This is a genomic window from Vibrio sp. sp1 (assembly GCF_016920955.1).
Lineage (GTDB): Bacteria > Pseudomonadota > Gammaproteobacteria > Enterobacterales > Vibrionaceae > Vibrio > Vibrio alginolyticus.
Genome location: NZ_CP060590.1, coordinates 1,439,866 through 1,497,536, shown reverse-complemented (window position 1 = coordinate 1,497,536; position 57,671 = coordinate 1,439,866). Strand labels below are relative to the sequence as shown.

Sequence of the window (57,671 nt, the reverse complement as noted above, 5' to 3'; positions counted from 1 at the left end):
GGTATTTACTTAACCACACGCGCTTTGGTCGCTATGTTTACGCACTAGGCGGCAACGAGTCTGCGACTCGCCTATCAGGTATCAATGTAGACCGAGTGAAGATTGGTGTCTACGCCATCTGCGGTATGCTAGCAGCGCTTGCAGGTATTATCGTAACGTCTCGTCTTTCTTCGGCGCAGCCAACAGCGGGTATGGGCTACGAGCTAGACGCTATCGCAGCGGTTGTTCTTGGCGGTACCAGCTTGATGGGCGGTAAAGGTCGTATCATGGGTACCTTGATTGGTGCGCTGATCATCGGTTTCTTGAACAATGCACTTAACCTACTTGATGTTTCTTCCTACTACCAAATGATTGCAAAAGCAGTGGTTATCTTGCTGGCGGTATTGGTAGACAACAAAAACAAGTAATTCATAACAATCTGTATATATAAAACAGTGAATACAAACCGAGTCAGGGGACGTGTACTGGCTCACCCTACACAAAGGACTAGAACGATGAAAAAACTTGCAACTCTTATCTCTGCTGCACTTCTTTCTTCAACCGTATCGGTAGCGGCGCAAGCTCAAGATACCATGGCGATTGTGGTTTCGACGCTAAACAACCCGTTCTTCGTAACGATGAAAGACGGTGCGGAAGCAAAAGCGAAAGAATTGGGGTACGACTTAATTGTACTGGACTCGCAAAATGACCCGAGTAAAGAACTGTCGAACATCGAGGATTTAAGTATTCGCGGCGTAAAAGCAATTCTTATCAACCCAACGGATTCTGATGCAGTGTCTAATGCAATTCGTATGGCGAACCGTTCTAAGATCCCTGTGTTGACATTAGACCGTGGTGCAAGCCGTGGTGAAGTCGTGAGTCACATCGCGTCGGACAACGTAATTGGTGGTGAAATGGCAGGCCACTACATCATGGAAAAAGTCGGCGAAAAAGCAAAAGTCATTCAACTTGAAGGTATTGCGGGCACATCGGCAGCGCGTGAGCGCGGTGAAGGCTTTATGAATGCCGTGAAGGGCAGCGATATGGATCTTCTTGCTAGCCAACCGGCTGACTTTGACCGCACGAAAGGTCTAAACGTAATGGAAAATCTGCTAGCGGCTAACCCGGATGTACAAGCGGTATTTGCACAGAATGATGAAATGGCGCTAGGTGCACTTCGCGCAGTTCAAGCTTCTGGCAAAGATGTCGTTATCGTTGGTTTTGATGGTACGGAAGACGGCATTGCAGCAGTTAACCGTGGCAAACTAGCGGCAACTATTGCTCAGCAACCAGACCTTATCGGTGCTTTAGGTGTTGAAACGGCTGACAAAGTTTTGAAAGGTGAAGAAGTAGAAGAGTACATCCCAGTACCACTAAAAGTAGTCACTAAGTAAGTTTTAAGTTCAATAAATCATCCTAATTTTTGCTCTCTCCTCCGTTTATATCTGTCGTTTAGGAGGTGAGGGCAAACTTACCCAAAATACTGCAAAGTGTGGGGTATAGATGCCTTTGGCTTTTTATCGAGACTCCTTCATCAGGAAGAGAAGTTAAAGTCATCTAATGTATTTTCCTAAACAGTTTTTAAAAAGGGTTCATTCAGAACCGAGGATAACCGTATGAATAAGTTAGTGGTGTTAGGTAGTGTAAACGCTGACCATGTTCTTCAAGTGCCTTCTTTCCCTCGCCCAGGCGAGACGCTGCATGGTCGCAACTATCAAGTTATCCCAGGTGGCAAAGGTGCCAACCAAGCCGTCGCGGCGGCGCGATTAAATGCAGACATAGGTTTTATCGCTTGTGTGGGCGACGACTCATTCGGCATTAACATTCGCGAAAACTTCAAAATGGACGGCATCGATATCACTGGTGTGAAGATGCAGCCAAATTGCCCGACAGGTATCGCGATGATTCAAGTGTCGGACAGTGGTGAGAACAGCATTTGCATTTCAGCTGAAGCAAACGCCAAACTGACAGCAGAAGCGATTGAGCCAGATTTAGAGCGTATTCGCCAAGCAGATTACTTGTTAATGCAATTGGAAACGCCGATGTGCGGCATTGAGAAAGCTGCGCGTGTAGCGAAAGATGCCAAAACCAATGTCATTCTGAACCCAGCGCCAGCTCGCGAACTGTCAGATGAATTACTGTCTTGCATTGACGTGATTACACCAAATGAAACGGAAGCTGAAGTTCTGACAGGTATTACTGTAACAGACAACGAAAGCGCGCAAGAAGCGGCGAATGAGCTACATGGTAAAGGTATAGAAATTGTCATGATCACACTCGGTGCAAAAGGCGTTTGGCTAAGCCAAAACGGTCGAGGCGAAATCATCTCGGGTTTCCGCGTTGAAGCGACGGATACTACCGCAGCGGGCGATACATTTAATGGGGCATTCGTCACTGGTCTCCTAGAAGATTTACCTTTAGAATCAGCGATTAAGTTTGCACATGCGGCGGCTGCAATTTCTGTGACCCGCTTTGGCGCGCAAACGTCGATTCCAACCCGCGAAGAGGTGGACGCGTTTCTCGCTGAACAATAAGGCGCACAATGCCTCATTAAAATAGGAGTAGTAACATGGCGACGATGAAAGACATCGCAAAACTGGCAGGGGTTTCCACTTCAACAGTGAGCCATGTTATTAACAAGACGCGTTTTGTGAGCGAAGAGATCTCTGAACGCGTTAACAATGCCGCAAAAGAGCTTAACTACTACGCGCCCTCTGCGTTGGCGCGTAGCCTCAAAGTTAATCGTACCAAAACCATTGGTATGCTCGTGACAACCTCAACCAACCCATTCTTTGGCGAAGTCGTAAAAGGCGTCGAACGCAGCTGCTACCAAAAAGGCTACAGCCTCATTTTATGTAACACCGAGGGTGATAACGAACGTATGCGTCAATCCATTAATACGCTATTGCAAAAGCGTGTCGATGGTTTGATTTTGATGTGTTCGTCGCTAGAAGGAGAGCGTATCGATGTATTTGAGCGTTACCCAGATATCCCAGTAGTGGTAATGGACTGGGGGCCGATGCTATTTACAAGTGATAAAATCCAAGACAACTCACTTCGTGGCGGTTACTTAGCGGCGAAATACTTAATTGATTGCGGCCATACCGAAATTGGGTGCATCACTGGCCCTTTGATTAAACACCAAGCGCAAATGCGATACGAAGGTTATAAGCGAGCAATGAACGAAGCGGGCTTGGAATTTAATGCCAATTGGATCATTGAATCGGACTTCGAATGTGAGGGTGGGTATCAAGCGTTCAAAAAAATGGCTCAGCGTGGCGCATTACCCAGCTCGATTTTCGTCTCTAACGATATGATGGCGATGGGTGTGATTAACGCCGCAAATGAGCTCGGTATTAAAGTGCCGGACGACCTGTCCATTATTGGTTACGATGACATCCATATCGCGAAATTTATGTCGCCATCGCTAACTACCATTCATCAGCCTAAGTACCGTTTGGGGCAGGCTGCCGTTGAGACTCTTGTCCGAGGACTGGACGACAAATCTAACGACGCTCAAGTCGTTCAACTGGAACCAACATTGGTTGTACGCAACAGTGTGACGAATTTCTCTTAATTAAAAACAAACGCATGGTTAACAAATTTAGTGCATATAATTTATAAAAAAATGGGCTAAAAAATAAATAAGCATGCAAAACAGATGTTCGAATTTATTAACTCAACATTTGAAAAGTGTGATTTTTTGCGAGTAACTCGAAAGATTTCGTGTCGATAGTGCTTAAAAAGCTTATTATTAATAAAGCCTATAATTAGATTTATAAATTATTGAGATGAATGGAAAATCTTTATGTTAGTTAAGAGATATGCACAGTATTCAGTAAAGAGGCCGTGGTTTCACCGTTTCAATATTTCACTAGTATTAACGGTGTTTGTCGTGAGTGTTTATGAACTACTTGCGAATGAAGAGTATGTATACTTGGCTGGCGTGGTGTTTACATTTGCTTCGACTTTACTGTTCGCGTCAGCATCGACGTTCAAAAAGCGCTACCTAGGACACGAGTCCTAGTTCATTTGGAATGAATAATTGAGATAAATAGGTACTTTCAAGTAAGTAATGAATCTGATTTATGATCGAGTGCATCAAGAGGAGGACAAATGTCCTCCTTTTTGTTGGGGATCACGCTCTAATATAAGCGTATTCCAAACAAAATAATAAAGGACATGTTATGGACCTCTTTGCCTTACTCGATATTAATAATACTCTCGTTAACATTCCGATCGGCGACGGCTACGCAATGAGTTGGATCGAAGCTTTCGGTACAGTTTTTGGACTGCTTTGCATTTGGTTGGCCAGCCAAGAAAAAACCATCAACTACTTATTCGGTTTGCTGAATGTCACGCTTTTTGCCGTTATCTTTTTTCAAATTCAGTTATACGGATTATTGCTTCTTCAATTGTTTTTCTTCTGTGCGAACATTTACGGCTGGTATGCGTGGACCCGTCCAAACGCACAAGGTGAAACGCTGGAAGTTCGCTGGTTAAATAAACAGAAACTTATTACTACTGCCTCTATTAGCGTTGCATGTATCGCATTATTAACGATCTATATCGACCCATTTTTCTTTGCGCTAGCAAACATTGCTGTTGATAGCTTGAATCTCTTTGGTGCTGGCTTGGCTGAACCGGTGCTTGAGCCTGACGCGTTCCCGTTCTGGGATGCAACCATGACAGTGCTTTCTGTGGTTGCACAAATTCTGATGACACGTAAATACGTCGAAAACTGGATTCTATGGGTCGTGATTAACATTATCAGTGTGGGTATCTACGCGACGCAAGGTGTTTACGCAATGTCTGTTCAGTACGCGATTCTTATGTTCATCGCTGCCAATGGCACGCGTGAGTGGGCTCGTAGCGCTAAGCGCAATGGCGATAAAACCTTAGCGCACGCTGCTGCGTAAGGAACGAAAAATGGCCAAACAACCTCATATCGGAGTGGATGAAACACAAATCGCTCCCCTCGTTATTGTATGCGGCGAGCCAGATCGAGCGAATCGTATCGCGGCATTATTTGATGATGCAGAAATGGTGTCGGAAAACCGCGAGTACCGTGTGTTTACCGGCAACTACAAAGGCAAACCTGTTTCAGTATGTAGTACAGGTATAGGTGCGCCATCGATGATCATCGCAGTGGAAGAGCTAAAACAGTGCGGTGTGACTCATGTGGTACGCGTTGGATCGGCGGGGGCAATGCAATCAGGCATTCATCTTGGCGAGTTGATCATTGCCGAAGGCGCGGTAAGAGATGAGGGCGGCTCTAAAGCGTATGTCGATTCGTCTTATCCAGCCTACGCAAGCTTTTCACTGTTAAAGGAAGTTGAGCGTTACTTGTCGATGCAAAAAGTACATTATCATTTTGGTGTGGTGCGTTCTCACGACAGTTTCTATACCGATGACGAAGATGCAATATGCCAACATTGGAACAAGAAAGGCATCTTAGGTGCCGATATGGAAACCTCTGCGCTGTTTACGGTCGGTCGACTACGAGGCCTTCATGTGGCTTCGATATTAAACAACGTGGTGCTGTATCAACAAGATGTGAAAGAAGGTGTTGGTCAGTACGTTGATGAAGCCAAAGTAATGATGCAAGGTGAGAAGAGTGCCGCGATTACGGCATTAGAAGCCTTGGTTGCTCAGCGTTAGCCAGTCTCTATCTCAGTAAGTCACATAAACAGAATAGATGTAAAGCGACAGGTCACTGTCGCTTTTTTATTTGGAGTTACGGGGTACAATCCACCTTAAATAGTTGTCCGTAACTTTTTCTGAGAGAGCAGAAAATGAAAATCAGCCCTTATCCGACTGGTCGCTTCAAAACATACCTTGAAGAAAAGAGTGCCACCTTTCGCGATTTGATTTATCAATGCCATATAAATTCGCGTTACTTTGATGCTGGGGAAGCAATTCTCCGCCAAGGTGAGCAACTTCAGTACTTGTATGTTGTGCCAGTAGGTCGAGTCTCGATGAACATATTGGCCGCAAATGGACGACGTTTTCAATTAGGGGAAGCTAACTGCGACTATCATATTTATGGTGAAATGGAGTTCTTCACTCAGACTCCTTGTCAATGGAATGTGATAGCAGATGAACATATGCAGGTTGATGTTATCTGTATCCAAAAACTAACCGAAGCACTGCAAAATCATCCCCAAATGATGGTGTTCTTCGCTTCAGCATTGGCTGAGGATTATCAAGACTCCATGGATATCTACACTAATCGTTTGTTGCATCCCATTACTTACAACATTGCCTATGATCTTCTCGTCCGTAATCAGACGGATAAGTTGCTTGGTGGTTTTGATAAAGTGAACCAAGAGGCTGAGCGGTTTGGTACCTCAGGCCGAGTCTATCGACGTGCAGTTAAGGACTTGATTGAAAAGGGATTGATTACAAAAACGGACAACGGTTTGGAGATTATTGATGAGCTGGCACTCAAAGCGTTTATTGAAGCGCATGAATGATACGCCCAGGTATTGGAACTGATGGGTTTTATAAGTCTTTGATATATCTAAGTCTTGAGTAAACGTAACTAATGTAAAGTACCTTAAATTTTGTTGAATGCATTAAAGAGTAGCGTTATATTGCGAACGCGTATGATAATAGATCTCATTAAGGCTTAACAAAATGAAAAAATTCGTCGGTGCGGCTATGCTGTCGTTATTTACTGTTTCTCCTTCTTTCGCTGCTAAAGTTGTGATTGACCACTACATGGGTCAAACAGAGCTAGAACAATCCCCAGAGCGTGTGGTTGTGATTGGCTTTGGCCCGCTAGATGCGCTGGACAACTTTGGTATCGATCCTGTTGCAGTATCTAACTCTTCTAATCTTCCTAGTTACCTTTCAAAATACAGCAAAGATAACTACACCTCTGCGGGTAGTTTGTTTGAACCTGATTTTGAAACCATCTACATGCAAAAACCGGATTTGATTTTGGTTGGTCCGCGAGCGTCTGCGAAATATGAAGAGCTGAGTGAAATTGCCCCTACAGTTGTTTTTGCGGCGAAAGAGAACCAAGGCTATTGGGAAGGCACGCAAGCGCAATGGCGCAATATTGGTAAGATCTTCAATATCGAAGAAAAAGTAGAGCAGAAAATTGAAGCGCTAGATGCTCAATTCAAAGCAATCCGTGACTACAACCAATCGAACAAAAATGATGCATTAACGATTTTGAGCATGGGTGACAACATCAGCGCGTTTGGTGCCCAGTCGCGATTTGGCGTCATTTATAACGACTTTGGCTTCTTGGAAACGGTTGAGCACGTGAAAACGGGCACTCACGGAGATGTCATTTCTTATGAGTTTATTCGTGAAGCTAACCCGAAAAATATTCTCGTGGTTGACCGAAATTCTCTGACAGGTACGCCGGATAACGATATTCGTAAATCCATGGATAACGACTTAGTCAAAGCTACTGCGGCATATAAAAATCATAAAATCACTTATTTAGATGTGGACGCGTGGTACTTGTCGATGTCTGGTGTGACAGCAACAGAAAAAATGGTCAGTGAGATAAAGCAAACCGTTGAACTGTAATCCAAGATAGCAGAGGTTAACTTTGAAGAAGTTATTGCTAACCCTTGTGGTTTTAAGCACGGTTTCGTTATTTGTTGGGGTGGCAAACATGACGCCCCAACAACTCTTTTCAGGTGATGAGAAAGCATTAGAGCTTTTCTTTACCAGCCGTATACCACGTTTATTTGCCATACTGCTTGCTGGTGCTGGCTTGAGTATTGCGGGACTTGTCATGCAGCAAATCAGCCAGAACCGATTTGCTGCACCTTCTACAACCGGTACGATCGAATGTGCCATGTTGGGCTACGTACTGAGCGTGGTTTTCTTTGGTAATGATAATCACCTTTGGCTCGTGTTCGGCATCTCGGTATTTGGGACGCTGGCGTTTGTTTTCTTTATTCAGCGCATTCAATTTAAGAGCGTGGTTTTTGTGCCACTTGTCGGGATTATTTTCGGCAATGTCATCCAATCCATGACTACGTTTATCGCTTACAAATATGATGCACTTCAAAGTCTGAATGCTTGGACAGTCGCAAACTTCGCCAACATCTTGCGTGGTGATTTTGAACTGCTGTACATCGCGGTACCAATGGTTATCCTCAGCTATCTTTTTGCCGCAAGGATCTCTGCCGTAGGTATCGGAAAAGATTTCGCGATTAACTTGGGTTTGAATTATCAGCAGGTTGTGACGATTGGCGTGCTATTGGTGTCCATCATGTCAGCAAGTGTCGTGATGATTGTTGGCCAGTTGCCATTCTTAGGGCTGATTGTACCGAATCTCGTGAGTCACTTTTATGGCGATAACCTCAAAAAGAACATTCCGCTTACGGCCATGTATGGGGCCATTTTAGTGTTGTGTTGCGATTTGGTGAGTCGTTTAATTATTTTCCCTCATGAAATGCCAATCTCTATCGTGATTAGCATATTGGGTGGCGTGGTATTCATCGCAATGTTGTTGCGAGGTAAGCAACATGCGTGATTCAACGAAAATCCTGCTGCTAGGTGGCATTGCGATTCTTTTCGCGTGTCTGTTTATTGGTATTGGGCTAACGGCTGACAACTACCAATATTTTTTGTCTCGTAGAGTTCCTAAAGTATTGGCGATAGTGCTAGCGGGTGTGGCCATTGCTCAGTCTTCACTTGTATTTCAAACCATTACGCACAACCGAATTTTAACGCCAAGTATCATGGGTTTTGATGCGCTGTATGTGTTAACCCAAATTTTGATCGTGTTGATTTTTGGTGGGTTGAGTACCTTAGTTCTTAACTTGTACGTCAATTTCGCGATTGCAGTAATTGTAATGGTGTCGTTTTCGCTACTGCTGTTTGGGTTTTACTTTTCAAAAGGAAGCAAGAACTTGATTACGTTGCTATTGGTCGGCTTGATCTTTGGTCAGCTATTTTCCAATGCGGCGTCATTCTTTTCTTTGCTGATGGACCCAAACACATATGCAATTGTTCAGTCGAAACTGTACGCCAGTTTCAATAATGTCAAAGTGAACTTGGTTTACTTTAGTGCTCCGGCTTTGATGTTTGCATGTTGGTTGTTGTTTAGGATGCATCGCACTTTAGATGTGTTTTGGCTCGACCAAGACAATGCGAAAAGCTTGGGTGTTGATGTACCTAAAGTGACGAGAAATGTGTTTATTATCTCGGCGGTTTTGATTGCTATTTCTACGGCTTTGGTAGGGCCAATCATGTTCTTTGGTTTACTAGTGACCAACTTAAGCCGAGAAATGTTCCGAAGTTACCAACATAAAACGCTATTGGTCGGATGTTCGTTTCTATCCATCAGTTCATTACTTGCTGGGCAATGGATAATCGAAAACGTGTTCAGTTTTGAGACGACGTTGAGTGTCGTAATTAACTTTATCGGCGGTGCGTATTTCTTATACCTGCTGCTGAAAAACAAAGTTGTATAAATATGATAGTAATAGACAAATTAACGAAGGCTTTCGGTTCAAACAAAGTCGTAGACGAGGCCAATACTCAGTTTGAAAAGGGCAAGGTAACATCGATTATCGGTCCAAATGGCGCGGGAAAGAGCACGCTGTTATCTATGGCCTCGCGCTTAACGGAGCGAGATGGCGGTAGTGTTATCATTGATTGCAAGGAAATCGCGGAATGGGACACAAAAGAGCTAGCGAAAAAACTGGCAGTACTTCGCCAAGCTAACTCGATTACAATGCGGTTTACCGTAAAAGAGTTAGTCTCTTTTGGTCGTTTCCCATACTCTAAAGGAAATCTGACTAAAGAAGATCATGAGGTCATAGAACAAGCGATCGACTACTTAGATTTGCAAGATATTCAAGACAAATACTTGGATGAATTAAGTGGTGGTCAGCGACAGCTTGCATTTATTGCTATGGTGATTGCACAAGATACAGATTATGTCTTTCTTGATGAACCTCTTAATAACTTAGATATCAAACACTCTCTTCAGATCATGAAAGTTGTGCAGCAGTTAGCCCATGACATGAATAAAGCCATGGTGGTCGTGATTCATGATATTAATTTCGCGGCGTGTTACTCAGATGTCATATTGGCGCTTAAGAAAGGTAAAGTTGTGGCGAGTGGTGCGGTTGAAGATGTTATTCAAGCGTCTACGCTAGAGGACATCTATGAAACGCCATTTAACATCATAGAGTTAAACGGTAAGCGCATGTGTACTTATCATTAAGCGAGCTAGTTCGTTTTTAACGAGATCAATAGATAGGCGGGCTTACTTGGTGAGCTCGTCTATGATTGGGCATCGGCTCTCTGCATCTCCAGGACAAGAAGAAACCCAACCTTCAAGTTGCGTTTTGATCTCCATGAGGTGTGCAATTTTTTCTTCAACCTCTCTCAGTTTGTCCATGGTTCTTGCTTTTACTTCGCTACTTTTGCGGTTAGGGTTATGAGCAAGTTGTACGAACTCTTTGCATTCTTGCAACGAAAAGCCTGCGCTTTTTGCGCGTGATACCAAGTTAAGCTCTTGAATATGATTATCTGAATATTCGCGATAGCCAGAGTCGCTGCGCGCTGGTGGAGATATGATCCCTTTGTCTTCATATAATCGAATCGACTTAGATGAAAGCCCTGTGAGCTTCGCGACAGCACCAATATTCATGTTTAACCTCCAAAACGTTTAAGGCGAGTATATACCGATGTTGTGGATAAGACACTCCTAAATAACAGTCAGTTACCTAGAGTCCCCATACTCTTTAATCACTTCATGTGGTGGCACACCAAATGCCTTTTTGAAGGCATAAGTGAAGTTAGAAGGGTGGTGGTATCCGGCTTCATAGGCGGCTTCTGTTATCGTCACTAGGCCACGTTCCAAATGTTGCCTAGCAATCTCAAGACGTCGAAAACGAATGTAGCCGTTTATGGTCATATTAAGTGATTGTTTAAATCGGCGCTGCAGGTTTGAAACACTCATTGAGAATTGGCTCGCCAACTTTTCCAAGCGTAGTTCTTGATCAAGGTGAGTTTCAATATAGCTGACAATATCCTCAATCCGACCATCAATGTGTCGTTTAATACTGCTGTTTTTAGCACTGAAATTCTTAGGAATTTGCTTGGTGGCTTGATGTAATATTTGATAGATCAAGCTTTCGACCTCTAGCTTCTCTTGGAACTCTTGCGGTGTTTCTCTATTTGTTAACGTTTCAGCCAGCTCGCATAGCGTCTGGTTAAGCTCCAACTGTTGAAACGCCTGATGAGAGTTAAAAAAGGCTCGATGACTACAATTTTGCTCAAGGCGGGCCTCTAGCCATTGGGGCTTAACCAATATGTTGATCTTATTAATGAGGTTATCTTTGAGCAGTGAACGACGAAAATTTGCAGGTTTGAGTAAGTTCACCACTACACCCTTAGGGCCGTCGCTCGCGTCTAAATCAAATTGCAAATCGTCGTAGCCAAACGAGAGTCTACCTTCTAAAAGAATAGTGACCAGCAGTGAGGCGTGTGCAGTAGAAACAATATTCGAATCAATAAGTTCTAGACAACGCCCGCCATGAACAAAAATTTGATCATTGTACTGATATGATAGGAACTTACCTTCGGCCAGTTGAGTTTGACAAGGTTGGCCTTGCGTGACAATCCATTGTTTCTCTGTCGCCTCTAGTCTTTGGGTTAAAGCTATCTTGGCAATTTTAGTTCGTTTTGTTGTGACTTCCTGCATTTGACACTTCCTCATAACACTTGTGCGATTTCGCATAACCAAATCGCCTTTGTATTTATAAAACTCATGTTTATTATACCTGAGAATTATTATCATTAATATTTAGGAATGAAGTTATGGAAAGCCCTGCTTGTTCACCTATCAAGCTTTCAAGCCTTTGCCTTGCAGTGGGAATGGCGCTATCAACCCCTGTTTTAGCTCAAGATACTGAGTCACATTTTGAAGAGGTCGTTGTATGGGGAACGAAAGTTTCCAGCAACACTGAGTCGATGTTTGCGGACGACATGTCACTGAAGCAAGCCGATCATATGTCTGATTTACTGCGCGATATTCCCGGTGTGGATGTTGGTGGCACACACTCTGTGAATCAACGTATTACGATTCGTGGTTTGAGCGAAACCGATTTGGACATTCGTCTTGACGGTGCTTCTCAGCATGCGAGCATGTTCCATCATATTGGTAACTTGACGTTGAACCCTGACATTCTCAAATCTGCGGACATTCAGGTAGGTAATAACTCTGTGACTCAAAACGGGTTAGGCGGTTCGGTCTACTTTGAAACGAAAGACGCTCGTGACTTACTTCGTTACGATGAAAAGTTTGGTGCGCGTGTTTATGGCGGCTATGCATCCAACGACAACCAACAAGGTTCGTTGACACTGTACGGACTTTTGTCCGAAAACATTGATGCGATGGTCTATGGCCATTACGTTACGCGTGATGATTTTGAAGATGGTGATGGCAATAAAACCTACGGTGCTGCAGGTGATGTTTACAACATTCTGGCTAAGCTGGGGTATGAACTAAATGACATCCATCGTTTTGAGCTCTCTTATGACATGTACCGAGACAGTGGAGATTACAGTCCGCGTCCTGATATGTCGGGTAGTGCAAATAATAGCCTGTCGAGCAAGTTACTTATCCCTACGGATTATGACCGCGATACCATTACCTTGAGTTACGAGTTGCGAGGCGAACAACACCAAGGAAACGTCACTCTTTATAATACCGAGACAGAAATTAAACGTGACGAAACGGTGATGGCCCCTCGTTGGCCCTCGAACCGTTTATCAAAGAACACCGCCAAAAACCAAAACTTTGGTTTGAATGGCAAATTCCAGTCAGATGTTATGTTGGGTGAGTTTGATAATCGAGTCACTTATGGCTTCGACTACATGGATAAAACGTCTTCGAGTTACTACGGTAGTCGTAAGTTTATGGACGAATCGGCGATTTCAACCGCACTGTTTGTAGAAGATCAGTTCTTCTTCTCTGATGCCTTCTTTATTACTGCAGGTATGCGCTTTGATGATTACAAACGCAAAGCTGAGACAGGAACCAGTAATTATGATGATGTGACTTGGGCTCTAGCAGCAGAATGGGCGGTGACGCAAGATTGGACGTTGTTTGCGAGTGCACGCTCTCTATTTAAAGGTCCAGAGCTAATGGAAACCTTTATTGCTTACCAAGACGTTGCATTTTTAGAGGATGGGCTAAAGCCAGAAACGGGATTGAACTCGCAGGGTGGTGTTCGTTTTGATAAAACCTTTGATAAGCATTTCTTTGGGGCGAATATTACGGTATTCCAAACGGAAATTGATGATTACATTGCAGATCAGTACCAAAACGCGACTCAAACTTACCTGATTTACAACTTAGGTGATGTTGAGATTAAAGGCTTTGAAGCAAGTGCTTCTTATGGTTACGACAAGTTTAACAGCAAACTTTCTTACTCTAAGTCGGACACCAAAAACAAGAATACTGGTGGTCCTGTTGCTGGGGGCAATGGGCGTAGCATTGATATGGGTGATAGCATTGCTCTAACTTTGGATTACCAGTCAGACGCTTTAGAAACGATCTTCGGGTGGAACTCAATGTTTGTTCTAGAGGAAGACAACGTCTTTGATGGTCAGCCAAAGAAAGCAAGTTATGATGTGCATAATCTATACGCTCAATGGGTGCCGTCTGATATTGATGGGCTGTCGGTGACCTTTGGTATTGATAATGTATTTGACGAGTTGTACAGCTCTCATGCGTCTCGTTCGGGGACTGCACGTGGCTTCACGCTTGATGACTACGAGCCGGGTCGCAACTTCAAGCTCTCTGCAGCTTATCAATTCTAACAAGGTTCTTCATAGGACGTTTCAAAGTAACGAGTAAGTTCATGATTAAAGAAAGCACCCGAATAGATAGCGAACACGCTGACAAATACTTAGTGACGCTTTGTCGGCATTTTGGACGAAAAGTTCCTGCTACTTGGAATGAAAATAGCGGTTTGGTGACATTTCCGACGGGAAAAGCTGAGTTTAACCTTTGTGCATCTAGCTTAACTATAACCTGTGAGGCGGATTCAGAAGAGAAACTGAATACGGTGAAGGCGATCATTTCATCGCATGTGGACATGTTTTCTCGTCGAGAAACACTAGCACTTAGCTGGGTTCGTTAGCGCTCGTTTAAGGATGCTGTGATAGAAAGGGAATGTTAAAAGCAAAAGCCCGCAATCTTATGATTTGCGGGCTTTTATTGTTTGAATGCTATTGCGCTTTCTCAGGCTCTAGGCTTTTTTTTTCCTGCTGCATTTTTGCTAGGAAGTAGATGTTAACGCAAGCAATAAAACCGTTAGTTAGTACTACAGGCCAAGAATCAATCATTAGTCCGTAAGCAGTAAATAGCGCACAACCAATAAAGTTAAGGATACGAAGCTTAACAATATCTTTCATAGTTAGCGAAATAGCGACCATGATTGAAGCTGCATAACCTAAAATCTCAACCATATTCATGTCCATTTTTTGACCCTCTTAAAATCTGCCGAATTTTGTCGGTACCAATTCTTCTCATCTTGAGATTAATGAGGAAGCTCCATGCCTCGAATGGTCTTTTTTTGTTGTATGGACGCACTATATCAATGGAAAAACCGTGATAAAAGCCTCAAATCAAGGTTAAGAGAAGGTTAGCGATTACGCAAACGTTTAGGACTGGAATTACTGATAATTTTACTTATTGTGTTGATTGATAATAACGATGACATTAATAGCTCAAACACCATTGAAAGTAAGGGAATATTTACATATGATTGAAAATGATAATTATTTTCAAGTGCTGTGTTTATGTATTTTATTATTAGCTTGCTCGTGTTTTTTTTGCTGTATATCAGAACAAAACCGAACTCGTGGTGTGCGGGGATTCATATCGTAAGCCACTTTTTTATCGTTGCATTTTGTCCTGCAATTTATGTTGTTCAATATTTAATCGTTACGTTTTTTTCGTCACCGATATTGATTAAGATGTCATCACGCTCCGGTGTATACAACATTCTCATTGCTTTTCTTCCATTATTGATCGCAACCGGCAGTCTGGCGTTTAGCTGAATGATTTCATCTCTCTTCTTTTCTTAAAACAACTACACTTAATCAGAATAAGGTATCAATTTCATATAATTATTCGATATCTACGCGTCAGCACATGTGTCACATTTCTGTGACTACGAGTAAGTTTTACTTATGTTGCTTGGTAGTAGGGTATTTATCGATTGTTTAATGATTCAATACTTAGTTTAATCGTATAAAGGTGTGCAGTATGCCGCACTAAATTAATAAGAAATTATCTAAAAAGGTTAATGGGAAACGTAAGCCATTAGCGGAGGTCAGATGAGTACGCACACGGTACCGCAGAGCGCGATTGTAAATGCTGTCAAAGGTGAAGTTTTGGTTTTGGGCCTGGATGGAAACGTTAAGGTCATAAAAGCGGGGGATGAGTTAAGACCTGGCGAGATTATTATCACAGAAAATAATGCTTCTCTCGACGTACAGATAAATAATGAGCTTTATCTGGTCGATGCAAATTGTGTTGCTTGTCTTCCTGTGCCTTCTTCTGAACCGTTAGAACCAGTATTGGTACAATCTCCAGTTAATGGCTTGGTGACTTTTGACCCAACGGCTATTGGAAGTGCTGACTTCGACGCAAACGATATTGCCGCTATCCAGCAAGCTATTTTAGACGGAGCTGACCCTACCGCTATCTTAGAAGCAACAGCTGCTGGCGCAGGTGCTGAAGGCTCGGCTAATGCTGGCTACGTGACGGTTGAATATAATAACCCGGAAGTACTCGCGTCTACTTTTTTTGAAACGTCTGCGACTCGCAGCGGAGAAGATGATCGCGACGAAGATGACGGTTTGAATGTCACGATCTTTGCTGATGGTGGGCAGTCACTGCAATCTAACGTAACAGAAGGCTCAATTTCTCTATCTAGCTACCCGCAAACCATTTCTTCTAGTGTGCTGGTTGAAGCAGGGGATCTCGCACTTGATACTGCTTCATTTGTACCTGAAACGTCCTCATTAGAGTCTTTGTTAACCGAGTTAAATAGTGACATTACCTCTGGTGGTCAGCCAGTGGCGTTCGTTTACGACGAAGCGCAAAATGCCATTATCGGCACTCAAGGTGGTAACGAAGTGCTTCGTATCGAGATCGAAGCGACATCTTTAGGCCGTGATTTAGAGTTAGAGGTCGTTACCACGATTAGCCAGGGTATTGACCATGTGGCGTCCATCGCTGATGGCCAAGTATCTATCGTCGGTGATCAAGTCAATATCGCTTTTGACATTACAGGCGCAGATATTGGTGGTAATAGCATTCAAGCGCCTATCGATTTTACGACAACCGTTATTGATGGCGATGATCCTGCGCCGCAAAACGTTACTTTTGAAAACGTTGAATCTTCTTCTACACCAATCACTGGCACCTTTGTTGATATTGGTAGTGATCAATTGGCAACAGTCACGTTTAATCAAGAAGGACTTAGTCAATTCGATGGCCTATTGAGTGATAATCAGGCGACAGAAGCGGTACTCTCTGAAGACGGCAGTACTATCACCTTGTCCATTGCTGGCTCGAATGAAACCGTCTTAACCATCAGTCTGAACACCGATGGTACCTACCAATTTGAGCAATTTAAGCCGTTAGAACAAGCAAACGGTGAAGATACGATTGAGCTCTCTTTACCAACCACAATCGTTGACTTTGACCAAGATACGGCAAGCAACACCTTTACGATGACCATCCTTGATGGCGATAATCCAGTGATTGAAAACGCGACGGGATTGTCTTTAGACGAGGCGGGGGTTGACCAAGGTTCACAGGAAGGCGCGGCAGTAACAAGTGGTACCGGGTCGATCACGACAGCGGTCGGAAGTGACATCATTGATCACTATGAGTTGGAACCTACAGAGTTTAATGTTGGTGGAGAACTCCAATCTCAAGGGCAGGTTGTTCAATTGGAACTGGCGTCCGAGAGTAACGGTGTGCGTACTTACGAAGGCTTCATCGAGCTGGATGGCGTGCGTATTACCGTATTTGATGTGGCGATTGATGCTCCTGCATTGGGCGAATACCAATTCAACTTGTATGAACAACTTGACCATACGGGTGCTAACGATGACTCGCTTACTTTCTCACTGCCAGTTTACGCGGTAGATGCGGATGGTGACCGTTCCTCGATTACTGAAGGTTCGAACACACCAGAAGCAGCGCAAATTGTCATTCAAGTTCAAGATGACGTTCCTTCGATTGATGGCGTTGATGCGCTAGCCGTCGATGAAGACGATTTATCAAGCATTGGCTCCGATCAAAGCGACTCTGTGTTCGCGCAAGGTAGTTTCACGACGACTCAGGGCTCAGACCGTGTTGTAAGTTATCAATTAGAAAGCGGCACTGATCCACTCAATGGGTTGGAATCACAGGGTCGATCTATCTCTCTGACGGAAACTGTCAATTCAGATGGCAGCTTTACCTATTCTGCAACGGCAGAAGGGGACGCTATCTTCACCTTACAAGTGAACCCTGACGGTTCTTATTCATTTACCCTTGAAGGTCCAATCGATCATGCTGTTGGTAGCGATAGCTTAACTCTAGACTTTACTATTGTCGCAACGGACTTTGACGGTGACACCAGTTCACTTGTTCTACCGGTTACCATTACTGATGATGTGCCAACCATTAACAACGTTGTTGCTCTTACCGTCGATGAGGATGACTTAAGTTCGGTAGGCTCTGACCAATCACAGCCAACGCTGGTTGAAGGTCAGTTCACGACGACTCAGGGTTCTGATGGCGTCGTACAGTATCAGTTGGATGTAAACGCTGATCCTTTAAATGGCCTGCAATCTCAAGGTCAAACCGTCTCCATCGCCGAAACGCAAAATGCAGACGGCAGCTATACCTACAGCGCAACGGCAAATGGCAGCGCAGTCTTCACATTGATTTTGAATACCGACGGCTCGTACAGTTTTGAGCTGCAAGGTCCAATCGACCATGCGGCAAATACCGACAGCTTAACCCTCGATTTTAGCGTTATTGCTACCGATTTCGATGGTGACACAAGCCAAATCGTACTGCCTGTTACCATCGTGGATGATAAGCCGACCATTACCGATGTCGATGCAATTACCGTTGATGAAGATGACTTAGGTACGATTGGCTCAGATCAGACTGGCCCGATTTCAATCGATGGCAACTTCACCACCACACAAGGCTCGGACCGAGTAGTAAGCTATCAGCTCGATGCTTCTGCAACACCAGTGGCTGGACTCACATCACAAGGCGTGGCAGTCACGCTAACTGAAACCGCAAACGGCGATGGCAGCTTTACCTATCAAGCAACAGCAGGCACCGAGTCGGTCTTTACACTGACAGTGAACACTGATGGCTCTTATAACTTCACGCTTGAAGGGCCAATCGATCATGCTGTTGATAGCGACGAGCTGACACTGAACTTCCCAATCATCGCAACAGACTTTGATGGCGATACCACAAACGCCACGATCCCTGTGACGATCGTGGACGATAAGCCAGTTATTACTGACGTGGATGCCATTACGGTTGATGAAGATGATCTAGCGTCAATCGGTTCAGACCAAAGCAATCCAATTTCTATTGATGGTAACTTCACCACCACACAAGGTTCAGACCGAGTGGTGAGCTACCAACTCGATGGCACATCAACACCAGTTGACGGTTTAACATCGCAAGGTGTAGCGGTAACGCTGACTGAAACGGCAAACGGTGACGGCAGTTTCACTTATGAAGCGACTGCGGGTGGCAACCCTGTATTTACTTTGACTGTGAATACTGATGGCTCTTACAACTTCACACTAGAGGGGCCAATTGATCACGCGGTTGATAGTGATGAGCTGATACTGAACTTCCCAATTATCGCAACCGACTTTGATGGCGATACCGTCACAGAAACCATTCCAGTCACAATTGTTGATGATGTACCGACCATCACAGCGGTGGATGCGTTGAGCGTCGATGAAGATGACCTTGGCGGTGTGGGTTCAGACCCAGGCGGCGATCTGTTCGTTGAAGGCGCGTTTACGACCACTCAAGGCTCTGACCGAGTGGTGAGCTATCAACTGGATTCAACGGCTGATCCTGTTGCGGGGCTGACCTCTCAAGGTGAGGCGATTATCTTGGTGGAAACCGCCAACGGTGATGGCAGCTTTACTTATGTGGCGACCGCAGACGGCAATCCGGTATTCACGTTAAACGTAGCAACAGATGGCACTTACGATTTTACGCTGCAAGGCCCGATTGACCATGTAGCTAACAGTGACAGCCTGACGATTGATTTCCAAATTATTGCCACCGATTTTGATGGTGATACGACTTCGGCAACCATTCCAGTCACGATTACGGATGATGCACCAATCATTGATAATGTCGTGCCTCTGGCTGTAGACGAAGATGATTTATCAGGCATTGGCTCAGACCAAACTGACGCTGTGTTTGTTGAAGGCGCGTTTACGACCACTCAAGGTTCAGACCGAGTGGTGAGCTACCAACTTGATTCAACTTCTGATCCTGTCGCAGGTTTAACTTCTCAAGGTGAGCCTGTTATTTTGGTAGAGACTGCGAATGCCGATGGCAGCTTCACTTACGTGGCAACTGCGGATGGCAATCCGGTCTTCACCATGAATGTGAATGCTGACGGTACATATGACTTCCGTCTGGAAGGGCCAATCGATCACGCGTTAAACAGCGATGAGCTAGTACTGAACTTCCCAATCATTGCAACAGACTTTGATGGCGATACGACGACCGCCACCATTCCAGTCACGATTACTGATGACGTTCCAACCATTAATAACGTTGTTCCACTCACGGTAGACGAAGATGATCTCGCTACAATTGGCTCAGACCAAAACGATGATGCGTTTATGTCGGGCTCTTTCAGCACAACTGAAGGCTCGGACCGCGTTGTTAAATACCAGCTTGATTCAACCGCAGATCCAGTATCTGGGTTGACCTCTCATGGTGAGCCTGTCGTGCTTGCTGAAACTGCTAACGGCGACGGTAGTTTTACTTACACAGCCACGGCAGATGGCAATGCCGTATTTGAATTGATTGTGAAGCCAGATGGCAGCTACAACTTTACACTGCAAGGTCCACTAGACCATGCGGTGAATAGCGACAGTCTGCAAATCGACTTCCCGATTATCGCAACAGACTTTGATGGCGACACCTCATCGGAGACGTTACCTGTCACTATCGTTGATGATAAACCAACCATCACTGACGTAGACGCAATCCGTGTGGATGAAGATGACCTAGCGACGATTGGCTCTGACGGCTCAGATCCAATTTCAATCGATGGCAACTTCACTACAACGCAAGGTTCTGATGGGGTAGTAAGCTACCAATTAGATACTGCTGCAACGCCAGTTGATGGCCTAACATCGCAAGGTGTGGCAGTGACGCTGACGGAAACTGCAAACGGCGACGGTAGCTACACTTATGAAGCGACAGCAGGAACTGAAGCCGTATTTACGCTGACCGTGAATACGGATGGTTCATACAACTTCACGCTTCAGGGGCCAATTGACCATGCGACAGACAGTGATGAGCTGACACTGAACTTCCCAATCATCGCGACGGATTTTGATGGTGATACCACCACAGAAACGATCCCAGTCACCATCGTGGATGATAAGCCGACCATTACCGATGTCGATGCGATTACCGTTGATGAAGATGATTTAGGCACGATTGGCTCAGATCAAACTGACCCGATTTCAATCGATGGCAACTTCACCACCACACAAGGCTCGGACCGAGTGGTGAGCTATCAGCTTGATGCTTCTGCAACACCAGTTGACGGCCTTACATCACAAGGCGTGGCCGTCACGCTGACTGAAACCGCAAACGGTGATGGCAGCTTTACTTACGAGGCGACAGCGGGTACTGAAGCGGTCTTTACGCTGACAGTGAACACTGATGGCTCTTATAACTTCACGCTTGAAGGTCCAATCGACCACGCAGTAGATAGTGATGAGTTGATACTGAACTTCCCAATCATCGCGACCGACTTTGATGGCGACACCACAAATGCCACTATCCCAGTGACGATCGTAGACGATAAGCCAGTTATTACTGACGTGGATTCCATTACGGTTGATGAAGATGATCTAGCGTCAATTGGCTCAGACCAAAGCAACCCGATTTCTATTGATGGTAACTTCACCACCACGCAAGGTTCAGACCGAGTGGTGAGCTACCAACTCGATGGCACATCAACACCAGTTGACGGTTTAACCTCGCAAGGTGTGGCTGTCACGCTAACAGAAACTGCAAATGGTGATGGCAGTTTTACCTACGAAGCAACAGCGGGCTCTGAAGCGGTCTTTACGCTGACAGTGAATACTGATGGCTCTTATAACTTCACGCTAGAAGGGCCAATTGATCACGCGGTTGATAGTGATGAGCTGACACTCAACTTCCCAATTATCGCAACCGACTTCGATGGCGACACCGTTACTGAAACCATTCCAGTCACGATTGTTGATGATGTACCGACCATCACAGCGGTGGATGCGTTGAGTGTCGATGAAGATGACCTTAGCGGCGTGGGCTCAGACCAAACTGACGCTGTGTTCGTTGAAGGCGCGTTTACGACCACACAAGGCTCTGACCGAGTGGTGAGCTATCAACTGGATTCAACCGCTGATCCTGTTGCGGGTCTGACATCTCAAGGTGAGGCGATTACCTTGGTGGAAACCGCGAATGGTGACGGCAGTTTTACCTATGTGGCCACCGCTGACGGCAATCCTGTCTTCACGTTGAATGTCGCAACAGATGGTACGTACGACTTTACGCTGCAAGGCCCGATTGACCATGCCGCTAACAGCGACAGCCTGACGATTGATTTCCCAATTATTGCCACCGATTTTGATGGTGATACGACCACGGCAACCATTCCAGTCACCATTACGGATGATGCGCCAATCATCGATAATGTTGTGCCTCTGGCTGTAGACGAAGATGATTTATCAGGTATTGGCTCAGACCAAAGTGACGCTGTGTTTGTTGAAGGCGCGTTCACCACTACCCAAGGTTCAGACCGTGTAGTGAGCTACCAACTTGATTCAACGGCTGATCCTGTCGCAGGTTTAACTTCTCACGGTGAGCCTGTTACTTTGGTAGAGAATGCGAATGCTGATGGCAGCTTCACTTACGTGGCTACCGCGGATGGCAATCCGGTCTTCACCATGAATGTTAATGCTGATGGCACATACAATTTCCGTCTGGAAGGGCCAATCGATCACGCGTTAAACAGCGATGAATTGGTTCTGAACTTCCCAATCATTGCAACAGACTTTGATGGCGATACGACAACCGCGACTATTCCAGTCACGATTACTGATGACGTTCCAACCATCGATAACGTTGTCCCACTAACAGTAGACGAAGATGACCTTGCCTCAATTGGCTCAGACCAAAACGATGATGCGTTTATGTCGGGCTCTTTCACCACAACTGAAGGCTCGGACAGTGTTGTTAAATACCAGCTTGATGCAACAGCAGATCCAGTAGCAGGGTTGACCTCTCATGGTGAGCCTGTCGTGCTTACTGAGACAACAAATGGTGATGGCAGCTTTACTTACACTGCCACAGCAGATGGCAATGCCGTATTTGAATTGGTTGTGAAGCCAGATGGCAGCTACACCTTTACTCTGCAAGGTCCACTAGACCATGCGGTGAATAGTGACAGTCTACAAATCGACTTCCCGATTATCGCAACAGATTTTGATGGCGACACGTCGACGGAAACACTACCTGTCACCATCGTTGATGATAAACCAACCATCACTGATGTAGACGCAATCCGTGTGGATGAAGATGACCTAGCGACGATTGGCTCTGATGGCTCAGATCCAATTTCAATCGATGGCAACTTCACTACAACGCAAGGCTCTGATGGGGTAGTGAGCTACCAATTAGATACTGCTGCAACACCAGTTGATGGTCTGACATCACAAGGTGTGGCCGTCACGCTGACGGAAACTGCAAACGGCGACGGTAGCTACACTTATGAAGCGACAGCAGGAACTGAAGCAGTATTTACGCTGACCGTTAATACGGATGGTTCATACAACTTCACGCTGCAAGGTCCAATCGACCATGCGACGGGTAGTGATGAGCTGACACTGAACTTCCCAATCATCGCGACGGACTTTGATGGTGATACCACCACAGAAACGATCCCAGTCACCATCGTGGATGATAAGCCAACCATTACCGATGTCGATGCAATTACCGTTGACGAAGATGACTTAGGCACGATTGGTTCGGATCAGACTGGCCCGATTTCAATCGATGGCAACTTCACCACCACACAAGGCTCGGACCGAGTAGTGAGCTATCAGCTTGATGCTTCAGCAACACCAGTGGCTGGACTCACATCACAAGGCGTGGCAGTCACATTGGCTGAAACCGCAAATGGCGACGGCAGCTTTACCTATCAAGCAACAGCAGGCACCGAGTCGGTCTTTACACTGACAGTGAACACTGATGGCTCTTATGACTTCACGCTTGAAGGCCCAATCGATCATGCTGTTGATAGTGATGAGTTAACGCTCAACTTCCCAATCATCGCAACAGACTTTGATGGCGATACCTCTGCTGAGACAATTCCTGTCAAGATCGTTGATGACAAACCGACACTTGGTGGCATCGAAGCAACAAGTGTGCAAACGGTTGATGAGGACGATATCCCAACAATCGGATCTGATGGTACACAGTCGAACAGCATTGCCGGTAACTTCATCGCGACTGATGGTTCTGATGGCATTGTCGAGTACAGCGTTTCTGACCTAACGACGCCAGTACAAGGCCTGACCTCTGGTGGTCAATCTCTGGTTATGGTTGAAGTATCAAACGCAGGTGGCGTTTCAGTTTACGAAGCTCGTATTGATGGCACGACGACACCAGTATTCCGTGTGACTCTCGATGCTTCTGATGATAGCTACACTTTCGATTTGCTTGCTCCTCTCGATCATCCAAATGCTGATGGCCAAAATGAACTGGTCATCAATTTACCGATAAACGCGACTGACTTTGATGGAGACGTGTCGAACAACATCACCTTACCAATTACGGTTGTGGATGATGTTCCGACCATTGACGGTTTACTAGCAGGCAGCGAACAAACCGTTGATGAAGATGACCTACCAGCAGGTACGGATGCTGCAAGTGCAGAAGATACTGTTATTTCAGGTACTTTTGATATCACCGAAGGTGCTGACCAAGTTGCTTCTATTCAGCTGAGTGACCTGACCACGCCTGTTGCGTCACTGACTTCAGATGGTGAAGCTATCACCTTAGTTCTGTCTTCTAGCGCAAACGGCGTGAACGTATACCAAGGTGTCGCAGGCAATCCTGCTGAAGTGGTGTTCGAACTGACGTTGGATGCAACGAACAACACCTACGAGTTCGATTTACAGAAGCCGCTTGATCATCCCGATGGTAATCAGCAAAACGAGATTGTTATTAACCTCCCTGTGACGGCGACAGATAATGATGGTGATACTTCACCAGCCTTCACATTGCCAATTACCGTTGTGGACGATGTTCCAGTTGTTACCAATATTGAAAGTCTACGTGTCGACGAAGATGACTTACCTCTTGGTTCTGATGGAACGAAAGAGCCATTAACGGTATCAGGTGAGTTCGAAGTCACTAGCGCAGATGGTATTGATGCTTTCGAATTGGATCTAAGCTCAAATCCTATCCCGAATCTGAAATCGGGTGGAGAAGAGGTAACACTTTCTCAAGACGTTGGCGCTTCAACTGCTGACGCGCTTGTTTACGTGGGACAAACACCGGGTGGAGTGACGGTCTTCACGTTGACACTTCATCAAGATGGTAAATACGACTTTGAGTTATCTGGTCAGTTAGATCACGCGGTTAACTCTGATGAGATTTTGTTGAATCTACCTGTGAAGATCACGGATGGCGACAACGATACCATCACTGCGACCTTGCCAGTGACGATCGTAGATGACAAACCAACCATTGATGCTATTAGCTCTGGTAGTACCTTGTCTGTGGATGAGGATGATATTCCAAGCCAAGGTTCGGACGACACGCCAGAATCCAATATCATTGGTGGCAACTTTGACGTTACTGATGGTGCCGACTCTATCGTTAGCTTCCAGTTGGATAGTTTAACATCGCCTGTTTCTGGCCTTACCTCAGGTGGTCAACCGCTTGAGTTGGTTGAGTTTTCAAATTCAAACGGTGTGATTGAGTACCGAGCTTATGTACAAGGTACGACGGACACCGTCTTTAAACTGACGCTAAATGGTTCAGCAGACAGTTATGAATTTGAACTGTTGGGTGCACTTGATCATCCTGCGGGTAACGATGAAAACTCGTTGGTCATTAACTTCCCAGTCAACGCGACTGATTTTGATGGCGATGTGTCCAATAACATCACCTTGCCGATCACCGTGGTGGACGATGTCCCAGCTATTGTGAAAGTGACAGACTCTAGCCAACAAACCGTTGATGAAGATGATCTTTCCGGTGGCTCTGACACGACAAGTAGTGATTCAACGGTATTGAACGGCGGATTTGAGGTCGTTGCTGGTGCAGACAAGATTGTCAGCTACCAAGTTTCAGACCTCGATGCAGTCGTGTCTGGTTTAACGTCGAACGGCAGCAGCATCGAGTTGAATCTAGTAAGCACGAATGGTGGAGTAACCAGTTACGAAGCGGTTATTACTGGCACATCAACTAAGATCTTCACGCTGTCTCTTGATGCGAATAATGACAGCTACCAATTTGAGCTGTTGGGACCAATCGACCATGACGCTGTTCAAGGTGAAAACAACCTTGTCATTGATATTCCAATTACAGTAACAGACTTTGATGGTGACACGTCATCATCACTGAATCTTCCAATTACCGTAGTTGATGACATTCCCGAAATTAAATCAGCAGATGCTTTGGCTGTTGATGAGGATGACCTTGCCAACGGCTCTCAGGCAACCAACAAAGACAGCCTAGAAGCAACGGGCAATTTCGATACGGTGGAAGGGGCAGATACCGTTGTCTCTTATCAGCTGGATCTTACTTCTAACCCGATACCAGGAGTAACTTCAGGTGGTTTTGCGGTGACGTTAGTTCAAACCGCGGTAAGCAACAACAACTTTACTTATCAAGGTCAAACACCTGATGGTAACTCAGTGTTCACACTAGTTTTGAACGCTGACGGCTCTTACAAGTTTACGCTTGAGGGTGCGCTAGATCACTCAACTCAAGGCGAAGATACACTCATACTTGATCTCCCAGTCTTTGCGACCGATGTCGATGGTGATACGGCAGGTATTAACTTACCAGTGACGATTACCGATGATGTTCCAACCTTGCACGATGCATCTATTTCGCGTGTTGAGGGGCAAGGCAGCCGCACGGTTCGTTTATTCCGAGACCCTGTAGAGGGGGATGATGACCTTGGTGCTGACGGCGCACAAGTGACTTCATTCTCGGCTGATGATTCAGGCATTTACTTTAAGCAAAATGGTGTTGATTCTGATTCTGTCGATTTGAACGGCAGCGACCAAGTCGTATTTGTTCACAAGGTTCTTGACGGAGTGGATACTGAAATCGGTCGTTTGGTTGTTCGAACCGATGGCAGTGTGTCATTCCGTCCGAATGACGACCTTGACCATACCGAAACCGACTCGATTGATTTCACCATCAACGTTGTTGCAACCGATGGTGATGGCGATATCGCAGATGCCGATGTGGATATCTCGATAAGAGACCGCAATGCGCAAATTGACACGTCTACCGTTACTGCGTTCGAAGACCAAGGGCGTGATGGTGTCGTTGTGGGCGTTGACTCTGCAAATACTCAGGACAACTTGTCGACGCTGGATGTTAGCCCTGCGAAAGTCGACTTGGTTATCAATTTACACGATATCGACCGTAACGAGAGCTTAGGTGACATCACTATTCGAGATGCTGATACTCACAACGGTACGTTCTACTACAGAGACGGCAGTGGCAACTACATTGAATTAACATCTGTGGGCAATACGGTTGTTCTCGACGCATCAAATGTTGAGCAGTCATTCAATGGTGAGCTTGTCTCGTTAGATAACTTGTACTTCGTACCAGATCGTCATACATCAACCGATGCTTCTGGTATCGATCCTCGTATCCGCGTGGAAATTCTTAACAATGGTACGCCAGATCATACGATTAATGGTCGTTTATACATTGAAGTTGCTGCCGTAGCAGATATTGCAACGTGGACGGCAAGCAGCGAATTTAACTACTCGGTTGATGAAGATGGAAACAATGTCGCACTTAACATCACGGCTGAAACCCAAGACACTAGTAACCCAGAAGGCATTGTGTACGAGCTTGTCTTTACACAAGGAGAAGGTAACGCAGAGTTAGTCTATTCAGATGGTAGTGCGATACCAAAATCCGGTGGTGTTTATCTGGTGGATGCAAGCCGAATTGATGAAGTTCAAGTTGATCCGATAGATAACTTCTCGGGCGAAATCAGAATTGATGTCACCGCTATTACGACGGAAAACAACAATCCACTGCTTGGGAAAGATACCGCTCGCCCAGAAACCGAAACCATCATTATTGATGTAAACCCAGTTGCGGATAAAGGTAGTTTTACTGTAAACCGAATTAATGTGTTTGAGGATAATGCTCGAACTCAAAATACGGTAGACCCTGTCACTGATCACGATCCACTCCAATTAAGTGAAGTGATCACCATGAAACCATCAGCGGACTTAGATGGTTCTGAAGCGTTATTTGTGCGCATTTCTAACTTCTCAATTGATGGGGTTACTTTGGTGTGGCTGGACTCAGCAAACCCAAGTCAGATAGTAGAAGTGACCGATTCAGGCGGCAATGTACTTTATTACGAAGTGCCAGAGTCTGAATTAGCGAACGTCGAAGTTCTTCCTCCGTTGCACAGCAATGATGACTTTACTTTCAATGTCGAAGGCATTGTGAAAGACACAGCATCATTGTCTACCGGTACGACAGAAGATGTGTTGTCACTGGGCAGTAAGACCGTCATCGTTGGTGTAAAAGGTGTTGCTGACATACCAGACACGGTATTAATTGACGCGGGGAACGTTTGGAACCGATTCGTAGACGGAGATGTGGCCGGAATAGAGACGACTATTGAAGAGAATGGTGTTGTAAACCTCAACTTCTCGGTTGTATCTGGTGAAGTTGCCGATAGACCACAGGATGATTCAGAAGCCATTACTGTTATCCTGTCCAACATCCCCGACGGTGTTCGTGTCGTAGATTCAGACGGTTCAAGCGTTGACCTCACCTTTGTTGGCTATGATGGTAACGGTCAACCGATTTACGAAGCAAACATCACTGGGCTGAATTTTAATTCCGGTATTCAAATTATTCCAGAAGCCTCTTCAACCGAAAACATTGCGATTACAGGGACGATCATTGTTACCGAGAATGATGGTCATAGTCGTGTGATTGAAAGAGAGGTAAGGATCAAGGTCGAACCCGTTATTGATGCTCAAGATAACTACGTTGTTCGATCGGAGGGAGATGAAGATACGCGCTTTGACATCGATTGGAAACCGACGCTCGTACAAAGCCCTGATACCGATGAATTCTTTAGTGATGTAACCATCTCTGGATTTCCTCCAGGCAGCACGGTCTATGTAGATGGTGTGGCACAAGCGCTTGTTTCTGGAACACTAACGCTTTCACCGCAAGCCGGTGAATCAGAGCAAGATTTTTCCGCTAAAATCTCTCAAAGTGGCTATGTTCAAGTCCAGTTGGAGCAGGATTCAAGTACTGACTTTGACTTGACCACGACCGTCACTGTGAAAGAGATTGACCATGAATATGTTGACGCTTCGAATCCCGGTGAAGGTATCGCTGAGAAAACCATCAATGGTACGGTGAATGTCCAAGTTAATCCAATCGTTGAGCCAGAGGATAATACGGGGGCAATAGATGACCAAACCCGTCTGCTTGTCACTGAAAGTGGTGGTGGTGCTACCGATATCGTGAAGTCAGATGATCAAGGTAACATTGACTTTACGATCAACACTTCTATGGGGGGCGAATCTGGCGCTCATATCATTAAATACCAAGAGTTTGATGCGTCTTCAGATGAAGTGGTGACTCAACTTGTTGTTCAATTTCACAATGTGGACCCTGAGATCCTCAACCAATTGGTTATCGTCGGTGCACTAAATGAAGGTGGAGGTCGTTGGACAGTAACTAATGAAGACAACTTCTCAATTAAAGCGCCGTCTGGACTTGATTTAACACCAAACGATGACAGTGACGATGGCGATAACGGTGGTCTCTCTCAAATTGGCTTAACCATTTACGCAGAAGTGAATGATTTGGGCGAAGATTTGGGCAACGAAAAAGATGCGACGGTCGTGCGTCAAACGGATGTGACACTAGAGTTTCCAACCGTCCTCACACCGAAAATGAGTGTAGCGGCAGAGATTCAGGTGGCTGATGATGTCCAAATTCAAGCGTTGGAAGACAATTCTATTAACCTTGGTGCTCAGTTGACGTCGAAAGTCGATGCGATTAATGCAGATGGTGTTGAAGATGTCTTAACTATTATCGTCGACCCGACAGCTCCTGGCATTCCTCCTGGTTTGGTGATCACGGGGACGGATGTTGATTTTGTCAATGGTAAATACGTGTTCCAAGCCCATATCGATGCGAGTGGAAATATTACTGGCCTTGATGGCTTGACGATGCACTTGGCAGAAGATTACGCAGGTGATTTCGAATTACCAATTCGGTTTGTCACTAAAGACACTGAGTCCGGTGATGAAAAAGAAAATAATGTCCAGTTTCCAGTTCAGGTTTTACCGGTTGCAGACGTTCCGAGTTCAGCCGGGGATCAGCCGTTGGATAGCGATGTCACACCGAATGTAAAAGTAGATATCGTTGGTACTTTCGGCTTGGATGCAAACAAACAACCTGTAACTGATCTAAATAACGACGTTCCCACGGCGGATGGTGTTGGTTACGAAGATGGCTTAATCCAACTTAACTTGAGTGTTGATTTTGCCGATCAATTTAACAACACTCAAGGTGGTCGAGAAACACTAACGAACATCAAGTTAGAGCTTGATGACACAACATTAGGTGAGTTTGTTGATGCCAATGGTAACAGCTTAGGAACCAGTATTGAGTTTAATGAAGCTGAGATTTTAGCTGGTGCGCTTGACAATGTTCTGTTTAAGCCAAAAGAAAATTACCCCGTAGGTGGTGGCCAAAATACCGTCAAGATTAATATCGAGGGAGAAATTACTGATGAAGCTGTGTTTGATCAGTCTATCTTGAATAACTCTGGCGATAATATAGATGTGAGAACCTTCACTGACGATGTCACATTTGAAGTTACGCCAGTCGTTGATGACATTACCATTACAGGTGCCGATCCGACGCAGCCAATCACGGTGATTGGTGACGAAGATACTTTAATTTCGCTGAATCAATCGGGCTCTGGTGTTTCGATCAGCCTGAACGATAATGACGGTTCTGAGAGTTTCGTTTCACTCAAGTTAACGGGGCTTCCTGATGACTTTATCGTTAAATCCAATTCCTCTGATTATGTTGTTAAGAACAACGGTGGGGGCGAATGGAGTATTCAACTAAAAGATCTCACTCAGACGTCCATTGACCTGAGTGACATCCAAATTAAACCGCCAAAACACTTTAGTGGCGAGGCTGAGATAGGTATTACGGTCTTCATTCAAGAGGAGTTGCTACAAGTTCCAACGGAACGAAACAACAACTTTACGCTTATTGTCAATCCTATTGGTGATGATGTTGATGTGAATCCCGATACTTCGGCTGCAGGTAATGAGGGCGAAGACATTGTTATTAATGTAAATGCGTTAGTGGTTGATAACAAAGAGTCCATCGGAGATGGTGCAAACTACCAGGAAAATGATCCAGAGACGCTGAGAGTTGAGGTCTCCAATGTCCCTGATGGGGCGAGTGTTTCATTACCTGATGGGACAGTGTTTACTGACCAAGGCGGCGGCATTTTTGTCTTAGAAATCAATGCTCAAGACTTGGATCAAGTGGTGTTTAATGCTGGGGATCGCAACGATAACTCATGGGATGGTTCGCTGCATTTCAAAGTGCAAGCCGTTGATACTGGGCTCGATGGCAGTCAAAGCTTGGGCTCCGCAGAGGAGTTTGATGTCACTGTTGATGTTGAAGCAGTGAACGATCGTCCAGAGTTCGTCAATACCGTGGATGTGGAAACACCAGAAGATACGCCAATGCTGCTTGATGGTTTCAGCATTACCGATATTGATGCCGTACTCGATGATCCGAATGCTGAATATGTACTCAATGTGAACGTCGACAGCGGTATCTTGGAGCTTAATCCAACGCTCATCGCTACTTACAACCTAACCGTGAGCGGTGATGGTACGGACTCCGTTGAACTGAAAGGTACAGTGGCCGATCTAAACAATGCCATTGCAGACGGTCTGATTGAGTTTAATCCAGACCTGAACTTCTTTGGTGACGTTCAGGTGGACGTGACAGTCGATGACCAAGGTAATGAAGGTATCGTAATTGGTGGGGTAGATGACACCCTAAATACCAACAGCAGCAGCTTCAATATTGAAGTGACAGCGGTGAATGATACCCCAGAAACTACGCCAGTGACGCTACCGGATATTGAAGAAGATAGTGGTGTGTTCTCCATCTCTGAAGCGGATCTTATTGCGAATGCGACAGACGTAGAGAACGATAACCTCACGGTCAGCAATGTTCAGTTAACGGATCCGAATTCGGGTAGCATTACTTTCAACAGTGGTACGGGAGAGTGGGAATTTACCCCAGCACCAGATTACAACGGTCCAGTTGAAATCACGTACACCATTACAGATGATGGCACGACAAGTGGTGCATCCGATCCTAAATCGGTTAACGGCAACGCATCGTTCAACGTAACGGAAGTCAATGATGCTCCAACGACGTCTGAAGTGGTACTTTCTGATATCGCAGAAGACAGTACGGCGGTTGAAATTACCCAAGCTGATTTGTTAGCGAATGCTTCTGACATTGAAAACGACACCTTGATGGTGAGTAATGTCCAGTTGGTTGACCCAAGCAGCGGCACATTGGATTTCGACAACGTAACAGGTACATGGTCATTTACTCCTGCGCCTGGCTACAACGGCAAGGTCGATCTGACCTACGACATTACCGACAACGGTACAACGAACGGTGTTTCTGATCCTCAAACGGTGTCAGGAACGGCGACCTTCGAAGTCACTGAGGTGAACGATGCACCGGTAACATCAGAGGTAACGTTGAGTAGTACCGAAGAAGATGGTGGTTCGGTAACTATTACGACTACTGAGTTGCTGAGCAACGCAAGTGATCCTGAGTCAGACAACTTGACCGTCGATAATGTTGCGTTAGTGGACCCAGCTTCCGGCACGCTGACTCAAGTGAGTGCGACAGAGTGGACGTTTGAACCCGCAGCAGATTTCTTTGGTGACGTTAATTTCACTTATGAAATCACAGATGACGGAACCACTAACGGCGCTCCAGACCCAATTACAATCGCGGGCACAGCAGTGTTGAATGTTGAAGCGACCAATGACGCACCTGAAATCACTGCAGCATCGGTAACGGATACGATCAACGAAGCCGATGGCCAGAAAATAACGGGTATTAGTGTAAGTGACATCGACTTCACTGGTGCGCAGGCGAATGAAATCATGACGGTGACTCTTACAGTTACCGAGGGCGACCTTCGTGTCGAGCCGCCAGCAGGTAGTGGTGTGACTGTTGGGGCGGGGATGGCTGGTGAAATAACCCTAATGGGCACACCAGATAATATTAACTCCGTTCTTGGAGCAACAGACGCTTCTGAGGGTGTATTTGTGGATGCAGGAGATGTCAACGCAGCTTCAATCACTTTATCGGTGAAAGTCGAAGACAACGGCGTGTACTTCGAAAATGCGGGTACCGCATTGGAAGCGAATCAAGATTTCACTATCAATGTGACACCTGTAGCTGATGCACCTACATTGAGTATAAATCCTCAGTTTAATTACATTCGTCAAATTGCGGCTAGCCAAACCGCGAGCAGTCAAGGTTTAGCGATTGTCGGAATCATGGCGGCGCTTACTGATATTGACGAGGTGCTGTCTTTGGAGCTAACGGGCGTACCAGCTAGTGCTGAGGTAACAAGTGGCGTTTCTCCATCAGGCATTAGCTTCGATGGTACCACTTGGACAGTACCAAGCGATGAAATTGATACGCTAGAAATTGTCGCAACAGATACTAACAGTGGTATTGATGTCGGTTCTTACGATATTTCGCTTACGGCGATATCAACGGAATCTAATGGCGATGAAGCGCAGTCTTCACCTGTCCAAATTAGTTTGGATGTGAGTAGTGATAGCGACGATATTGACCAGTCAACCGCAGTGGACGACAGCTATTTAGTCGGCGGAGACACAGGTATCAACTTGATTGGTGGAGACGGTGACGACGTTATTCTGGGTGGTGATGGTGATGACGTGCTTATCGGTGGCTTAGGTTCAGATATCTTAACGGGTGGAGACGGCAGCGATATCTTCAAGTGGACGGTAGATTCCGTTGATGAAGGGGCAGTGGATACCATTACTGACTTCACTGTTAACGAAGACAGTATCGATTTACGTGAAGTTATCTATGATCTCAATAACTCAATGATCGACATGGATGATCTGCTTGGTCACATTTCAGCAGACTACGATGCATCGACGGAAAGTGTTTCTCTGAACATTACGACGGATGCAAATGTTCAGCAGACTATTGTCGTGGAAAACTTAGGTACTTCAATCGACTTCAACGGTCTCAGCTCCAACGAGATTGTAGAGTCATTGCTGAACAACGGTGTTATTGATAACGGATAAACCTGTATACAACACAAAAATGGGCGGCTCTGATAAGCCGCCCATTTTTTTCGGGAAAGCTTGATTTTAAACAGGAGATATTTGAATCGAAATAGAAAGAAAGAGCGAAGCAAAGGGGTTATCTTGTTACGACGTTATAGTGATAGTTGGAAATTAAAATAGCGATAATTTGACGTTAAATCGCCTAAACGTGGATGTCTAGCAAGCTGCCAATGATTTCATTGTTTTTCTCTATGACAGACGCGCCAACTCGGTTATAACCAGCGGCTTGTGCTAGGTTGATGAGAGATTCAACTTTTTGAGAGGGAAGGCTAGGTGTTGAGGCTGTTATTGCGACATCCGCAACCGCAGCTAAATCGATGTTGTGATCAGAAAGCTCTTCTTTTACCTTACTTACATTATTGTAAATGCCATGTGCAGCTTTCTCGGCCATTTGTTGTGACATCTGAACGATGTGGTGTCCAGATTGAATTCCTGATACAGGCATATCACTACTCCCAACATTATGATAGTGAGAGCATAGGTGGAGTTTATAAAACGTTCAAGTGTTTTATATCAATGACTTGATTAGGCAAACAGTTTGGCAAGCATTTCTCTTTCTTCACCAGATAGAACCGGTTTTTGCGCTTTATTTAGTTTCACGCTGATCTCACCTTGTAATGACTTTAACTGACTTGCCGTTAAATCACTGAGCTTTTGTTTAAGTTCATTAAATTGTTGTGCGTTCATCTCAATACCTTCGTCGTGATTCGGTTTATCCGTCGTTGCCCGAAATTCTTCATCCTTTGGATACAACATATTTATTCAACCAAAATAGATTAGAATTTGATCGATTGCTTTTTGTCCGAATATTGTCAAGGTGTGTTAAGTGATACGTCAGATTTTTCCTAAGAAGGTACATAATTACCCACTTTGGGGTAGATGGAAGCGTAAAAAGAAAAAGGGAAGCGATATAGCGCTTCCCTCTTACATATGGTTTGAATGTTACTAACTTACCCTGACGGCAAACTTACTAGCAAGTGAATGAAGCTCTGGGAGCATGCGATAGATAAGATGAAGTTGCTGCAATACCATGCGGGCAGAGCTGTCGTCTTCATCGCGCCATTCGTTTAAGCGTTGCTCGAGTCCAGCATCATCAATATTAGATAGGTCACACTCCTCACAATGCTGGTGAAGCTGTTTATGAAGTACATCCAGATGCTGATGAATACAACGGTGAGCATCTAAAACGAGTTTATGAATTGACTCATCTTCGATGCGAGTTCTGTGCGCGCCTAATGCAGAAATATAGTTCAACATTGCGTGATTTAACGTTAGGAAGCGAAAACTTTCATCAACAGCTGCGCGATATTTGCCAGGCTCCGCCAGCATCGTACTAATCGCAGAAGAGAGTGAGGCATCATTATTATGGGCCTGGCGGCGAGCGATACGGTAGCTCAAATTGTCTTTCTTGCCGATTCTATACTGACCAATGATCTGATCGAGATACTGCTTGTTCGCCTCTATCGCATCCGACATAACTTTGTGAAGCCTTCTCGACTGCCAGTCGGGCAAAATAACTAATACTGCTCCTACTGCAAGCACACACCCGATGAGGGTATCTGCTAGTCGAGGAAGGACAACTGCGTAACCTTCACCTAGTTGATTAAATAAGAAGAGGACGAGCAGTGTAATAAAACCAGTCGCGTACCCATAGTTGTTCATCCGGAAGGCGAAAAACATCACACCAGAGATAACGATAAATACTAACTGGCTTTCTTGAGAAGGGAAAAAAGTCAGCAATGGTACACCAATCAACAAACCAGCTAATGTACCTATTACTCTTGCCGTCAATTTTTGGCGAGTGGCACTGTAGTTCGGTTGGCATACGAATAAAGTGGTTAAGAGTATCCAGTAACCTCGGTCGATGTTGAATATTTGAATGATTCCATAGCCAATCGTTAAGGCAATTGACATACGTAATGCATGCCGAAACAGCATCGAATCTTTGTGTAAATTTGCTGATATACGCTGCCACATCGCTTTTAGCGTGTGTGGGTTGGTATCGGCGAGGGTATCTTCTTCGAGGCCTTCAACATCTGGGTTGTTAATGTTATTAAGTTGTTTTTCTACCGTCGCTAAGTTATTGAATAAATATGTTAACTGCATCAGCAGACGTTTCCAGTGCCCTTGCTTTTGTTCTTCTAGATAAGCAAGAGAGTTTTGTACTTCAGCTAATGCCAGAATAGATTGATCGGTATGGGAGTATTCATTTCCTAGCTGAATGGCTAGTGCAATATCACGACACGCTTGGGCTTGAGACTCCAAAAGATATTTAAAACGAAACAGCACATCAGAACGTTCAAATTCGGTCGCTAAATCCTGATAGCGATAATGGCTAGAACTGACGCGTTCGTGAATGTCTTGAGCGATGAAATAAATATTTAAAAATCGGTCACTAGGCCCATCAATGTGACCCCGTTTCGATCGGTTAAGTAATGTGGTTTTACAAGCGTTTAGTGCCGTAACCGTGGCAGCATTGCATTTTGCAGCTTCAATCCGCAGCGGTTGTGGCGTCAAGTTGGTCACAGGGTGAAAAAGCTTGGCTTTCGCATCAAGATAATTCGCCATTTGGAAGAACACATTGGCTAAGCTTTGTTGCACCGGTTGAAGAGGCCAAAATATCTGCCAAATCATGGACATGAAGTAATACCAGGCGGCACCAGTTAAAAGCAGTAGTGGCTGAAACCAAATGTTGGTGCTTTCATGTGCGCCAAGCATAGTATAAATAGCGATCAGCAACGAACCAAAAGCAATACTCGCGTACTTAGGACCTATCGCTCCAAGAATGATGAAGCCGAAGGTTGAGATAAATAATCCCAACGCAAAAGCCCAAGGGGTATCGAACAAGATTTCAATTGAAAAAGCAGCAAGCGCAAAACAGAGAAAGGTGAGAGTCAGAGCCTTGATGCGTCCAGTGAAACTGTCATCACTTTCAGCCAAAGCAGCAGCAATAACACCTAATATTAATGGCGTTATCAGCGTGTTTTGCTCGAAGTACCAAGTTGGGATAACCACACCCAGTAAGGTAATAAGGATAAGAACGCTGTAATTTATCGTCTTGTTTGCCCAATATAGCCGAAATTTAGAAGTTGCTTGCACAATGCGCCTTATGTTTCCGATGAAGAACAGGGGGAATACTACCAGACCCACTATAGCGCGTTTATGATTTACTTTAAGAAAAATTCGTGGTTGTTGATAAAATCAGCAGGGATGTCATCGACTTATATTAAAACTGCCAGGTCATGTATTGAGGATTGTAAAGCCAGCTTCAAATAACCTCAGCTTTAGGTTATTAAATCGACAGTAATGTGAATTTTATTAAAGAATAGAAGAAGAAGCTTACTTAGGTGCTCGCCATTGCTACAATTTGGCGCCTTAAAATGATATAAATCGACAACTTCTAAATTAAAAGGCGCACGTTTCATGCAGCTCACTGCCACTAGCAAAGCACAGTTTTTTATTCAAAATGAGTACCATCACGTCGAAATAAAAGAGAACAGTGTTTTATTAAGCTCGATAGGCAGTGAAGAACATATTCCTTTTACGATCTGGAATGGCAAAGTTAGCGTAAAGCGTGGGTTATTATGGAGCTCTTTACAGTTTTTTGCTCATGAACACGAAGGCAAACAACAAAGCTGGCTAGTCCAAGGTTTACCGTGGCCACAATGCCGAAAGTTCGCGCTTGAGGCCGTTCGTCAATATCAAGAGTGGCACAACACTCAGTGCCGAAAACTGGCTGAGTATCTACCTAAGTGGGAAGAAGAGCTTTACAAACTAAAGCACTTGCCTGCTTACTTATCGCATTCTCAAGTGGTCTCCTGGGTTGAAAGCCTTAACCAAGAGTTAAGCGAGATGAAAACCACCCTAGAAGAAGCCAAAATGCGAATGCCGAATCGTATGTCGCAAATAGAGCCTTGGCTCATTGATACCTCTGAGGCGCTTGGTGAGCGTAATCGCGATTGGCTAGAAGCAGAACGTCCAAATTGGGAAGTGCTGTTTAATCAAATTGAATCCTCTCCTTTGAATTTATCCCAGCAATATGCGGTATTACTCAACGACGACCACAACTTAGTTCTTGCTGGTGCCGGCTCGGGCAAAACCAGCGTTTTAACCGCACGAGTTGCCTATTTGTTGCAAAGCCATCAGGCTCAAGCAGAAGAGCTTCTCATGTTAGCGTTCGGTCGTGATGCGGCGACTGAAATGAAAGAACGCTTAGTAGATAAAGTGGGCATGGCGGCAGACGGTGTGCGCGTCAACACATTCCATCAGTTGGGCTTGTATATTCTTAAACAAGTCGAACAGCAACCTGTCGAAATTAGCCCTTTAGCGTTGGACGAAAATCAACGAACGGCATGGTGTGTAGACTGGTTGAAAAAACATTGGATGACACCCACCAACTTTAAACGTTGGCAAAAACATTTAGACAAATGGCCGATTGCGTACCTAAAAGGGGATGATGAGTTAGGAAGCCATTCAGAAAATCCAAAACTGATCGCTTGGCTAGATTCGCAGCTGTCTCATTTAGCGGCGGTAGGGTTGACCAAAAAGCAAGTACAAGAAAAGCTCGTAAACCACCAAGACTATACGCGTTTAAATAGTGAACTCGCCTTATGCTGGCCATGTTTTACAGCGTGGCAGAAAATGCTTAAAGAAAGCAACCAAGTGGATTTCCCAACCATGATCAGTCGTGCGACAGATTATGTGAATAAAGGGAAGTTTGTCTCGCCATGGCGCTTTATTATGGTCGATGAGTATCAAGATATCTCTCCAGATCGTCTGGCATTGATTGAAGCACTGTGTGAATCCACTCAGAAACAAGCAGGTGCCACGTTATTTGCTGTTGGCGACGATTGGCAAGCGATCTATCAGTTTGCAGGAGCGGATGTCGATCTTATCACTGGCTTTAAAGAACGCTTTGCTCACTCTACCGTTCATCACTTAGATACAACTTATCGTTTCAACAATCAGATTGGTGATGTAGCGAATACATTCGTGCAGCAAAACCCATCGCAGTTGCCGAAAACACTAAACAGCCACAAACAACGCAAGCAGAAGAGCGTACATACCGCGCCGAGCAATCAAGTGGAAAAGATCTTGGATCACTTGAATCAACAAGCCAAGCAAACCAAGTCAGTTTTATTGCTAGGACGTAACCATTATCATAAGCCCGATTTGTTCGACGATTGGTTGCGACGTTTCCCTAATCTCGATATTCGCTTTATGACTTGCCATGCGAGTAAAGGACGCGAAGCTGACTTTGTGATTATTCTTTCTGTGGATGAGGGGCAATTCCCCGCTAAGAAGAAGCAAATTCACATTGATGGTGCGTTGACGGAATCCAAAGACAAATTCCCTTACGCAGAAGAGCGCAGGCTATTTTACGTGGCGATTACACGTGCGAAAGAGAAGGTTTGGATCACGCATACTGGCGCGGGATCTGCATTCGTTCAAGAGCTCGTTAATGGTGATTATCCCATCGTGACTTCCCGTTAAATGCAACGTTTAGAATGTTAAAAACAGCAAAGGCGATACTTGGTATCGCCTTTGCTTTATTTGGTTGGCATCAAAGCTTACATGCGCTCAGCAAGATAGGCTTCGTAATCCGGAACTTCGATGTCTACTTCTTGCTCAAGAAGAGGGGAGTTAAACAGGAACTTAGCGGTGGCTCGGTTCGTTGCTACAGGAATATTCCAAACACTAGCAATACGAAGAAGCGCTTTAACATCTGGGTCGTGAGGTACGGCATTCAGTGGATCCCAAAAGAAAACGAGAACGTCGATTTTGCCTTCTGAAATGAGAGCGCCTAGTTGTTGATCACCGCCCATCGGACCACTGATCATGCTCTTGATCGCAAGTCCAGTTTCTTTACTCAGCATGTGTCCTGTCGTGCCAGTTGCGTAAAGGAAGTGACTCTGTAGCTTTTCTTTGTTTTCTTTTACCCAGCGAAGTAGCTCAGGTTTGCAGTTGTCGTGAGCGACCAAAGCCACATGTTTATGGGTTGGCATGGTACGAATGGTTTTTTGCATCAAGATGTTTCCGTTTATATGATTTTAAAATTGTTGTGACTCAATAGAACACGTTTTTGGTCTTTCAATCAACAGCCTTAACACGGAATGTCGGCCTATATTCTGACGGAGATAACGATTCTTCGATCGTGTCGTCATGAAGCGTCTTCGGAGTCAGTGGTTTGATGGTTGGTGAGGCATGTTTGTCATAAGCTTCACCCCTTAAGTAATGCGTTGCTTGCATCACGGAAAGCCGACCTTGCTGCACCATTTTATCTGTTGGTGCGAAGAGCACTTTGTTACGTAACAGGCCTCGATATACACCATGACTTAAGTACACAGAAACTAAACCGATCTCCTCAGCTTTGCCGGCACTGCGCAGCTCACTGATGGCCGCTTCAATCGCCACTGCACTGCCAACAATGTAATCTATATTTCCCATATCGATCACACGTTGAACTAGGTTACGTTGTAACTCCTTGTCGTTGTCTGCCCAAAATGAGTCAACAATGTTGATATCACTTCCTTGTATCGCTTCATAAAATCCGGCAGTAACGGGTTTCGTACCACCACGAGTTCGCGGCCCCAAAAGTAAGGCAATGTTGGTCTTTCCTGACCCCTTTGGATGACGAGCTGCCAAATATTGACCCGCTTCGTATCCCATCCAATGCCAGTCAACACCGACAGTCCCTTTTAGCAACTCACTTTGTTCTTCATCCAAGTCGAGTTGGTTCACAGTAGCAAAAACGGGAGTATTCCCTACCCAATTTTTAAGTGAATGCTCGTAAGCCTGTGGGTCCACGGTCCCAAGGATAACTGCATCTGCTCCCCATTGGTTACACAGTGCGAGTTGTTGTTCTTGACGGGTTTTGTTTGGGTAGCCGCCCGCTTCAAGAACTCGTAGCTCGACACCTTCTCTTTTCGCTTCGGACACCATTCCATAGTTTACTGACAACCAGTATGAATCCTTTAGGTGAGGGTATATTGCACATATTTTCTCTGCGGCAACCGCTGGCAAAGAAGCAACGAGGGTTAAAGTGGCTGCAGAATGTTTGAAAAATGTGCGAAATGCGTGTTGATTTTTAACCATGAAATGAAGTTCGTTGGCATAGATTAAGTAAACACTGCAAAATATAACGTAATATGTCGCTGAACACGAACATTAAGGTCATGAAAATATGCTGCTAGCAACTGCAAGCATCGGTCGTAAACTTTTGTTGTCTTTCATTGCGATGGCAATACTGGTCATGTTATCGGCACTTATTGGTGTGTCTGGATTTTCTTTGGTTGCCAAAACCGAAAGAAATGTCGTGGATTCTGCGATTCCCGCCATGATTGAGGCGAGGCAAGTCTCTGAGTTGAGTACTCGTATTATTTCGTCTGTACAAATGTTGTCGAACGCAAGAAACGAGCAGGAAAGAAAGGAGTCAGGGCGAGTGCTGTTCGAACAGCTCGAGTCTTTACTCACTCACATCAAGGAGCTCGGGAGTGAGTCGTTCGATTCTCAATTGTTAGAAGCTTTAGAGAATAACGTCCAGAACGTTATCGACAATTTGGCAGAACTCGGTGTTTCGGTTGAAAAAAAGCTGTGGCTTGCAAAAGAGATAGATACTCGTGTTGAAGAAATGCGTCTGCTCAGTGAAGAGCTAGAACAACTAACTCGTACGCAAGTTCAGAATACAAGCACCATTGCTGTTGCTAACGTCACGCATATTTATGACTTATTAGAATCGAATAAAAAATCGCAAGTTTATCAGGCGCTAGATGCACTGGTGGAGGTCGATCTTGATCTGACTGAGCGATTGCATGAACTGCACTTGTTGGCCTTTAAAATGTTGAATCAGATTGAAGAGGCTCGGACATTAACGAATATTGAGCGAATTCAACAGGTTCAAAGTGATTTCGATAGCAACCTCAAAATCATGCAACGCCGTGTACTCGCTGTGGAAGATCCTACGCGCTCTAAGCAAATGAGCCAACTGCTCATAGAGCTTGGTAAGCGTCAGGTCGTATTTTCTATACTGATGCAGCAATACGAGAATAACGAACAGTCACAACAACTGATGCAAAAGACATTAGAGTTGTTCTCAGAGCTGAATGGCACGGTCAACAAATTGGTTGATGATTCAAACAAAACCACTACCGTCGCTGTAGACCAATTGACCAGCACACTGAAATTCGCTCAGTGGTCTTTAACCGTTATTTCAATTGTTGGTTTGATTGTATTGGTGCTGATTTTATGGCGTGTGGTGTACCTTTCTGTTGTGAAGCGGTTAGCGGAATATTCCGCTGCGTTGCTGTCTGTGGCACAGGGTAACTTAGCGGTTGAGTTGGAAGTGAAAGGCAAAGATGAGTTGGCGCATATGGGGCTGGCCATCATCACGGCTCGTAATACCGCGCAAGCACTAAAAGTGGTAGCAGAGGGTGAAGCTCAAGCCAAGCGAGAGCTTGAGGAGCATAAAGAGCATTTAGAAGAGCTCGTTGAGCAGCGCACTTCGCAGTTAAAACAAGCAAACCGCCGTTTGAATGAAGAGGTTTTGAATCACGCTAAAGCTCGCAAGCAAGCAGAGCAAGCGAGCCGAGCAAAATCGGCTTTCTTGGCGACGATGAGCCATGAGATAAGAACGCCAATGAACGGAGTGTTGGGGACAGCACGCTTGCTGATTGACTCAGGCCTCAACCCAATTCAAAAGCGTTATGCGGAAATCATTAATCGTAGTGGTAAAACGTTGCTCGCGATCCTTAATGATGTGCTGGATTACTCCAAGATTGAAGCGGGGCATTTAGAAATTCGTCACATGGGCTTCGATTTACACCAAATGGTGGAGGACACTTTCCAGTTAATGAACAGTCGAGCACAAGAGAAGAAGTTGCTGTTCTCCTACCATATTGAAAGCGATGTTAGTCGCTACTGGAAAGGCGATGTCACCAGAATCAGTCAGGTGCTGAACAATCTTGTTGGTAACGCGATTAAGTTCACTGACGAAGGAGAAATTGATATCTACGTTAGCCTGAACCCTGAGGATGAGTCGCAAGTCCTGTTTGAAGTATCAGACACTGGAATAGGAATTGCCAAAAAATACCAGAGAACGTTGTTTGATGCCTTCACGCAAGCTGAAGGTGGGATGAGCCAAACTGGAGGCACGGGGCTTGGACTTGCTATCAGTAAGCGAATCATTGAAGCGATGGGCGGTGTTTTAGAAGTCGATTCCGAAGAGGGAAATGGTAGCCGATTTTGGTTCTCTATTCCGTTAGAGGAAAGCGAACCTGTTGAAACAGGAACCGTGGCAACCGCACGTTGCAAAGTGAAAGCAAAGGTCTTGCTAGTAGAAGATAATGAAGTCAACCGAGTGGTCGCGGAAGGCTTTCTAGAAAGCATGGGGCATCAAGTCGTGATGGCGGAAAACGGCTCACAAGCAGAGCAACTGATCAGCACACAGGATTTTGATATCGCTTTAGTCGACATCAACCTCCCTGATTGTGATGGAACTGAGTTGATCCAACGCTTAAAGCGGATTGAGTGTGATAAGCCGGCCAATAAAGCGCTTGCCGTCACGCCAATGATTGCAGTGTCTGCGCACGTTTTTGCGGAAGAAGTTGAGTGCTATCTAGCCGCTGGTTTTGACGGATACTTGCCTAAGCCATTGGCAAAAGAGGCACTCGCGGCATTGATTCAGGATGCGCTAGACGGAAAGCCGTTGTTGTTGCCACAAAATGCCGACTGTACCCCGTTTGATCAAATTTCGCCTCAAGAACAAGAGCTACAATCAAAGGTCGTTCAAGCACCCCAAAAAAAGGAACCCGATGTGGTTATCATTAATCCGAGCGTGATTGAGTCCGATATGAAAATCTTGGGCAGAGATAAGATGTTGCACATTATTAATCTGTTTAGATCCACCAGCACTGATGTATTAAGCAAACTGCAAGCGTCTGCTGAGGACAATGATAGTAAAGAAGTAAAGAACCTTGCCCATAAATTAAAGGGCAGCGCGGGAAGTTTAGGACTAACTGCATTAATGAACGCTTGCCAAGCAATTGAAGCCGCGGCTCAACCTTTAGATACCTATAATGCGACTAAAGATGATTTAGTTTCTCAAGTGTCTGCATCAATTCAAGCTCTGGATGAGTTAATGGCGAAGTAATCCATCGAGCATTGAAAATAAAAAAACCTCCGGCTTTCCGGAGGTTTTTTCTATTCGGTCATGTCATCTTCCCACTCGAATCGAGTGTCTAGGGCATAAGGGTCATCATCAAAAGGATGTTCCACTTTGCCACGCAAGTATTCGAGTTGATGCTCAAGCATATTGACCGTTTCGTAGTCTCCCTCAGAACAAGCAACGTAAATCTGTTGTTCAAGAGCGGCAATGTTATCTCGGATACCCATGAGAACCCCCTTAAATCATCATCGATTCTCAAAACGATTATAGTCAAGTAATCCAAATTCGATCGGTTGTTTTGTACGGTACCAATTGTGTAAACGATCGCTAAATGACCAGAATTTTTCTGAGCTTCTACGAATCGCAAAATTATCCAATAACTTAACGTAATCGGACTCGTTTTGGATGGCACTAAATTGATCGACAAAATCTTTTACTTGGTTTTCGTTGATCGAGAAAAATGCCGCAGGGTAGCTTCCCACAACGCCGCGTACAATGGTCATATCATCGTTAGCAAAGTCACGGTTACTTTCTTCATCAAACAAGCTAGAGATGTTTGTGTGTGCATTGTTGTGAAGTAAGGTGAACAGTTCATCTTCCCCTGATTGACTTCTCACCATAAGCATAGTGATTTGCGGAACGGTTTTTAGGCCTTCACCACGAACGTGGTCAATACGTTTTAGTTGCTTTTCACTACTCGCAGAAAGAGCCGTGTCTTGAATTTCGTAGCGAGGCAGAAGCACATCTGAAACATGTTCGCTCAACAACTCCACCAACTCCGTTTTTGGATCGTCACTCTTATACTGAACGCTGGTTGGTTGGTTAAACGGCTTCACATTTCGTTGTAAAAAGTCACTCAACTGCGGGCTTTGATCTTTATACCAGCTAGATTGCAGTTCATGGCGCATATCGGCGGGTAACAACGAGATAAAGTTACTTTCGCCTTCTAGACGCAAGAAGTCCATAAACATTCGTGTCATGAGCTGATGGCCGAAGTTACCGTAAACGTCAAACCCAGCAACAAGCAAATAGTGGATACGCTCTAGTAACGCGTAGTCAAGAATCCACACTGTTTTAGGCTGCTCACCAACTAACCCTTGAACAACAGAAGCACTATCAAAATGGCGGAATATCGTTAATGCCGCATTATGGTTGGTGCCATTACCGTCCCAAATTACATCGGTGGATAGGTTTTCACCTTCTTTAAACCAGTTATTAGTGAACTCAGATTTAGCCTCTAGGTAGCGAGCTTGCTGGCGCGCGTACTTGACCCAGTTGGTAACAGGTAGCGTGTTACTTTCTTGTTCTGCCGGTAGTTTTAGGTTATCAGCCTGAGATCGGTAAAACTCATTTACTTCTGGGATGTCTGCTTTATCTGGATCAAGGAAAAACACCCAAAAGCGATCATTGATAACATTCAATGCCAGTTGGCCACGACAAACTGGGCCTTTGATGTATGCCATTATTGTATTTTGTGCATTATCTAGCATGAACTTAAAGCGCGACTTCACTGGAAGGTCGATGAATGATGTCATCGGGTTTGCAGCAACTTCTGGTTCATAACTCGGTAGCTTACTAACCATGTAATCAGCATCAATAAACCAAGTTTTCCAGTTCTCTATGCGTTGCTTGTTTAACGCGAATGGCATGTGAGTTTTATCTACTATGGTCCCTTGCTCTGGAATAATTCGATAAAACACACGTTCAACCCCTGGATCATCGTACGGGCGACGCGTTGAAATACGTTTGACGGGCTGTCCTGGTGGTGTCGCAGAGCGGACGAGCGTGAAGAATCGGGGATCTTCATCGAGTTCCGAAAAGTAGAGATGAGATAAAAACAAATGCTCATATATATACCTAGCCATCAGCTGATTTTTCAAATCAGAGTGGTTAAGTAATGTTTCGTACTTATCTATTTGCGCTTGCTCATTCTCACTAACAGGTTGGTGAACGTTCATTATTGCGCCGTTTTCCAACCAAGTCATGAGAGTGTGGTATTCACTGTTTGATAGATTTGGCATACCAAAAGGCATGCCCCAGGTTGGGTTATCCTTTTCGTATTGCTCGTATTCTTCAATCGTTGGACAGGTTTGCTCTCGGTCTATCGAAAAGTCAAAGCCTTCTAACTGGACTTGGTCAGGCAATGGGTGGCGCTCTTTTTGCTGTAGCAAACGTGCGATAAGGCCTGCGTCAATGTTGGCTGCCATGCTTTGATCACGTTCGTTGAGAACCGGATGAAAACCCGCATCGCGCCACTCTTGGGTTGTTTCTGCATCTTCGAATAAGCGTGTTGGTGCTGCGGCTGTGAGTCTTGTTCCTTCATATACCAGTGCTTTACTCGCACCACGGTCAATGCCTTCAACAGAAGAGAGCTTAAGCTGACATGGTGCATCGTAGCACGCGTGGCAGACGACACAGCGGTTATCCATAATGGGTTTAACTTCGCTTTGGAAGAAGTTTGCTTGAGGGGTTTCCACGTCAACTGTGCGTTCACGCACGAGCTGTGGACCAAACAGTTGGTCATAGTTAAGACCAGCATAGGTTGCACAGCCGGCAAACAAAGTAGCAATGCAAAGTGTAAAAATTAAGCGCAAATTCATTGAGTTACTTTACGTGATTAGAATTTGCATTAATTAAAGCAAAATAAGCGGTCAATTACCAAAAGTTGGGTCAATTAGCGTTAATTTTTCTGTTGATTGTTTGAGCGCTTGAAAATGTAACCCTGGCGGTGGACTGTCTGAATTCTGTCTGTTGGAACGCCTTCGTGAACTAGACGCTTTCTCATTCTGCTCATGTGCATATCGAGTGCTCGATCATGTTCAGTAAATTCACGTTTTAGTACTGTTTCGTAAAGAAAATGCTTACTAAGTACTTGATCTTGATGGTGAGTGAGAGTTTGCAGCAGCTTAAATTGAATGCTTGTCAACTGAACAGATTTCTTGTTTGGCAAGTAATTGAGTACCACAGAGTGAGTGCGCTTATCTAGTAATAGCTCCTCATCATTATGGTGAACGCCGTTGTGTTGGCATTGGGAAGTTTTTCCATTTGAAACCTTGGAGTCAAGCACACGGGCACCTTAATTATTAATAGTAGTAAAACGTATTATCATTAATATTTATGTAAAAGCAATCAGGTACTTTATGAGCACTGTGATATGCGTAGACAATCTTAATACTTGAGATTACCAGTAGTGATGAATGGTGCGATGGCGCTCTGAACTAAAGTGCTATTGGAGTGCGTATTAGCTACAAATAACGGTGTAATGTTAGGCAAAGATAGAAAGAATTCTCATTTAGTAAATTCGCTTATCCGCTATTTGTGAACTATACATTCTGTTGCAGGAAGCACTTTTCTAATACACACAGAGGTTTATATGACAGCGAAATATGGCGTTAAACGCCGATTAGCGATTCTTGCCGCCGCTTTAATCGGTGCGACAAGTAGCAGTATCGCAGCAGAGAAACCAAATATTCTCGTCATTTGGGGTGATGATATTGGCCAGTCCAATCTCAGTGCTTACACGTTTGGCTTGATGGGGTACAAAACACCAAATATAGACAGTATCGCCAAAGAAGGCATGATGTTCACTGACTATTACGGTGAGCAATCTTGTACAGCGGGCCGTTCTACTTTCATTACGGGCCAAACCGTTCTTAGAACAGGTTTGAGTAAAGTGGGGCTTCCAGGTGCTGATCTTGGCTTGAAGGAAGAGGACGCAACCATTGCCGAAATGCTGAAGCCGATGGGCTATATGACAGGGCAATTTGGTAAAAACCACTTAGGTGATAAAGATGAGCACCTTCCTACTAATCACGGCTTCGATGAATTTTTTGGCAACCTTTATCACTTGAACGCCGAGGAGGAGCCAGAAAACGTCGATTATCCTAAAGATCCTGAGTTTCGTAAAAAGTTCGGTCCGCGCGGCGTTATCCGTTCGTACGCTGATGGCAAAATTGAAGATACAGGACCTCTAACTCGCAAGCGCATGGAAACCGTGGATGAAGAGACGTTAGATGCGGCACTCGACTTTATGGATCGTGCAGTCAAGGCTGAAAAACCTTTCTTTGTCTGGTGGAACGCAACTCGTATGCACTTCCGTACTCATGTGAAAGAAGAGAACTCTGGAAAAACAGGCATCAGCGAGTATGCAGATGGTATGGTCGAGCATGATAATCATGTAGGTCAGCTGCTGAAAAAAGTGGATGATTTGGGTATTAAAGACAACACAATCGTCTTTTACTCCACCGATAATGGCCCACACATGAACTCGTGGCCAGATGCAGGCACAACGCCATTCCGTGGAGAGAAAAATACCAACTGGGAAGGTGCGTACCGAGTTCCTGCGATGGTACGTTGGCCGGGTAAAATTAAAGCTGGCTCTGTTTCGAATGATATCATGCATCACATGGACTGGATGCCAACGTTCGTTGCTGCCGCGGGTGATTACAATATCAAAGAGAAATTGCTCAAAGGTTATAGTGCGAATGGTAAGAAATTCAAAGTTCACCTAGACGGCTATAACTTCCTACCATATTTGACTGGTAAAGAGGATAAGGCCCCACGTGAAGAAATTTTTTACTTCTCAGATGATGGAGACTTAACTGCACTTCGCTATAACAAATGGAAGCTGGTCTTTATGGAGCAACGAGCAAAAGGTACGTTGCGTATTTGGGCTGAACCATTCACCACACTTCGTGTTCCTAAGATCTTCAACTTGCGTATGGATCCTTACGAAGTGGCTGATATCACTTCTAACACTTACTACGATTGGATGCTAGACCGTGCTTACATGCTTGTTCCTGCGCAAGCTTACGTAGGCAGATTCCTTGAAACGTTTAAAGAGTTCCCACCAAGGCAAAAAGCAGCAAGCTTCTCGCTCGATCAAGTGATGGAGAAACTAAAAGAGAACCCAAATAAGTAAGAAAAGCTAAGTGAAGTTCCACATCTAGAAAGAGGCTCATTAAAGTGAGCCTCTTTTTTATCTGTAAAATTCTATCTATTAAGGTTTGTAGAAAGCTTGATGACGAAAACGCCTAACGCTTCAATTGACAAGATTTATAAACAAATTGGTTCGTAGTGGGCTGCCGTTAAGTTGGCTTTGATTTTTTCACGTAGAGCGATGTGGGCTGGGTTGTTTACCTCTCGCTTATGGTAGACGAACTTGTAAGGGATAGAGCGTATCGAAATGGGGCAGGGCAAAATTTGAAGTTTGAGCGCTTTGCTCCACTTGTTTGCAAAAGATTGAGACACGATCCCTAAACTGTCTCTTTGGGCGACATACAGCGCCATGCCCGCTAGCGAAGATGTGATCAAGTCGACTTTTCTTTCTTGAATTGTTTCCTTTGCTAGTTGCTCGAACCCCGACATGTTGTTCCATTTTCCTGAAAATAAACAGTGAGTTTCCTCATAAAATTGCTCTTTTGTGAGCGTGCCGTGTACACGGGGATGGTTCTCACTACAGATAACCACGGCTTCTTCCTCATAGGCATCTTCAATAATAAACGCTGCATCTTTCGTGATCACCGTATCGATTACTAGATCGACTTTTTGTTGTCTTAACAGCTCAAATAATAGGAATTTTTCGGGTGGTGATTCATAAAAAATAGTGTTCTTTATCGGGTCCATAATGTGCAACAAAATTTCCGAACAACACACTTCAAAATGATTTTTATCAGATATCGCATTGTCAATAATATTAACCGCTTGCTGGAGTTGCGGCAGTAATTGATAAGCGGTGGAGGTTAGTGCGATACCTCGCCCTTTTTTAACGAATAATTGCTTATCGACGACTTGCTCTAAACGCTTTATTGCAGCGCTCACAGCAGGTTGTGTAAGCCCTAATTGTTCCGCGGCTTTTGTATAAGATTGAAACTCCGCAACAACAAGAAAAGTTTGGATCAAATTCAAGTCCATAACGTCACTCATAAATTTAATTTATAGGTTAACTAATTTTGACTGCATTTATCGCCTGAAATTAGTGCTTTATCTTATATCAACAATGGTATTGAAAAGCGAATACCATTTTTACGCACTAGCGAACTCTTGGAGATAATATGAAAAATGCGACCAAAACGAGCAGTAAAAAACTCGTACTTAACGCATGTACGTTAGCTTTGGGCGCTGCATCTGCAGTTGCACATGCAGCGGACAAACCCAACATTCTTGTCATCTTTGGTGATGATGTTGGTTACTGGAACCTTAGTACCTACAACCAAGGCATGATGGCGTACAACACGCCAAACATCGATAGCATTGCTAAAGAAGGTGCGAAGTTCACTAACTTCTACGCGCAGCAAAGCTCGACAGCAGGCCGTTCTGCATTCATCACTGGTCAAATGCCAAAACGTACAGGTCTATCAAAAGTGGGCTTACCAGGCGCTCCGGAAGGTATCTCGGAAAAAGATCCGACGATTGCAACCGTGCTTAAACAAATGGGTTACGCAACCGGACAATTTGGTAAGAACCATTTAGGTGACCGAGACGAGCATCTTCCTACCAACCACGGTTTTGATGAATTCTTCGGCAACCTATACCACTTGAACGCAGAAGAAGAGCCAGAGAACGTGGATTACCCTAAAGATCCGGAGTTCAAGAAGAAATTTGGCCCTCGTGGCGTTATCCATTCTTACGCTGATGGCAAAATCGAAGATACCGGTCCACTAACGCGTAAGCGTATGGAAAATGTTGATGGTGAGTTTCTTGATGCCGCAGAGAGCTTCATAGAAAAACAAGTAAAAGCGGACAAGCCGTTCTTTACTTGGTTTAACACCACTCGCATGCACAACTTCACGCATGTTCCTGAAGAATACCAAGGTAAAACAGGTGCCGGTTTCTACGCGGATGGTGTTAAGCAGCACGATGACCAAATCGGTCAGCTACTTAACAAGATCAAAGAGTTAGGTGTGGATGACAATACAATCATTGTTTACACCACTGACAACGGCCCTATGGTGGATTTGTGGCCGGATGCAGGGATGACACCGTTCCGCTCAGAGAAAAACACTGGCTGGGAAGGGAGTTTCCGTGTGCCAATGTTGATTAAATGGCCTGGAAAAATTGAGGCAGGTAAAACATTCAACGGCATGATGTCATTAGAGGACTTTTTCCCGACACTAGTTGCTGCGGCAGGTGATACCAAAGTTAAAGACGAGCTACTAAAAGGCAAAAAAGTTGGTGATATGGACTACAAAGTTCACCTAGACGGTTACAACCAACTGCCATATTTAACGGGTAAGTCAGACAAATCCGCACGAAATGAGTTCGTTTACTGGAGCGACGACGGCGATCTTGTGGCATTGCGCCAAGGAAAGTACAAGTTCCACTTTATGATTCAAGAGAATGAAACGGGTATGGATGTATGGCGTAAGCCGTTCACTAAACTTCGTGTGCCACTGATCTTTGACTTGAGCATTGATCCATTTGAACGAGGCGATCAAGGCATGGGTTATTCTCGTTGGATGTACGAGCGTTCATTCTTAATGATGCCAGCAATGGATACAGTGAAAGAGGTGATGGGTACATTCAAAGAATTCCCGCCTCGTATGGAAGCAGGTTCGTTCGTACCTAAGTCTTCTAAGTAAATTAAGATTATATAGCGCTTTTTGGAGCGCTATATACCCAAATAGCTTCACTTTTGCTGTACAGCGCTCACGAGGTTATTTGGGTATATGTAACAGTGAGAAACGTATGAGTAAGATTTCCCCTCGCCATTCTACTACTATGCCTATTGTTCCTCTTAAAACGGCGTCTAAAGCGCCTGTTCTGGGCGCGTATGACCGTCGATTCCATGTGATGGCAAAGCCAGGCGGAGCAAAGTGCAACATCGATTGTCAGTACTGCTTTTATCTGCATAAAGAAAATCTACTGCACCAAGAAAAGCAGCCAAAAATGGACGACGCAACACTGGAAGCGTTCGTGAAAAGCTATATCGAAAGTCAGGATGGCGAAGAAATTGTATTCTCATGGCAGGGCGGGGAGCCGACGCTGCTTGGGTTGGACTATTTCCGCAATGTCGTAGCTTTGCAAAAGAAATATCAGCCGAAAGGCGTTCGCATTGAAAACGACCTTCAGACCAACGGCATTTTGCTAAACGATGAGTGGTGTGCGTTTTTAAAAGAGCACAACTTCCTAGTTGGCTTGTCGATTGATGGACCACGAGAGCTGCACGACAAATATCGCAAAACCCGCAGCGGTAAGCCAACGTTTGATCTCGTGATGAAAGCGGTAGATAAGCTCAAAGCGCATGGCGTGAAATTCAACGCGTTGGTCACGGTGAATCGTCACAATGCGAAATACCCGCTCGAAGTATATCGATTTTTAACCCAAGAATTGGGTGTGACTTATATTCAGTTTGCGCCGGTGGTAGAAGCCAACAACTTTCAAACAACCGCGCCGCAGTTTTGGAACGAACAGATGATCCCAACCAAAGGCAGTGATCTGGCTAAACCGGGGCATCCAATGTCGATTGTAACGGATTGGTCAGTCGATCCTGAAGACTGGGGACGCTTTTTAATGGCGACCTTTGAAGAGTGGGTGAATAACGATCTTGGCCGTGTGCTGGTTAATCTGTTTGAAACCGCGGTGGCGCAAGTAATGGGGAAACCGTCTCAGCTTTGCGTGACGGCGGAGTTTTGTGGCAAAGGGTTGGCGATTGAGCACAATGGCGACGTGTTCAGTTGCGACCACTATGTGTATCCAGAATACAAACTCGCCAACATTCATGAACACTCACTGAATGAAATGGCCTTCTCTACAAGACAATATACTTTTGGCATGGCAAAACGCGATTCATTGCCGACGTATTGTAAGCAATGCCCTTACTTGCCTTATTGTTGGGGTGAGTGCCCAAAAAACCGTTTGATCAAAACGCCGAATGGTGAGAGTGGTCTAAACTATTTGTGTTCGGGAATCAAAATGTTCTTTGATTATGCGTTACCGATGTTGGTTGGTCTTGCACAACTTCTCCAATCTCAAGAACCGCAAAGATAACATAGTGAATATAACCTTAAGTTATTTCATTTGTTCTTATACTTAACTATCGAAAAGACGGCTTAAACCATTGAAAAGGTATCCTATGAACCACGCACAACAAGCGATAAAAGAACTCATCGAACAAACAGAAAAAAGCGTCATTGGACAAAGCCACGTGGTTCGAGCTTTAGTCATTGGGTTATTAACAAATGGGCATATTCTGCTAGAAGGTTTACCGGGAACGGCAAAAACACGTTCCGTAAAATCGTTGGCGAACTTGTTAAACACCAGTTTTGGTCGAATCCAGTTTACGCCGGATCTTTTACCATCTGACGTGACGGGTACTGAGGTTTATCAAGAGCTGGATGGTAAGCCGCAACTCCATTTTCAGTCAGGGCCAATTTTTAACAGCATTGTACTTGCTGATGAGGTCAACCGTGCACCAGCCAAAGTACAAGCGGCACTGCTTGAAGCCATGGCCGAAGGCACAATCACGGTAGGCGATAAAACTCACGTATTGCCAGACTTATTTATGGTGCTTGCAACGCAAAACCCAGTAGAGCAAGAGGGCACGTACCCACTGCCAGAAGCGCAAATGGACCGCTTTATCATGAAGGTTACCGTCGATTATCCAGAAGATGACGCCGAACGTGACATCATTCGTTTGGTGCGCAGTGAAGAATTGGGTGCGGAAACCAGCAGCGAAATTGTTACGCCAAAACACATCGAGCCAGACGTGGTGCTAGAAGCGCGTCGTCAGTTACCAAACATCGTGGTATCAGACCTAGTGGAAAACTACATCGTTGCGTTAGTGATGGCGACTCGTAAGCCAGAGCGTTATGCCGATTCAAACTTAGCAAAATGGATTGAGATTGGCTCTAGTCCTCGTGCTTCTATCGCACTCGACAAATGCGCTCGTGCGTATGCGTGGATGCAAGGACGTGACCACGTTACTCCTGACGATGTGCGTGCCATGGTTCCGTCTGTATTGGGCCACCGTTTTTCTTTGACCTACGATGCACTGGCAGATGGGGTCGATCATCAACGAGTCGTACAAGAGCTGCTAGATTGTGTAGAAATTGGGTAAGTGGGAGGCATTATGGCTAAGCCAACTCTTGCGCCAAAATCACAGGGGATGGACCCCCGTTTGTACTGCGATTACGCTCGTTTAGTACGTCTGCAAGCACAAGCAGAATCATTCAGTTTACTCCCTCACCTAAAAGCGGGTAGCGTACTCTCTGGCCGACACAATTCGTTGTTTCGCGGTCGTGGATTGAACTTCGAAGAGCTGCGCCATTACCAATTGGGTGACGATATTCGTAACCTTGATTGGAAAGTTACGATGCGTACAGGTAAGCCGCACGTGCGCAGCTATACAGAAGAAAAAGATCGCAACGTAATCGTGTGTGTCGACCAGAGAAGCACAATGTTTTTTGCTTCGACGCAAGTAATGAAATCGGTTGTCGCGGCAGAGATCGCAGCGATGTGTGGGTGGCGAGTATTAAAAGATGGAGACCGAGTCGGTTTTGTCATCGCATCCCCGCAGGCGTTGTTTCACAGCAAGGCACAGCGTTCGCAAAACGATCTTCTGGCGCAACTTAAACGTCTCGCTAAAGCCAATCAATCGCTCAATGTGGACTCCTGCAATTCCGAAAAAGTAACGTTCAGTCAATGGATTGAGCTTATTAAACGCATGAAGCTCAAGCAATCCACTTTGATTTTTATCAGCGACTGGAGCGACTGCGAGGAGCACCACCTTGATCACCTTAAACAGCTACAACAGCACAACGATGTTCTTGCAGTGATGGTCAGTGACCCATTAGAACAAGCGCTACCAGACGATTTGGCAAAATCGAAATGGGTGGTTGGTGATGGGCAGTATCAACTCAATTTAGACAGCAAAGCAAAGGTAGAGGCTGCGAGCGCAAAGCTTGAGGCTCGAACTAGCTTACAGCGTCAATCACTCTCTCAACTTATGGCGATGAAACACCTTCCGCACATCGAACTCGATACGACAGGTGAGCACATTAAACAATTCCAAAAACTGGTAGGAGGGCGTTAAATGAGTGATCTTCCTACGCCTCCAAGTACCTACATACTCAGAGAGCTGCATGATGTGGCCGTACCATCTAGCGTGAGTTGGTACCCGCAAACTATTGGCTGGAAAACTTTAGCGGCGGTTGCGTTCATTGCATTGGTATATTTCGCATATCGCTTGGCTCGGCAATGGTGGCATAATCGTTACCGAAAAGAAGCTCTACTGGCGATTTCGCAAATCAACCCGAGCGACAAAGACATGCCAAAAGTATTATTCTCTGTGCTTAAAGTAGTGCTGATTCATATTGATAGCCGCAACGCGAAATTGTTTGATACCGCCTTTCTGCGCAAGCTCGATGCGCTGTATCCGCAAACCGAAGATTCTCAAGCAAACTCGCTTGTGGTCTTTAACGATGAGCTTTCAAAGCGCTGGCTACAAAGTATTGTCGACCCAAGCGTTACGCTAACCAACGAAGATCGTGTAACGCTTATTGCTCGTGCGAAAAACTGGGTGAGTGAGCACCGTTGTGATGCTCAAAAAAGCGCGGCAAATAAATCACCACGATTGAAACGCAAAGCACATCAGGGAGGTCAACATGAATGATCTTCTTGCATCGATAACTGGTTTGTCTGGTTTTGAATTTGCTCACCCAATGTGGTTTCTGGTTTTGCCCTTGCCGTTGGTGGTGTACTACTTGGTGCCTGCATATCGCACTAAGCAAATGGCGATCAAAGTGCCGTTTTTTAGTCAGCTGGTGGAAGCGATTGGCGAGACGCCATCAGAAGGTGCAAGCCAGTTGACCCCGAGTTGGTGGCAACGAGCAACGTTAATTCTTTCATGGCTTTTGGTGGTGTGTGCGATGGCAAAACCCACCGTGTTAGGCGAGCCTCAAGTTCGCGAGAGTTTAGGCCGCGATGTGATGGTGGTGGTGGATCTTTCGGGCTCCATGGCCGAGCCAGATTTCACCTCACGTACAGGCGAAAAAATTTCTCGTCTTGATGCGGCAAAAGAAGTGCTGTCGGAGTTTGTTCAGTCTCGTAAAGGTGACCGATTAGGCTTGGTGCTTTTTGGTGATGCTGCTTTCGTGCAAACGCCATTTACCGCAGACCAAAAAGTGTGGCTCGAACTGCTTAACCAAACCGATGTGGCAATGGCAGGGCAGAGTACCCATCTTGGTGATGCGATTGGTTTAGCGATTAAAGTTTTTGAGCAAAGCGATAAGTCGCGTAGTGCTTTAGAACAAGACCAAAACCGTGAAAAAGTCGCGATTGTATTAACCGATGGTAACGACACGGGCAGTTTTGTTGAACCGATTGATGCGGCGAAAGTTGCGAAAGCCAAAGGCGTGAGAGTACACGTCATTGCGATGGGCGATCCGGAAACGATAGGTGAAACCGCGTTGGATATGGACACGATTCATCGCATTGCGAAAGAATCCGGCGGTGAAGCGTTTGAAGCACTCAACCGTGATGAACTATCGGCTGCCTACGACGAAATTGGCAAACTGGAACCTCAACTTTACGAAAGCACCACATACCGCCCAAAACAAAGCCTTCACCATTACTTGATGGCGTTAGTGGTCATCATGCATTTGCTCGCGTTCAGCGTCGCAACACTTAAAAGAAGGGCTGTTACACGATCATCATTAGGAGAGAGCGATGTTTGATTCTCTTAGTTGGACGCAATTCTTTACGCAGTTTCATTTTATTCGACCACTGTGGTTACTGGCTTTGATCCCCATGTTTTTCTTGGTGTGGTTACGCTGGCGAGAAGAAAGCGAGCCAAGCTGGAAGGATATTCTGCCCGAACATTTACGCAATGCTTTGACGATAGGTGAGCGAGGCTGGCGTAAGCAACTGCCGCTTAAGCTCTTGATGCTGATTGTGTTCATCGCCATTGTGATTTGTGCAGGCCCAACGTGGCAACGAGAACCTTCTCCCTTTGGCGAAGATAAAGCCTCTATGCTTGTGGTGCTTGATAACAGCGACTCGATGCTGCAAAAAGATCTCCCACCAAGCCGCCTTGAGCGTTCCAAACAGAAAGTACGCGATTTGCTAGCCGTGCGAAAAGGCGGAAAAACGGGTTTAGTCGTGTTCGCGGGCAGTGCTCATGTCGCAATGCCTATAACTCAAGACAGCAAAGTATTTGACCCATTTTTGGCGGCCATTACGCCAGAAATTATGCCCGTGCAAGGTAAGCTTGCCGAAAAAGCCTTGCCGTTAATTGATCAACAATTGCAAGGTCAACCAGGCTCCACCGTTCTGTTGGTGAGTGATGGCGTTAATCCAGCCACGATTGAGCAATACCAAGCGTATTTCTCGGGCAAACCTTATCAACTGTTAATTCTTGCGGCAGGGAATGCTGACATTGTGAGTAACAACCCAATGGATTTGGATTCTCTACAAAAACTGGCTAGTCAGACTAACGGTCGATTGGTGGAAGTGACTGTCGATAATAGTGATATCGAGCAACTGAACCGATACGTTGAGCGCAATATGCAGCTTAATGGCGAATCTTCAATGC

The 57,671-nt window shown here is 45.1% G+C and carries 37 protein-coding genes (2 of these 37 only partly in view); 25 read left to right on the top strand and 12 right to left on the bottom strand.

All coding sequences use genetic code 11. From position 1 onward, the window contains the following. From rbsC to vctC, 12 genes are all read left to right on the top strand, one after another. A protein-coding gene (gene rbsC / locus H9L11_RS22050) for a ribose ABC transporter permease (protein WP_005382618.1) crosses the window boundary here: on the top strand, positions 1 to 407 show its 3' end. 577 nt of this gene lie to the left of the window's left edge; only the last 407 of its 984 coding nucleotides appear in the window; the start codon falls outside the window, past its left edge; it ends in the stop codon at positions 405 to 407. Between the two features lie 87 nt (positions 408 to 494). Continuing rightward, a complete protein-coding gene (rbsB, locus tag H9L11_RS22045; RefSeq protein ID WP_005373143.1) occupies positions 495 to 1,373 on the top strand; it encodes a ribose ABC transporter substrate-binding protein RbsB in 879 nt (292 codons plus the stop codon). Positions 1,374 to 1,595: 222 nt separating this feature from the next. Further along, entirely contained in the window at positions 1,596 to 2,513 is a 918-nt protein-coding gene (gene rbsK, locus H9L11_RS22040) for a ribokinase (protein ID WP_053304494.1), read from the top strand. Between the two features lie 35 nt (positions 2,514 to 2,548). After that, positions 2,549 to 3,556, top strand: coding sequence for a substrate-binding domain-containing protein (locus H9L11_RS22035; protein ID WP_053304493.1), 1,008 nt, complete (start codon positions 2,549 to 2,551; stop codon positions 3,554 to 3,556). Positions 3,557 to 3,787: 231 nt separating this feature from the next. Beyond that, complete coding sequence (locus H9L11_RS22030; protein WP_005499106.1) at positions 3,788 to 4,006, top strand: hypothetical protein; 219 nt, start codon at positions 3,788 to 3,790, stop codon at positions 4,004 to 4,006. Positions 4,007 to 4,166: 160 nt separating this feature from the next. Further along, positions 4,167 to 4,898, top strand: coding sequence for a nicotinamide riboside transporter PnuC (pnuC, locus tag H9L11_RS22025; protein ID WP_064376632.1), 732 nt, complete (start codon positions 4,167 to 4,169; stop codon positions 4,896 to 4,898). A gap of 10 nt (positions 4,899 to 4,908) precedes the next feature. Further along, entirely contained in the window at positions 4,909 to 5,640 is a 732-nt protein-coding gene (locus H9L11_RS22020) for a nucleoside phosphorylase (RefSeq protein ID WP_017635382.1), read from the top strand. Positions 5,641 to 5,774: 134 nt separating this feature from the next. Further along, positions 5,775 to 6,455: a Crp/Fnr family transcriptional regulator gene (locus H9L11_RS22015; RefSeq protein WP_064376631.1), complete on the top strand. Its 681-nt coding sequence runs from the start codon at positions 5,775 to 5,777 to the stop codon at positions 6,453 to 6,455. A gap of 163 nt (positions 6,456 to 6,618) precedes the next feature. Next, complete coding sequence (locus H9L11_RS22010; RefSeq protein ID WP_005376635.1) at positions 6,619 to 7,527, top strand: siderophore ABC transporter substrate-binding protein; 909 nt, start codon at positions 6,619 to 6,621, stop codon at positions 7,525 to 7,527. 22 nt (positions 7,528 to 7,549) lie between these two features. After that, entirely contained in the window at positions 7,550 to 8,485 is a 936-nt protein-coding gene (vctD, locus tag H9L11_RS22005; protein WP_017820306.1) for an iron chelate uptake ABC transporter permease subunit VctD, read from the top strand. Beyond that, entirely contained in the window at positions 8,478 to 9,428 is a 951-nt protein-coding gene (gene vctG / locus H9L11_RS22000; RefSeq protein ID WP_005376631.1) for an iron chelate uptake ABC transporter permease subunit VctG, read from the top strand. Before vctD ends, vctG begins: the two co-directional genes overlap by 8 nt. 2 nt (positions 9,429 to 9,430) lie before the next feature. Further along, the gene (gene vctC, locus H9L11_RS21995) at positions 9,431 to 10,186 is read left to right on the top strand and encodes an iron chelate ABC transporter ATP-binding protein VctC (protein ID WP_025767868.1); all 756 of its coding nucleotides are present in this window, start codon (positions 9,431 to 9,433) and stop codon (positions 10,184 to 10,186) included. 42 nt (positions 10,187 to 10,228) lie between these two features. Here the strand turns inward: vctC and cueR are convergent, their stop codons facing one another. Both cueR and H9L11_RS21985 read right to left on the bottom strand, forming a co-directional pair. Next, positions 10,229 to 10,615 (bottom strand): Cu(I)-responsive transcriptional regulator, encoded by a 387-nt coding sequence (cueR, locus tag H9L11_RS21990; RefSeq protein WP_005376627.1) that lies wholly within the window; start codon positions 10,613 to 10,615, stop codon positions 10,229 to 10,231. A 72-nt stretch (positions 10,616 to 10,687) separates the two neighbouring features. Continuing rightward, entirely contained in the window at positions 10,688 to 11,671 is a 984-nt protein-coding gene (locus H9L11_RS21985; protein ID WP_171345629.1) for an AraC family transcriptional regulator, read from the bottom strand. Positions 11,672 to 11,787: 116 nt separating this feature from the next. Between H9L11_RS21985 and H9L11_RS21980 the strand changes: the two genes are divergently transcribed. Then, entirely contained in the window at positions 11,788 to 13,794 is a 2,007-nt protein-coding gene (locus H9L11_RS21980) for a TonB-dependent siderophore receptor (protein ID WP_205391201.1), read from the top strand. A gap of 41 nt (positions 13,795 to 13,835) precedes the next feature. Next, the gene (locus tag H9L11_RS21975; protein ID WP_005376622.1) at positions 13,836 to 14,117 is read left to right on the top strand and encodes a DUF2218 domain-containing protein; all 282 of its coding nucleotides are present in this window, start codon (positions 13,836 to 13,838) and stop codon (positions 14,115 to 14,117) included. 88 nt (positions 14,118 to 14,205) lie between these two features. On the opposite strand, the gene H9L11_RS21970 is transcribed toward H9L11_RS21975, so the two are convergent. After that, positions 14,206 to 14,457: a YgjV family protein gene (locus tag H9L11_RS21970; protein ID WP_005376619.1), complete on the bottom strand. Its 252-nt coding sequence runs from the start codon at positions 14,455 to 14,457 to the stop codon at positions 14,206 to 14,208. Between the two features lie 861 nt (positions 14,458 to 15,318). On the opposite strand from H9L11_RS21970, the gene H9L11_RS21965 reads away from it, so the two are divergent. Further along, on the top strand, positions 15,319 to 33,936 hold the full coding sequence (locus H9L11_RS21965) for a retention module-containing protein (protein ID WP_205391200.1): 18,618 nt from the start codon (positions 15,319 to 15,321) through the stop codon (positions 33,934 to 33,936). Between the two features lie 184 nt (positions 33,937 to 34,120). On the opposite strand, the gene H9L11_RS21960 is transcribed toward H9L11_RS21965, so the two are convergent. The 3 genes from H9L11_RS21960 to yccS form a co-directional block, all read right to left on the bottom strand. Continuing rightward, entirely contained in the window at positions 34,121 to 34,423 is a 303-nt protein-coding gene (locus H9L11_RS21960) for a hypothetical protein (RefSeq protein ID WP_017635368.1), read from the bottom strand. Positions 34,424 to 34,503: 80 nt separating this feature from the next. Next, entirely contained in the window at positions 34,504 to 34,734 is a 231-nt protein-coding gene (locus tag H9L11_RS21955; RefSeq protein WP_005376575.1) for a hypothetical protein, read from the bottom strand. A 189-nt stretch (positions 34,735 to 34,923) separates the two neighbouring features. Continuing rightward, positions 34,924 to 37,077: a YccS family putative transporter gene (gene yccS, locus H9L11_RS21950; protein ID WP_033906473.1), complete on the bottom strand. Its 2,154-nt coding sequence runs from the start codon at positions 37,075 to 37,077 to the stop codon at positions 34,924 to 34,926. A gap of 324 nt (positions 37,078 to 37,401) precedes the next feature. Here yccS and helD point away from each other — a divergent pair, with 324 nt between their 5' ends. Beyond that, the gene (helD, locus tag H9L11_RS21945) at positions 37,402 to 39,471 is read left to right on the top strand and encodes a DNA helicase IV (RefSeq protein ID WP_005376572.1); all 2,070 of its coding nucleotides are present in this window, start codon (positions 37,402 to 37,404) and stop codon (positions 39,469 to 39,471) included. 77 nt (positions 39,472 to 39,548) lie between these two features. Here the strand turns inward: helD and H9L11_RS21940 are convergent, their stop codons facing one another. Next, positions 39,549 to 40,004, bottom strand: coding sequence for a methylglyoxal synthase (locus tag H9L11_RS21940; protein WP_005376571.1), 456 nt, complete (start codon positions 40,002 to 40,004; stop codon positions 39,549 to 39,551). Positions 40,005 to 40,068: 64 nt separating this feature from the next. After that, entirely contained in the window at positions 40,069 to 41,073 is a 1,005-nt protein-coding gene (gene torT, locus H9L11_RS21935) for a TMAO reductase system periplasmic protein TorT (RefSeq protein ID WP_033906475.1), read from the bottom strand. Between the two features lie 88 nt (positions 41,074 to 41,161). On the opposite strand from torT, the gene torS reads away from it, so the two are divergent. Further along, positions 41,162 to 44,125: a TMAO reductase system sensor histidine kinase/response regulator TorS gene (torS, locus tag H9L11_RS21930; protein ID WP_205391199.1), complete on the top strand. Its 2,964-nt coding sequence runs from the start codon at positions 41,162 to 41,164 to the stop codon at positions 44,123 to 44,125. A 50-nt stretch (positions 44,126 to 44,175) separates the two neighbouring features. Here the strand turns inward: torS and H9L11_RS21925 are convergent, their stop codons facing one another. The 3 genes from H9L11_RS21925 to H9L11_RS21915 form a co-directional block, all read right to left on the bottom strand. Then, positions 44,176 to 44,367: a hypothetical protein gene (locus tag H9L11_RS21925; protein WP_005376565.1), complete on the bottom strand. Its 192-nt coding sequence runs from the start codon at positions 44,365 to 44,367 to the stop codon at positions 44,176 to 44,178. Between the two features lie 18 nt (positions 44,368 to 44,385). After that, positions 44,386 to 46,740, bottom strand: a complete 2,355-nt coding sequence (locus H9L11_RS21920; protein WP_205391198.1) for a fatty acid cis/trans isomerase — start codon at positions 46,738 to 46,740, stop codon at positions 44,386 to 44,388. An 80-nt stretch (positions 46,741 to 46,820) separates the two neighbouring features. Next, positions 46,821 to 47,207, bottom strand: coding sequence for a winged helix-turn-helix domain-containing protein (locus H9L11_RS21915; RefSeq protein WP_025767860.1), 387 nt, complete (start codon positions 47,205 to 47,207; stop codon positions 46,821 to 46,823). A 306-nt stretch (positions 47,208 to 47,513) separates the two neighbouring features. Between H9L11_RS21915 and H9L11_RS21910 the strand changes: the two genes are divergently transcribed. After that, positions 47,514 to 49,061 carry an arylsulfatase gene (locus H9L11_RS21910; protein WP_205391197.1) on the top strand — a complete coding sequence of 516 codons (1,548 nt, stop codon included), beginning with the start codon at positions 47,514 to 47,516 and terminating at the stop codon, positions 49,059 to 49,061. A gap of 134 nt (positions 49,062 to 49,195) precedes the next feature. Here the strand turns inward: H9L11_RS21910 and H9L11_RS21905 are convergent, their stop codons facing one another. Continuing rightward, positions 49,196 to 50,053, bottom strand: coding sequence for a LysR family transcriptional regulator (locus H9L11_RS21905; protein WP_200877253.1), 858 nt, complete (start codon positions 50,051 to 50,053; stop codon positions 49,196 to 49,198). A 140-nt stretch (positions 50,054 to 50,193) separates the two neighbouring features. Here H9L11_RS21905 and H9L11_RS21900 point away from each other — a divergent pair, with 140 nt between their 5' ends. From H9L11_RS21900 to H9L11_RS21870, 7 genes are all read left to right on the top strand, one after another. Next, a complete protein-coding gene (locus H9L11_RS21900) occupies positions 50,194 to 51,720 on the top strand; it encodes an arylsulfatase (protein ID WP_017635363.1) in 1,527 nt (508 codons plus the stop codon). Positions 51,721 to 51,826: 106 nt separating this feature from the next. Then, positions 51,827 to 53,128, top strand: coding sequence for an anaerobic sulfatase maturase (locus H9L11_RS21895; protein WP_033906479.1), 1,302 nt, complete (start codon positions 51,827 to 51,829; stop codon positions 53,126 to 53,128). An 85-nt stretch (positions 53,129 to 53,213) separates the two neighbouring features. Next, positions 53,214 to 54,197 (top strand): MoxR family ATPase, encoded by a 984-nt coding sequence (locus H9L11_RS21890; protein ID WP_033906480.1) that lies wholly within the window; start codon positions 53,214 to 53,216, stop codon positions 54,195 to 54,197. A gap of 12 nt (positions 54,198 to 54,209) precedes the next feature. Then, entirely contained in the window at positions 54,210 to 55,172 is a 963-nt protein-coding gene (locus H9L11_RS21885) for a DUF58 domain-containing protein (protein WP_017821549.1), read from the top strand. Then, on the top strand, positions 55,173 to 55,751 hold the full coding sequence (locus H9L11_RS21880; RefSeq protein WP_205391196.1) for a DUF4381 domain-containing protein: 579 nt from the start codon (positions 55,173 to 55,175) through the stop codon (positions 55,749 to 55,751). Then, complete coding sequence (locus H9L11_RS21875; RefSeq protein ID WP_033906482.1) at positions 55,744 to 56,814, top strand: VWA domain-containing protein; 1,071 nt, start codon at positions 55,744 to 55,746, stop codon at positions 56,812 to 56,814. Before H9L11_RS21880 ends, H9L11_RS21875 begins: the two co-directional genes overlap by 8 nt. Further along, positions 56,807 to 57,671, top strand: the 5' portion of a protein-coding gene (locus H9L11_RS21870; RefSeq protein WP_064376981.1) for a VWA domain-containing protein. It continues 866 nt past the right edge of the window; the window shows 865 of its 1,731 coding nt (coding positions 1–865); it begins with the start codon at positions 56,807 to 56,809; its stop codon lies beyond the right edge, outside the window. Before H9L11_RS21875 ends, H9L11_RS21870 begins: the two co-directional genes overlap by 8 nt.

Bases quoted from the DNA above. Each gene is read 5' to 3' on its own strand.
- helD (WP_005376572.1), top strand. From the start codon at position 37,402: ATGCAGCTCACTGCCACTAGCAAAGCACAGTTTTTTATTCAAAATGAG.
- H9L11_RS21940 (WP_005376571.1), bottom strand. From the start codon at position 40,004: ATGCAAAAAACCATTCGTACCATGCCAACCCATAAACATGTGGCTTTG.
- H9L11_RS21960 (WP_017635368.1), bottom strand. From the start codon at position 34,423: ATGCCTGTATCAGGAATTCAATCTGGACACCACATCGTTCAGATGTCA.
- H9L11_RS21920 (WP_205391198.1), bottom strand. From the start codon at position 46,740: ATGAATTTGCGCTTAATTTTTACACTTTGCATTGCTACTTTGTTTGCC.
- H9L11_RS22035 (WP_053304493.1), top strand. From the start codon at position 2,549: ATGGCGACGATGAAAGACATCGCAAAACTGGCAGGGGTTTCCACTTCA.
- H9L11_RS22020 (WP_017635382.1), top strand. From the start codon at position 4,909: ATGGCCAAACAACCTCATATCGGAGTGGATGAAACACAAATCGCTCCC.
- torS (WP_205391199.1), top strand. From the start codon at position 41,162: ATGCTGCTAGCAACTGCAAGCATCGGTCGTAAACTTTTGTTGTCTTTC.
- H9L11_RS21970 (WP_005376619.1), bottom strand. From the start codon at position 14,457: ATGGACATGAATATGGTTGAGATTTTAGGTTATGCAGCTTCAATCATG.
- pnuC (WP_064376632.1), top strand. From the start codon at position 4,167: ATGGACCTCTTTGCCTTACTCGATATTAATAATACTCTCGTTAACATT.
- H9L11_RS21985 (WP_171345629.1), bottom strand. From the start codon at position 11,671: ATGCAGGAAGTCACAACAAAACGAACTAAAATTGCCAAGATAGCTTTA.
- H9L11_RS22030 (WP_005499106.1), top strand. From the start codon at position 3,788: ATGTTAGTTAAGAGATATGCACAGTATTCAGTAAAGAGGCCGTGGTTT.
- H9L11_RS21900 (WP_017635363.1), top strand. From the start codon at position 50,194: ATGAAAAATGCGACCAAAACGAGCAGTAAAAAACTCGTACTTAACGCA.
- H9L11_RS21895 (WP_033906479.1), top strand. From the start codon at position 51,827: ATGAGTAAGATTTCCCCTCGCCATTCTACTACTATGCCTATTGTTCCT.
- H9L11_RS22010 (WP_005376635.1), top strand. From the start codon at position 6,619: ATGAAAAAATTCGTCGGTGCGGCTATGCTGTCGTTATTTACTGTTTCT.
- cueR (WP_005376627.1), bottom strand. From the start codon at position 10,615: ATGAATATTGGTGCTGTCGCGAAGCTCACAGGGCTTTCATCTAAGTCG.
- H9L11_RS21880 (WP_205391196.1), top strand. From the start codon at position 55,173: ATGAGTGATCTTCCTACGCCTCCAAGTACCTACATACTCAGAGAGCTG.
- H9L11_RS21980 (WP_205391201.1), top strand. From the start codon at position 11,788: ATGGAAAGCCCTGCTTGTTCACCTATCAAGCTTTCAAGCCTTTGCCTT.
- H9L11_RS21965 (WP_205391200.1), top strand. From the start codon at position 15,319: ATGAGTACGCACACGGTACCGCAGAGCGCGATTGTAAATGCTGTCAAA.
- H9L11_RS21955 (WP_005376575.1), bottom strand. From the start codon at position 34,734: ATGTTGTATCCAAAGGATGAAGAATTTCGGGCAACGACGGATAAACCG.
- H9L11_RS21975 (WP_005376622.1), top strand. From the start codon at position 13,836: ATGATTAAAGAAAGCACCCGAATAGATAGCGAACACGCTGACAAATAC.
- rbsK (WP_053304494.1), top strand. From the start codon at position 1,596: ATGAATAAGTTAGTGGTGTTAGGTAGTGTAAACGCTGACCATGTTCTT.
- torT (WP_033906475.1), bottom strand. From the start codon at position 41,073: ATGGTTAAAAATCAACACGCATTTCGCACATTTTTCAAACATTCTGCA.
- rbsB (WP_005373143.1), top strand. From the start codon at position 495: ATGAAAAAACTTGCAACTCTTATCTCTGCTGCACTTCTTTCTTCAACC.
- H9L11_RS21905 (WP_200877253.1), bottom strand. From the start codon at position 50,053: ATGGACTTGAATTTGATCCAAACTTTTCTTGTTGTTGCGGAGTTTCAA.
- H9L11_RS21910 (WP_205391197.1), top strand. From the start codon at position 47,514: ATGACAGCGAAATATGGCGTTAAACGCCGATTAGCGATTCTTGCCGCC.
- vctG (WP_005376631.1), top strand. From the start codon at position 8,478: ATGCGTGATTCAACGAAAATCCTGCTGCTAGGTGGCATTGCGATTCTT.
- vctC (WP_025767868.1), top strand. From the start codon at position 9,431: ATGATAGTAATAGACAAATTAACGAAGGCTTTCGGTTCAAACAAAGTC.
- H9L11_RS21875 (WP_033906482.1), top strand. From the start codon at position 55,744: ATGAATGATCTTCTTGCATCGATAACTGGTTTGTCTGGTTTTGAATTT.
- H9L11_RS21885 (WP_017821549.1), top strand. From the start codon at position 54,210: ATGGCTAAGCCAACTCTTGCGCCAAAATCACAGGGGATGGACCCCCGT.
- H9L11_RS21925 (WP_005376565.1), bottom strand. From the start codon at position 44,367: ATGGGTATCCGAGATAACATTGCCGCTCTTGAACAACAGATTTACGTT.
- H9L11_RS22015 (WP_064376631.1), top strand. From the start codon at position 5,775: ATGAAAATCAGCCCTTATCCGACTGGTCGCTTCAAAACATACCTTGAA.
- H9L11_RS21890 (WP_033906480.1), top strand. From the start codon at position 53,214: ATGAACCACGCACAACAAGCGATAAAAGAACTCATCGAACAAACAGAA.